The following is a 55,896-nucleotide window of genomic DNA, read 5'->3' as shown; positions in this document are numbered from 1 at the left end:
CGTCCCCGAAGCTTGACCTGAAGAAGGAAGCATTGGATCAGACAGCGCCGATGGACGCCGCCACGACTCGGGCTCTCATCGAGGAGCTCTATAAGCGTTCTGGGGCAGCGTCCACGCCGGCCAAGAACACAGCCAAGCCGGTGGCATCTCGCTTTGTCGTCGACTTGTCGCCGGGCGCGACGCCTCCGGTTGTGCGCGTATTCCGAGGCCAGGGCGCGACGGTCAGCTTTCTCGACTCCGCAGGAAACCCCTGGCCGATGGAGAAGGCACGCAATTTCTATGAGCAGGCGATGACGGTAACTCAGCTCGGCCCGCATGTGGTGACGGTCGAGAGCAACTCGGACCACGCGTCCGGCTCTGTGACCGTGCTGTTGAAGGGACTAGCCACGCCGGTTACCTTTACTGTGGTTCCGAGCCAGAGCGAGATTGACTATCGCGCTGACCTGATCGTGCCCGGCCGCTCGCCGGAAGCGCCGGCGCGCCTGGCGGGAGGTCTTGGTCGGGTGGGCATTGCCGAGCACGGCTTGGAAAACTACCTCTACGGCCAGACACCGGATGGCGCACGTCGCCTGGATGTCCAGGATTTGCCGCTAGCCATGGCATGGCAGGATCCCAGCGGCCGGCTGATCCTTCGAACGCAGGCTATGGTTGCCTCACCGGGGCCGTACCAGGTTCTCCCATCTTCCGACGGCACAACCGTCTATGAGCTGCCAGCAGTTCCCGTGCTTCGCGTCTCAGTCGATGGTCAGATCCGTCCAGTTCACATCAAGGGGCTAACCCCAGGTGGTGGCGGCAGCGAGAGGGGCGGGGTCATGAAAGTGAGTGCGAAAGAGCAATGAGCGAAACCAACGAGAAGACCAAGCGCCCGTTGGATGCGGGCGCCAAACGGAACCTGCTGATCATTGGCGGCGCCATCGCCGGTGGCCTTGTCCTGGTGACCGCCGTCGCCATGGTTGCCAACAAGTCCAAGCAGAAGCCGGAGTCCACGGCCGATCTCCGCCAAATGGCGGCACCGGCCAGCTCGAACCGCAATAGAGATGCGGAAGAATTGAGTCCGGGGATGAAGCAGCGGATCGCATACGTTCAGCACGACGAGGCACAGGCCGCTCGCCGCGAGGGCAGAATGTACCTGGGCGACACAGCGGACCTAGGACCCAAACAACCAGTCGGCGGCAAGAATCCGGACCCGGGCCAGCAGGGCCAAGGCCCAGGCGCATCGTCGTACCAGCAGTACGGCGCGCGCGCGGTCCAAATTACGGGACAAGCCAGCCCAGGGGTAGCAGCGGACACCCGCCAGGCAGAGCTTGAGCATGTCCAGAAGGGCCTGGAGCGCCAACTCGCCACGATCGTCAGTTCCATGGCGCCGGCAAAGGGCGTGGCGGTATCCATCACCTCGGTCGAGAGGACAACAACTGCGACAGCCGTTACCGATGCCAGCGTGCCTGCGTCTACCGCAGCCAAGGGTCCTCAGATCGTGGGCGGTCTTGAGATCTTCCCGGGCCAACTGGCTTCGCCGGTGGATACCGACAAGACTAAATATATTTCGGCGTATATTGTTGGTGGTAAACTCGATGGCGCGTTCTTGACGGGTGAGGCGGTGCTTTCCGCGCAGGGCGAGGATGTCAGCGCGCACATGACCGCCATGAACTGGAAGGGCAAGTCGTACAAGGTTGACGCGGTGCTATTGAACGAGCAAACCGCCTCGGACGCGTTGAATGCCGACATTGATCACCGTCCGTTCTCGCGCTTCGTGATGCCTGTGCTGGTGGCTGGCCTTGCCGGGGCGTCTACCTACTTCACGGCGCGCGGTACCACGGCCACTACCTACATTCCGGGAACGGTAGTGGTGGGCGGAACGACCGTCAACGGCAATGCTGTCGTCCAGGCGCCTTCGCCATCGGCCAGTCAGGCGATGGACCAAGGTATCGGCAAGGGTATCGAGAAGAGCGTGCAACTCGCGGAGCGGGAGACCCAGCGATATGCGAACCGCCCGAACCGCGGAACGCTGGACACCCGGACTCCGATCGGGGTGCTCTTCCGGCAGCCCGTGATGGCAAACGACTAAGCAATTGAGGAGAGATGAATGTCTGCTGAAGCGACAATGCAGCACAACGTAACCGATTGGGACGATCCGCTGCCACACGAAACTGCGGCGGCGCCACAGGCTGCAGCTGCTGCGGCGGCTGCGCCGACCGATGACTGGAGCACCCACTCGTCGTGGGAAGGCGATGCCAGCGCGGATACCCCGCAGGCGGCCGGTGTGGCTGCAGCGCCGGGCCCGGCCGCGGTGAGCCCAGATGGCGCAGACGCCGACAAGGCGAAGAAGAAGCGCAATGCAAACTTGATGATCGCCAGTGTGGCGATCGCGTTGGTTGGCGTTGTCGGTACGGGGCTGGCCGTCAAGATGAACCGCTCTAAGCAGACTGCTGACGAATACGTGGCGGAGCCGATGTTGAAGGTTCAACCCGCCAAGCAGTCGCAACGCCAGGCCGCGCCGGCGGCGCCGATCGCTGTCGAGCAAGCGACGCCGCAGCCGGACGTTCAGCCGGCAACCGATACGCTCACAGCGAAGTCGGACCTGAGCCCGGCTCCCGCAGGCACAATCGCACCCGCTCCAGCAAATCCGGTAGCAGCACAACCCGTGCCAGCTGAAGCTTTGGCGGCGGATCCGGCGTCGCTGAGCGCCCTGAAAGCGAAGGATTCTTCGTTGGAGGCAGCGAACGTCGAGCTCAAGGGGCAACTCGCCGCGCTCGCAGATCGGGTTGCAGCGTTGGAGTCGAAAGGCCAGACCGCGGCGCCCCAATCCGACCGCCAGAGCGAACAAGGTCCGCGCAAACAAAATGCGGCGCATATGTCAAAAGCGAAACAGCAAGGCAAGCTTGCCTACGATGCTGATGTCGTGCGCGGCAAGCCTGGGACCTCAGCAACAGCAAAGGCAGACGCGGAACACGCGGCAAGCTGGAGTGGCTACCACACGGTGGCCACGTATCCCGCCACGGGGAAGGCCGAGAAAGCATGGGTGACGAATGGCAAGGGCCTTGTTGTCCTGACCGTAGGCTCGGAGCTTGAAGGCGTGAAGGTGTCCCGCCTTGCCGGTACCACCGTCTACTTGGCGGACGGCGGCAAGATCAGCGTGAAGTAACCGGACGTCAGCAATGAACTGGCAGGCCTTTCTGGAAGGGTCGATCGCGTTCTCCAAGGGGCTGATCGCGCTTCTGACGTCTGGCGCATGCGTACTCGTCGCGATGTGGATTGCAATGAGCGGCATGCGCAAGCTGATCGCTGCCAGCAAAGGCCAGCGTCAGGGGCAGGCGACAGCCGGACCGGTGGCGATCAACTTTCTGATCGCCGCGTTGCTCGCGCAACTGGCGTGGTTTGCCGGTGGCGCAGTCGAGTTGTTGTTTGGCACCGGCATCTCGGACCCGCGCGAGGCGCTCTCGTACATGCCGAGCCAGGTTGCAGGCAACCAGACGCTGATGTTTGTGGTGGGCGTGGCGGTCTACTGGCTTGCCGCGCTTGGCTGGGCCGCCGTCTTTCGGGGGCTCTTGCTTTGGAATTCGCTAAGTGAAGGTGCCTCGGCCGGTGGCCGCGACCTGGGCTGGCGCGGATTCTGGCACGTACTGGGCGGTGCCGTGCTCATCAACGTTGGTGGCTTGGCTGGAAGCTGGTTTGGAGGTTAGCCGGAGCGAAGTTCTGTCGTCGCTTCGAACTTTTTGGGTGGGAATGTCCGCCGCGCGCGGATGCAATTCTTTGGTGAGTTTTCAGGGGAAAACATGAAAGGTATCAAACACAAAGCGAGCCGAGCGGGTGCGTCCTGGTCGCGTTGGAAGGGCGCGTTGGCCCGTGTAAGCGTGGCGCTTATGGGCGTGAATGCGTCGAAGATGGCATATGCCGCGGGAGGGGTCGTCGGGATGCTCAGCAACATTGACAACGCATCCAAGGCGACTGTGACCACGCTGGTCAACATCGCCATGGTGATGGGTGTCGTGGGCGTCTTGTACGGCCTCAAGCTGATCAAAGACAAGAGCAATGATCGCGAGAACGTCAAGATGAGCCAGATCTTGCTCTCCCTCGGTGGCGGTGCCGGCCTGATCATTATCTGGTTCGTGATCACAATGATCGTCGAGACCGCCGGTGGTAGCTCGAGCGACATTGGTCGCCAACAAAGCTTCTAAACACCGAGTTTCCAGAGCCTACCTGGACGAGCTCGATGCCCCAATCATCGAGCTCACCCCCCCTCCCAACCTGGCCGGGCAGGGTGTTAGGCACCCGGCACCTTTGATCTCTATCTCTGGAGGAGCGCGTGAACGCTCTACTTGTCGGCATCAAGCGTCGCTTACAAACCGCAGGCGCCAAGAGTCCGGATGCCGCCATCGCGGCAGCGGAGGACAAAGCGACCGCTGCGGCAAATTTCACCTGCTGCGTGTGCGGTTTCCGCAGCAAGTCCACGACCGAAGTCCTCCACCTCAACGGAAATCACGACGATATCAGTGCACGCAACCTGTCTGGGGTTTGCGCGCTCTGCCACCCGTACCACCACATCGGTGAGCGCACGCCGGCGGCTCGGTCGCAGGGCGAGAAAGTCGCGCATCAAACCCGGCTCATGCGGGTCCCAACGGTGGCGGATGGTGGCATCTCTGCGGGTGACCTCAATCATCTGTTCCGGGCGATCGCGTGTGCCCTCAATGACCCGGGCGAACGCGAGAATGCACTGAAGGTGCTTCAGGTGATCAACGAGGCGACAGTGTTTGCAAAGGCAAGCTGGGGAACCGCGTCCCCGCGGGACTTCCATGCAGCCATGCTGGCGCTGTCCGACTCGGAGTACGCTCATCGCGGTGAAGCGGTCGAGGACTTACGGCTGGCATTCCACGAGCACCTGCTCACCGCTATCGGAAGCAAGCTTCAGGCCGAGCAGAGTGGCCTTCCCGTGGCCAACTGGACAGAGCTATTGGCACGGACACTGGTCAAGCTCGAGTCGCACGCGCCTGCCGATGCGGAGGCGGCTCAATGACCGAGTTCGACACCAGGCGGCCAGTGACACCTCTCGGGGCAATCCAGCGTGGCCCCAGCTGTGGCCTCGTCATCTTTGACGACCCCCAGGAGCGTCGAGCCGGAACCGCCTATCTTCCCGAGGCTTTGCCGCAGCGGATCCGGTCGATGAATGACCTCCGCACGGACATGGTCTGGGTGGCGAACGTGCCGGATCGCGACATCTCGAGCGCTCACCCTGGGCTTCGGGCGACGGACTACTTCGGTGCAAGTCTCGCTGATATCGCGTACGACCTCGGCTTGTCTTATTCGCGGGGCTACCCACTTACCGCGCAAGAAGGGGTGGCGGTCGCGACTATTCTGTCGAGGGCAATGACGATTGCATTGAGGACATACGGCTGGGATGCGGATGGCAGTGAGGCGTCATTCGAAGGAGACACCCTTGCTGAAGAGATCGCCACGGGGATGCGCCTGCGGCCAGCGGTAGTCGCCAGTGGCGACGCGATGGCCAGCCGTCTCGGCCATGCCACTCAGGATCGCTCCGTTCCGAACTGGCCCTTTGAGCAGCACGATGCCGTGGTCCCGGTAACTTTGCGGTTCAACCGCCTCGCATACGCGAGGCAGCTGCTGGCGCAGGAAGTCCCGGCCGGCACGGACTGGGTGGAGATTAGCAAAGCTCCTCGGGTCGGGGGTTTGCCAGCTATCGCAAACGTGTCGATTGACTGGAGCGACGCCGATCCGGATCTGGCCGCTCTGGCTGCGTTTGGACAGACCGGCAAGCGAAAGCAGCAGCTCCGCCTCTGGGCATCGGGGCCTGAGCTTGCCTGGCTTTCGCGGATATGTCGCCCCAGTGTCAGCACGGCCTGGATCAACGCCAACGGCTACGTGGGGCTGCCGGCGGAGTTGAAGCTGCCAGTGCCGCTAGCTGTGCGGTCGCAGCTGACCATGTCGTACGCCGCTGGCCTGGTGGGCTATTCGCATTTGCGTGCTGTCCTGTCGATCGAATGCTCACAAGGCAGCAAGGGCCGGGCGGCATCGGCAATCGGTGCTTGGCTGCATGCCTATGACCGCGGGTTGATGTTCAGCGTCGCTCGACGCGCGCACGAGTCCGGCTTCCATGTTCGATGGTATGGCAACGGTGAGATCCGTCTATCCGTTCGCGAAGATCAGATCGATGCCCTTACCGCGTTCAGACTCGAGGAGGGCTTCATGTATCCGGCCGTCGCGTCCCTGGAGCTTGGGACACAATCAGCCAGTGCGGACGAAGAGTGGAGCACTGGCGTCACAGAAGCAACCTATGGAACCGAATCGGCAGGCTGACATGGAATACGACCTCGACGCCGGCGCCCAATTTCGCTTTGATCCCTTGACCGGTCCGGACGCTGCCTTCTTGCCTTTGCTCGGTAGTGGGGGGTTAGCGCTGATCCTTGAGCTGGATGAGCTGTCCGTATCCGGGGCTCGGGAGGCTGCGGTACGCGCCACGATGCTATACCAGAGGTATGCCAGCGGGGAGCAGCGACACCAGGCGACCCGAGACCTGATGGATCTGTTCGGCAAGTTGCTCCAGGCTGATGCGGCCGCAGGGCAGGCGGGCCCGCTAATCACAACGCTCGGCGAGACCCTCTCGCCGGCAACCGACCGCGCGCGCCAGTCTGGCACGTGAGATAGATCCTCTCTGAATCATCCCCATGATTACTACCTACACTGTGATCGCGGCTATCGTTCTGGCCCTCATGGCACTGGCGATCGTCAACAAAGGCGCGTTGGAACGCTCGCTCTATTACGTTTCCGGCTTCTTTCTCGGCGGAGATATCCAGTCCCGGGTGGCGCTGATTACTCCCGTTGGTCCGAATACCTTCATCACCGCGACAGGCGACCTGGTGTCCTACTTTCGCATCCGGGGTGCCAAGCGTCATATCGGCCCGGACGACTTCGACAAGCTCTCCGAGCGACTGGGGCACCAGCTCCGCACGATCCTTGGTGACGGGACGGGTCGTCAGCACAGCGTTGCGATCGGCTACCTTTCCGCGCCGCAAGGCACCATGCGCGTGATCACGGAGGCCCTGAACTCGTCGATCAACACGGCGGCGCGCCTGGGGGCCGGTGACCGTGCCCGGGAATGGTTTCGGCAGCGCATCCAGCTGCTCAGCACTGTTTCGAGCGATGAGACCGTACTGATGGCTGCCTTTACCCTCCGGGGCGGGCTTGCCCCGAAGGAAGCGGAGCGCGCCATTGCGGCGGGGGCCGATCAGGTTGCCACTGCCGCAAAGGCAAACGCGGTCGGGGGCGGCAATGCGGACTTCTCCCAAACCATCGTGCCAGTGGCTGGGCTGCTGGAGGCGCGGCATGAAGCGATGCTCAAGAGCCTGCAGCACAACTTCGAGAATCAGGAAGCGGGTCTGGGCCTGATGGTTGACAGGCTCGACTGCGCGGAGGCGGGTGCTGCCCTGGGGCGCTATGTCAATGGAAGCGATCTGCCGGGAAACTGGCGGCCGGACCTTTTTGGCTTCAGGGCACCCACGGCATCGGTCGTCCAGCGCAAAGGGGATATCGCCCATGCTATGCCGGCCCCATTGGCGCGACAGCTTTTCACCGAGCCGACTACGGAGGTCTTTGAGGATTTCGAGCTGTGCCGCCGCGCCGGCTTTTGGTATGGCGCCATTAAGATGGACGTCTGCCCTCATGATGATCCGGCCCCCAGCTTTTCAACCCTGATGGAGCGGATCGGCAAGGACTTCCCGGTGGCAGTGTCGTTTGAGGTCAGCCCGAATGGCCTGGAGTTCAAGAAGCTGGACCAGATGTTCGCCGGCTTCTTCGGGGGGTTTGGCACGCACAACCGGGCGCTGCGCGACGCGTGGAACGCGCTCAAGGTGTTGCGAAGCCGCGGTGAATACATTGCTGCGATCCGGGTTGTTTGCTCGACCTGGTCTCGCGACAAAGCGGCCACCTGCGACCAGCTGGCCAAGGTGAAGATGGATATCCAGAACTGGGGTGGCTCGACCGCAAGCAACGAATCTGGAGATCCGACTTCGCTGCATGTGGCCGCTGCGCCGGGCCTGGGCCGCGGGAATCCGGCACCGTTCCTGCCTGGTCCGATCGGGACCTTCGCGCGGATGCTGCCGGTGTTCCGGCCGGCATCGCCTTGGGCGGAGGGGCAGCTCCTGCTGCGCACCCGAGAAGGCAAACCCTATCCGGTGGGGTTTGGGACTACGATCCAGGCATTCTGGGGCACGCTGATCTTCGCGCCGCCCGGCCGCGGCAAATCGTTCCTGATGAACGTCATCAATGCCGGCCTTGCGTTCTCTCCGGGGCTGTCTGAGCTGCCGTACATGACCATCATCGACAATGGCATGTCGTCGGCCACTCTGGCGGACACGCTGCGTGCCATGCTCCCCGCGAGTAAGCGTCACCAGGCTGTGTCGATCCGGCTGCGAAACACCCCGGATTTCGCCATCAACATGTTCGACACCCAGCTCGGTGCTGATCGCCCGACTGAACGAGAGCGCGATTTCCAGATCGCGATGGTCCTCTCCATTTGCCCGGGGCTGGGGGAAGAGGGCAGCCGGTACGTGGGCGCGGTAATCGATGCGGCCTACAACGACGTGAACCGCTCAAGCATCAACGCTAAGCGTTGGCAGTATGCGCTTGACACTGAGATCTCCGCACGACTTGCCGCCGCCGGCTTCTCGATCGACGAGAGCCGCCTCCCACGGGTTTGGGAGGTGGTGGACAAGCTCTTCGATCTGGGAGAGATCCACGCTGCCTCCACTGCCCAGCAGTTCGCCGTTCCTACGCTTGAGTCGCTGGTCGCCGCGGCTCGGATGAACTCGGTCCAGGATCTCTATGCCAAGACGCCGGCAAAAACGGGCGAGCTGATCACGGACGTCTTCACCCGGTCGATCTCCACAGCAATGAGGGAGTACGCGCTGTTTTCGACCACGACGCGCTTTGACCTGGGGGATGCGCGAATCGTGGCAATCGACCTGGAGGAGGTAGTCGCGTCGACTGTTTCAGAGGAAAGCAAGCGACGGGCGGAGATGATGATCCTGTTCGCACGCCAGCTCGGCGCGAAAAACTACTTCCTGAAGTGGGAAGAGGTTGATCCGTTGATGCCCGACCGCTACAAGGCCTACCAGGCGAAGCGGGTCAAACGCATGTGGGAGACGCTGAAATTCCTCGAATACGACGAGTTCCACATGGCCTCAGGCAAGGAGGCGGTCATGTCTCTCGTTGTCGAGGATTTCCGGGTAGGCCGTAAGTACAACGTGGTGCCGCTGCTGTCCTCCCAGATGCTCCAGGACTTCCCCAAGCCCCTGCGAGACAACGCGACCAACTTCTTCATCTTGGGTGTGGGGTCGGAAGAGGCCTCGCACGAAGTGGCCACGGTTTTTGGCCTGAGCGAATCCGAGCGCCGGATCATCACCAATGACTGCTTGGGTCCGACCGAGAAGGGGGCGCCGCTCTTTGGACTCTTCAAGACCGCCGAGCGCGGTGACGTCTCGCAGCTGCTCTATAACAGTGCCTCCAGCCTCGAACGTTGGGCCTTCAACTCCTCGGCACTCGACGTCGGTGTTCGCCGGGCCGTGGTGGAAGGCCTTGGCGGCGACTCGTGGCGCGCGCTCGAGGAGCTGGCCAAGGCGTTCCCGTCGGGAACGGCCCGCCATGCAATCCAAGCTGCGCGGATGAACATGCGGGCTGACGAACAGGCGGACGAGAACGGCATTGTGGCAACCGTGGCGCGCAAGCTGGTCGAACGAGTGATGAGTGGAACACGTGAGGCACGTCGCCCGGATGGAACGCTGATGGACGCCTAATCCTGCCAAATAAGAGACGGGAAAAAGTATCTTATTATCCATATTTGCAGAAAGGGCCTAAAACGCCATATCGCTAAATAAGATACGGTTTATAGTATCTTATTCAACAGAAATCGCCATTCGCGTCCTATAATGTGATTTACGATGCCTTCTGCTGGTTAGTGCGAGGCGGTTTGAATTGAGGTGTTCAGATGACTTCCACGCGTAGAGCTCTTGATCCGCAGACTGAGAGGGAGGTGGCCAGCCTGGCGCACTTCCTCACGCTGAATGCGCTCTCGCAGAGCGCAGACTTCCATCGCCATGCGTTGACTTTCCAGGGCGGGACCTCTTTGGCGTTGGCCTGGGCCTCGCCGCGGTTCTCCGAGGATCTCGATTTCATCGCCGGTGGCGTGCGGCCTGAGCAACTGTCGGAGGCAATGCACCTCGTCGCCCGGGAGGTGCAACGAGCGATTGCACCCTTCTATCCAGGCGCGCAGGTTGACCTGGCCGACAAAAGTGGTAATGGCAAGCAACTCGCGATGTTCCAGATCGGTGTCACGCTGCCTGGCGTGGTCGGCAAGGTGAAGGTGAAAACCGAGTTCTGGAAGGTACCGGACGAAAAGGCGGCCCAGTACCAGCGGGTGCACAGGGCATTGGCGCCAGCGGGGGGCGCATCTCTCTACACGACAGTTCGGCCCATCTTCCAAGTTGCGACGCCCAAGCAGATCTTCTTCGATAAGCTCAATGCCATCGCGCACCGAGGGCGGTTGAAGCCCCGCGACGTTTTTGACGTCTGGTTTCTCACGACACAACTGCGCCAGGGAGCAGAAGAATCGCCGGAAGCGTTCGATGCCGCGGCGGTCTATGCCGACGTGCCAGAGTTTCTTGAGTCGATGGACAATACAGCCGCCCTCTATGACCAGGCCGGTACGGAGGCAATTCCTGGGCTGCAGGCGTTTGTGGAAATGCCTATGGAAGAGGTCATGGCCCACATGGAGACGGGACTGCGGCCTTGGATCGCGCCGGCAATGTGGAACTCGATGTGGCCGGACACGGTTCGGCAGATGGTCGACGTGACCAAGCTTCAATGCTCCCGGGCGATCAAGCTCCTCGTCGAGAATGGTCCGGCGCAAAACAACGCATCCACCCCATCCAGGCCGGCGCCATGAACTCAGTCAAGACGCTGCGCAGTATGCCTCCAGTCTTCTCCCTGCAAGACATGGCGAAGCTGCTCGACAAGGACCACCCCGCGGTAAAGGCGAATGTCGCTCGTTGGAAGGAACAGGGCCTGGTGCGAGCGGTCGGCCCCAGGCTCGGCCTGTACTACAACTTGGTCACCCACCCGAACTGGGAGGAGAACCGAGCCCTCGCAGTCAAAATGGCATACCCATCAGCTATCGTCATTGGGCCAACGGTGCTGCACCGGCACGGATGGATCACCCAGATCCCACAATCCCTGTCCATCGCCGTTTTGAATGACGGAAGCCATCCCTCGATGGAGGGCGTGGAGGTGTTCAAGCGATCCATGCGTTGGTACCGTAAGTTCTCGCCCTGGGGGGAGCCGATCTACGGCTTGCCTGCGCTCACGCCGGAGAACGCCCTGCTCGACTGCATGGAGAACGCCAGCATCAGGTTGTGGTGCCCGAATGTAGATGATCTGGACGAGTTCGAGGTGCCGGAAAGCCTGCTTGAAATGGTTGCTCACCACGACGAGCATCACGCCTCTCGCGGCGGGCAGGGCCAGCGGCCGCGCTGACCAGGGGGGTCTTAGGAGCGCAGCTCACGACTCGACGGGAACGCTTCAGGACAGCTTTACCAACGGCGTTAATAAACGGGCTTGCGTGGTTCTGTCGCAGCTCGGTAGCTTGGTTATCACGCCGCAGGACGGCGGCCACAGTAACTCACCAATTAAAGGAGAAATACGCATGACGAAATCCGAACTGATCGACGCGATCGCAGCCGGCGTGGATGGTCTGACGAAGACTAAAGCCGAACAGGCACTCAACGCTACGCTGGCAGCTATCATGGACGCGGTTGCGAAGGGCGACACTTTGACCCTCGTGGGCTTTGGGACCTTCAACAAGGGTGACCGCGCGGAGCGAACGGCTCGCAATCCGCGCACCGGTGAGGAGATCAAGGTTGAGGCTGCCAAGACCGTAAGGTTCAAGGCCGGCCAGAAGTTCAAGGATGCGGTCAACCAGTGACCGGCGCTGGAATCTCGCGTAGTCGATTCTCCTCAACTTTCGAATGGACCCGTCCATCTCCTTTCAAGTCGGCAACTTGATCGAAATCGATCCGGCCGATCCCGAATACCCAAATCTTGCGCAAGCAGCTGCGCGTGCGGCCCAGCTGTCGGCGCTGCGCCCCGCAAGCGGGTTTGGAATCTGGACCGGGCCGACGCACGGCGGGAAGTTGATGGCGATTGCATACGCAGGGGACCTGTTCTGGAATGAGCAGGTCAGCCCTACAACATTGGATTGCCCGTTCCAATCCACTCAAGAACAAGAGAAACAAGCATGCATTGCAGACTAGGTGTCGCGGTACTGACCGCCGTTTCCATCCTGGCTTCGAACGCCGCCCTGGCCAAGCGCCCGAGTCTGCTCGGCGAGATTGAGTCGGGCGTCGCGACGGCGCTTCAACCCAGTTCAGTGCAGGTGCCAGCAACAGGCACCGTGGAAGTTGCCTTCTCTCCCAATGAAGGGGCGGAGGCGCTGGTGGTGAAGGTCATCGACTCGGCCAGGTCCGAGATCCGTATGCTGACCTACAGCTTCACCAGCGCGCCGGTGACGGCGGCACTGTTACGTGCCAAGAAGCGCGGTGTGAACGTCGCAATGGTGGTGGACTACAAAAACAACCTCAGTGACGACCGAAGTGGAAAGGCCAGGGCGGCACTCGATGCGGTGGCCACGGCCGGCATCAGCGTCAGAACCATCAGTGTGTATCCCATCCACCACGATAAAACCCTGGTAGTCGATAGCACCACCGTTGAGACCGGAAGTTTCAATTACAGCGCCGGGGCTGCATCGAAAAATTCGGAGAATGTCCTGGTCATGTGGGGGAACCAGAAGCTTGCTGCCGTCTACTTGAAGCACTGGGAGCGTAACTGGAATCAAGGCAGCCCATATCAACCAGCATACTAAAAGAAGGCCGCTCGATGGCATTTTTCCATGCTGACACGGTATTTCGGGAGGACGAGTCCGATTGGGAGAAATCCGTGTTGTCGACCCGGGCTTCTTGGCTAGCCAAGTGGCCCAACCATTGCCAGCAGTGTCACGGGTCGCCAGGTGTCTACAATCCTGGAGCGGACCAGATGGTGGCGACGTGCGCTACATGCATTGAGTCTGGGCTGTGTCCGCGGTGCGCAGTGCCCATGTCCGGATCGACGTCCTCATCCTGCGGCTCCTGTTGTTGGGATCGCCATTGTGACTCCGTGTATTCCGTAGACAATAACCATTGCCCCTAACAGGCTGCTGAAGTACTTACCGCGCAAGCGATGAGGCTTCTCCCACAAGCCGGGCAGTTCGCTATTTTTCACAATCCGGAAGCCGGACGTCACTGCATCGAGTTTTCCCGCGTTTTGGCGCCCATTCCCGGCCTCATTACGGCGTATATGAACGCGTCCCTTTGCAACAGTTTTCGTGTGTTCAAACTGACAGGATGGGTTGCAGCTGTATATTCGGCCTTGTTGCAGCCGCTACTGCCCGCTGCGGGCCCCTATGAAATCCGCGGACTCGCTCCTCATTGATTACACGAGCTCGAAGCTCTTGCGGTAATACAGGTTTTGCGAGTCCCAGGTCCTACCTGACTGTCATCACACTCGATTGCTGCGCAACCTTTCGACGTTCACCCTGCGTTAGACGTTTATCTTCTACATCGAGCTAGCCATTCATGCCGGCTTCACGCTCACGTAGCCCTTCTGATACTGCCGGCCATGGGCCAGCACGGCCCAGATCGTCCGTGCCATTTTGTTGGCCAGCGCAACGATCACAACATTGCGCGGGCGACGCTTGCTGATCTGCTCGACCCACGGTCCCGGCTCTTTCGCGTGCGTCAGCGCACTGCGTGCGCCGTGAATCAGTAACGTGCGGAGGTATGTATCACCTCTCTTGCTGATGCCGTGTAAATCCACCTTGCCGCCCGAGCCGGTCTGCTTGGGCACCAAGCCTGCCCACGCCGCGAACTCCCGACCCGAGCGGAATGCTTTCGGATCGCCCATCATCGCGACCGCCGCCGTGGCCGTCAGCAGGCCTACGCCGGGAATCTCGCTGATTGCCTTTACGGCCTCGTCTTCCTTCTTCCACTCGCGCATACGGCGTTCGATCTCGGCCACCTGCTTGTCGAGCTCGGCCAACCCGTTCCACTGTTCGCGTAGCGTGTCTACCAACGCACCAGGCAAGCGCTGTGCGAGTCGGCACAGAACTTCCGGTATCGCCTTGTCCAAGGCTGTACGTCCTTTGCTCATTACCTCACCGTACTCCGTCAGCAGTCCGCGCAGTCCGTTGATCTGCATCGTGCGGAACTTCACCAACTGCTCACGCATCCGGTGCAGCCCCAGCATTGCCTGCTGCATCTCCGTCTTCACCGCTACGGGCTTGCCGGGTTGCTGCACAGCCAGCCAGATCGCCCGGGCATCCGCAGCGTCGTTCTTGTTCCTGATGTTGAACGCTTTGACGAACTCCGCAGGCATCAGTCTTACCTCGTGCCCCATCTTCATCAGTTGACGGGCCCAGTGGTGCGCTCCGCCACAAGCTTCCATCCCGATCAGGCACGGAGTACGATTCGTGAAGTACTCAAGGAACTTCGCCCGCTTGATCGGCTTGTTCACGATCTCGCCAGTTTCCTGATCGACGTAGTGCACTTGGAACACGTTCTTCGCGATGTCCACACCGACTGCTGTACGATTGACCACTGGATTCTCCGGTTGCCTGGGAAATGCCTGCATTTTCCACCTTTGGCACATCGAGGCCATAGGCCCGTGAGGATCCACCTTTCTTTGCTCTCACATTCACGGGTGGGACGCGTTCATTTCATTGATTACTGCAACTGCGGACGGATTTGTCCCAGTGAGCGCATGCGCACAAGGTTGTAGGCGGCCATGCTCAACACAAACATCTGGTCGACCTTCTTCAGACCGCGCACCATTACCTGGCGCATGCGTCCCACGGTCTTCGCCCAGCCAAATCCTTGTTCGATCAGCTTGCGTTTCTGCTGCGAGATGGCATAACCAGTGCTGCAAGCAATGGCATCAGGAACGGCCGAGCGTCGCCCAGAGGTGTTTTGCGCAACGTGGGGCGTCACCTTCATCTCCAGGCAAGCCTCAATGAATTCGTGCGCGTCGTAGCCCTTGTCCGCGCCAACGGTAACTTCCACAGCCGGGTCTTCTCCCACCTGCCGGGCATCGTTGAGCATGACCTTTGCGGCCTCGCGCTCGGCGTATCCGTCCGCTTTGGTCACCATGGCGCTCACCACCAGGCCGTGGCGGTTGTCGCTCAACGTATGACCCATGTAGCGCAATTCGCTGGCTGTCTTGCCCTTGCGGTAAAGCTTGGCATCGGGATCGGTCTTGGACTCGTGCGTCTCATTGCTGCGCTTGCGCCCCTTGAAGTTGCCGCCGTCGTTGTCGTCCTTGTCGCCGCCATCCTTGCGCACGAAGCTCTTGTGGCCCGCCCACGCCTGAATCAGCGTGCCGTCCACGCTGAAGTGCTCGCCCGACAGCCAGTTCTTCTTCTGCGCGATAGCCAGCACCTCGTTGAAGAACTCGATGACCGCATCATGCTTGATCAGCCGTTCGCGGTTCTTGGTGAAGACGGTGGGCACCCAAACTGGGTCGTCCATCGACAGCCCGATGAACCAGCGAAACAGCAGGTTGTATTGCGTCTGCTCCATGAGCTGACGTTCGGAGCGAATGCTGTAGAGCAACTGCAGCAGCATGGCCCGCAGTAACTTCTCAGGCGCGATGCTGGGCCGGCCACCCTTGACGTCCGCCTCGTACATCTGCGCGAACAACCGATCCATCTTCACCAGCGCCTGGTTGGCCATGGCGCGGATCGAGCGCAGCGGGTGGGACTGCGGGACGAAATCATCCAGCCTTCGCATTGTGAACAAGCTCTCCGTGAAGGTGTCTGCGCCGCGCATGAAAGTATGGTTGGATGGGGTCCTCAAATCAACGCTTCAGTCAGTCGTCGCGCTGACGCGTTCGCTCGAGGTATTTCAGCAGCCTGCTAAGGTGATTGGCAGCGGTTGCGGCACGTAGGACGTTTCACCTCCGCATCTCAATCCGCAATTTATCTTTGCGGATCTACCATCCCGGCCAAGCAGACCAGTCAGCACGACCCGCCTGGCGCGCAACTCGTCTCTCAAACATGGCGCGCCGGTCCCGGTCCGATGCCGTCCTCAAGTCAACAGTGCGGGCACGGACGTTACGGCGGTGACGGCCTGCGCTGTGTCCTGAAAGCTGACTACGATTCTTCCTGACATCAATCGGCCTCGCTCTCGCCTGAGGCCGTCCACACGACGGGCGGGCACTGCCCAATTTCGCACAAAGGCGATGGGCGCGTTGCCGAAAAGCGCATTCCACCACCGCCGCCTTTGCAGCATGAAGGCCTGGTGCTCAAGAGGTGTGAGTCTGCGAAGTGCGTCGACGGAGGTAACGGAAACTCCGTCGCCACACATCCCTTGGAGATCCGCGGCGATCTTGCTCCTGCGCCCAGCCTTGTGAAGAAGCGGGGACTCCATGATTACGGTGCGAAACCCGCTTTGCCGTGCCCAGAGAATTGTCTCCGAAACGTTCTTCACGAAGGACTCGGCGGCATGCTGACGGTGGTTGGCCACGAAGGCGCGAGGCAGGTGAAGATGCAATTCAAGCCGACCGCCAAGCGTGAGCCTTAGGCCGTTCTTTGACGCGACGAAGCCCAGGACCAAAAGGCTACTACCGATCAGGGAAGTTTCAAAAATAAGATCCAGATACGGAGACCAGCTCACTTGGGCATATGCCAGGACGAAGAGCACCGGCGTGAAACCAAGAGGGCTTCCGACCAGCCAGTGAAGCTTCGAGCGGATGCGAAACTGCCAAAAATATGCCTTTGCGAGGTAGTGTTCGATACGAGGGGCTTGCATTTGGATTTCGGAAATCGTTGGGTTGGGAATGCGATACTGCCTGACGAACCCGAAAACTCAAAACAGAGCATCTTCCGTTGGCCAACATTTGAAAACTCAACGAACTTGCATAAATTTTCCGCTATGCCAATTTCGGGAAAACCAACGCATTTGCACCAACGGCGGACTCAGCAAAAGTCGCGGCTGGCAGTCTCCAGGCGCCCAAGCAATGCCGTCAGGTCGACTGCGTGCTGTGCGATCAGGTGCTTCACGTCGCCATCGGTCTGCCACTGTCCATAGATCCCGAGGAGGGATGCATTGAGGATCTCCTTGCGGAATCGCTCAAGCACGCTTGGCCAGACGATGACGTTGATCACACCCGTTTCGTCCTCACAGGTAAGGAAGGTCACACCTGCCGCCGTGCCTGGTCGCTGGCGGACAGTCACGATCCCGCAGCCGCGGGCGAGCTGCCGATTCTTGTAGGTACTCAGCACCGCGGCCGTCTCGAAGCGGCGCGCGGCGAGCTGTGGCCGCAGTAGCGCCACGGGATGGCGGTTGAGGGTGAGACCCATTGTGCGATAGTCCGCAACGATCTCCTCCCCCTCGGTCGGCGCGCGCAGGGCTGGGCGCTCTTCGACCAAGTCGGCAGGGCGCAGCAGATCCTTGTCGGGCACCGCCGCTACCGATTCCCAGAGCGCCTGGCGCCGGTCTCCCGAGAGCGTGTGTAGGGCATTGCCGGCGGCGAGGACCTGTAGATCGTGGCGGTCCAGGGCGGCGCGACGCGCGAGATCCTTGAGTGAGTCGAAGGGCCGGGCGGCGCGGGCGATCTCAATGCGTTGGGCGGCCTCCTCTCGCATGCCACGCAGACGCGACAAGCCCAGGCGCACCGCCGCCTGGCCCGCTTCCCGCGGCTCTAGCGTGGAATCCCATTGGCTGATGGTGACGTCGGCCGGCCGGACCTCGACACCGTGCCGCTTGCCGTCTTGCACTAGCTGCGACGGGCTGTAGAAGCCCATGGGTTGGCTGTTGAGCAGTGCACAGAGAAAGGCCGCGGGCTCGTGGCGCTTGAGCCAGGCGCTCGCGTACACCAGGAGCGCGAAGCTGGCGGCGTGGCTCTCCGGGAACCCGTATTCACCAAACCCCTGGATCTGTCGGAAAATGCTTTCGGCGAACTCGAGGTCATATCCGCGCTCGATCATGCCCGAGACGATCCGATCATAGTATTTATCGATACCCCCCTTGCGCCTCCACGCGGCCATAGCTCGCCGCAACTGATCGGCCTCGCCAGCTGAGAAACCGGCCGCGAGCATTGCCACCTGCATGACCTGCTCCTGGAAGATCGGGACACCCAGGGTGCGGGAGAGGGCGGTCTTCATGGCTTCGCTGGGATAGCTCACAGGCTCCAGACCCTGCCGCCGGCGCAAGAACGGATGAACCATGCCCCCCTGCACTGGGCCTGGCCGGACGATAGCCACCTCGATTACCAGGTCGTAGAAGGTGCGCGGGCGCAGCCGCGGCAGCATTGACATCTGCGCGCGTGACTCGATCTGGAACACGCCGATCGTGTCTGCCTTGCAGAGCATCTCGTACGTCGCCGGATCCTCGGCCGGAACGTCCTGAAGTTCGAAGAGCTCGCCGCGCTGCTCGCTGACCAGGTCCAGCGTGCGGCGGATTGCGGAGAGCATGCCGAGCGCCAGGATGTCGACCTTGAGCAGGCCCAAGGCATCCAGGTCATCCTTATCCCACTGGATGATGCTGCGCCCGGCCATGGCGGCGTTCTCGATAGGCACCAGTCGTGACAGTTTGCCCGCAGATAGTACGAAGCCCCCGGGATGCTGAGACAGGTGGCGAGGAAATCCCAGCAGCTGCGTTGCCATGCTCGCCCAACGTTGGGTGAGTTCCCCCTCTGTGTCGAGCCCGCATTCAGCGAACCGCTTGATCAGGTCTGCTCGATCGTCAAACCAGTGGTGCGCCTTAGCCACCTGGTCGACGATGGCCGGATCGACGCCCAGGGCCTTGCCCGACTCCCGCAGCGCGCCGCGCGGGCGGTAGGTGGCCACCGCCGCGGTGAGGGCGGCCCTGTCCCTGCCGTACCGGCGATAGAGGTACTGGATCACCTCCTCACGGCGCTGGTGCTCGAAGTCGACGTCGATATCGGGCGGCTCGTTGCGCTCCTTCGAAATGAACCGCTCGAACAGCAGATTGCCACGCGCCGGATCGACCTCTGTGATCCCCAGGCAGTAACACACTGCCGAGTTTGCCGCCGAGCCCCGACCCTGGCAAAGAATGCCGTTGTTGCGGGCAAACTTGACGATGTCGTAAACCGTCAGGAAATAGTGCTCGTAGTGAAGGTCCGCGATCAACGCGAGCTCGTGCTCTACCTGGGCTTGCACCGATAGGGGAATGCCCTGCGGAAAACGCCGATGCGCGCCGGCGAAGGTCTCCTGGCGCAGATAGTCATCCGGCGAGATGCCAGGCGGGGCGAGCTGGTCCGGGTACTCGTAACGCAGCTCATCGAGCGAAAAGGTCGACAGGTTGGCGATGTGGACGGATTCGGTGAGCGTGCGGTGCGGATAGATGTTGGCCAGGCGCAGGCGCGAACGCAGGTGCTGCTCAGCATTGGCAGTGAGCTCGTATCCGCAGTCCGGTACCGGCTTGCGCAGGCGGATGGCGCTGAGCACATCGTGCATGGGCTTACGTGAGCGCACATGCATGAGCACGTGGCCGGTGGCCACCACCCGCAGATGATGGGCGATCGCGGCACGCAGGACCGCCGCTCTGTGAAGATCGTCCATGGCCCGGTACAGCAGCGTGAGGCTGATCCACGCGCGTCCGGCAAAGGTGGCGGTGACCCAACGGGCCTGTGCGTCGAGGGTTGCCTCCGGCGTGCAGAAATCCGGGGTATAGATGATCGTGCAGTCTGGCAGCCCGCGCAGATGTTCAAACCCTGGGCCGGGCCGCTCCAGATCGCGCTGGGTGAGCCGGTAGGTTCCTTTCTCTGCGCCGCGTGTACGCCCCATGGTGATGAGCTCGCACAGGTTCCCATACCCTTCGCGGTTGCGCGCAATGGCGACAAACGAGAGCGACGGGCTGCCATCCTCATTCACCAGGCGGAAGGACGCCCCGACCAGCAGCTTCAAACCGTGGCGCTTTGCCTCCGTGTGCGCCCGAACGATGCCTGCGAGGCTGCACTCGTCAGTAATGGCCAGCGCGCTGTAGCCGAGTTGCACGGCGCGCTCTACCAGCTCCTCCGCGCGCGAGGCGCCGTCAAGGAACGAGAAGTTCGAGAGGCAGTGGAGTTCGGCATATCCGGGCAGGCCGGCGGTCAGATCTGCATCCATGGCAGCCCCTTAAGCGAACAGCCCGTGCAGGAACCACGCCGACTTACCCTCTGGGCTCGTCATTCGCTCGGCGTAGATCCAGTAGAACGTGTGGTCCCGGCCCTCGGCGACGTAGTAATCGCGCGTCACCAACTCGCCCGCCCACCAGCCCGCCTCGATGCGCTCCGGTGGCGAAACGAGGCGAAGGGGCGAGCCGTAGAAGGGTCGGTGTTCCTTTTCAATCAGCGCGACGGGTTTGTCCAGCAGCCAGGCTGGCCGCGGAAGGTTCGGTGCGTGCGGGGCCGCGCGGGGCTTGCCGACGGCCGGTTCCCAGCCGTTGGCAACTTCAGGCCGGTAGTCCGCCCGCATGGCCGGGCGAAGGATGTTCTCGGCGCCAAGCCGCGCCGCAAGCAGCTCCATTACCCGCGCGTGGTCTTCTGGCGTCCCGCCGGGCTCGGGGAAGAGTTCTTCGCTGGGCGGATCTTTCGGTTGAACATCCGTGACCGACAGGCGCACGGCAATCATCGGGGCTTCCACCTGCACGCGGGCGAGTCGCTCGCGCAGCAGGCGCATCAGGTGATCCTCGCTCCAGCTAGGCTCGGCCAGCGAAATCTCGACAATCGTGGGCAGGACCGCCGCGCGCCCACGCTCGTGCTGCAACTCGACAACTATCTTGGTCACGGCGAGCTGGTGAGCGGCCAGCCAACCCAGCATCTGGACGATCAGGCCGCGGGCATAGAGCAGCGTTGCCTCAGCGTGTTCGATGCGGTCTGGCAGGTCCACGCGCGCGGTAAAGCTGGGCGGGGCCTCCAGCCACTCGAAGATCTCCGGCGCCAAGCCGAGCGCGCGGTCCAGCGCCTCGTTTAGCTCCTTGCCACAGCGGCGCTGCAGACCGGCGCGCGGCAGCCGGCGCAGGTCGCCAAGCGTTCGACACCCCAGGCCGTCGAGCCATTCGAGATATGGACGGGCCGCCGGCAGCGCGGCCGCCGGCAGGCCGGTGACCTGGCGCTCGAGCGAGTGGTGGGATAGGGCGCGGCCGCCGCCAACGCAGGCCAGTAGCCACGCGCCTTGCGCCGTGGGGGCGCAGCCGATCACCGGCGTCATGCCGAGCGCCTGGGCTGTCTCCCGGACGCGGCGGACGAGCTTCCGGATGCCGCCAAAGAGCCGAAGGCTCGCCGATACATCCACGAGCACGCAGGCCTCCTCAGCCTCGACCACGCTGGGTGAGAACTGGAGCAGTGCGATCGCGGCGCGCCGCAGGCCTTCGGCTTCCTTCTCAGGTGCCCGGTCATAGACCAAGGTTTGGGGCGCCATGGTCAGCACGCCTCCGCGGCGCATGCCAGGGCGAACGCCTGCCCGTGCTGCCATTGGCGTCATGGCACACACCTTCTCGCTTTCCAGCACCGCCATCGGCAGCTCAGTGGACCAGCTCGGCCGGAACACTTCGAGTGGTAGCGATGGCAGGCGTAGGCAGATCCACAGGCGCAACATGGCGGTGGAGCAGGCTCGGGGACGGCTCGAGCTTGATGAGCAGTGGCGCGTCCTGTTGAGGACCGCGCCGTTTGAGAAAGGTCACTTCGATGCCGCCGGCAGCCGGGCTGATCGAAAGGCGCAGCGTCGCCGGCGAGGCGTCGCGCGCGCAGGCGGCCGGGCGCATGAGGCAGAAGAGGGCTTCACCGGACTGGGCGGCGAGGTGCAGACGGCGCAGCGAGTCGGGCCGGATGTGTTGCTGCCAGAGCAGCACGGCGCCACAGGTCCCTGCGCGCAGCAGCTGCTCAGTCGCCCAAAGCGTGTCGGCAGTCTTCCGCCCCCGGATCCATAGCAGCTGTTGGGTCGGAACGCCCCAGTTTGCGAGGGCGAGCGTTTGCGGAGTGTGCGGCGGCTGGATCAGCGCAACCGGCCGCGCTGCCGCGGCAAGGAGTGCCGGGCGCAAAAGGCGCAGCTCCCCAACCCCAGGCTGGCGCGCGAGCAGTTCGATCAGCGTGCCCACCGGCCAACCGCCGCCTGGCAGCTCGCTCCCCAGCTCCGGATAACCGGTGGGCAGCGTGCGGCCGGCCGCCCTCGCCATTTGCGAGGCGCGCCAAAGTGCTGGGTGGATGGTCTCCGGGTTTGGGGCGGACATGATCGAGTGAGCTGTATGTCCATACAGTCTACTGTATATTCATACAGTTAAAAACTTCAGGCGAAGAAGTGCTCGAAAAGACGCTTCTGTCTTGTGGACTACCGTACCGATTCGCTGGACTGGAATTTCAGACTTAGCTGGACTGGCGTGCAGCGCAGCGGCCATGTTGGACCGCTGCCGGCCAGTTGCCGACATTGACCGGCACTTCCATGCCGCTGCTCCAGCGTCGGCTCAAGCCAGGCAACGGACATTTGCGCGGATCAGGTCAAATCGCCGTCCGTCCTACTTGGTCCTTTTGGGCTATCAATCCACTTCTGCTATTGTGTCTAGCACGGTCGACACGGAGTGATCCAAGAGGCCCACAGGAGCTAGACCATGAGGCCGACAGCGCGTGCGACACCGAGCGGCTCCTCGCGGCCTTGGTGCTTTCCTAAGCGTGAGTCAACCGAACCCAGGGCCGACCTAGCGCGGGGAATAGCGGAGTTCGGGAATCATGACGACCGAGAAAACCGATAGGGGGAGAGATGAGGAAATCGGCGCTGCCAATGGTCTGTTCGCTGCTGCTGTTGGCGGCATGTGATGGCAGACTGGACAGCATTAAGGGATGCCTCCAAGGGGAGGAAAAGCCGGTGCCACTCCAGCGGGCAATTGAGGTAGTGAAGGCCGCAGGGCTCAATGTTACCGATCCGCTAGACACTCTCATGTCCTCGCAGGGTGGATTGCCGCCAGCCGCGCAACCTGCTGCGCCGGCGCGCCAATTCTCCCTTTTGTGCGTCGCGACAGTTTCGGGGCAAAGAATGACGACGGTACTCTCCGTCGACCTGGACGCGGGGACGGTGAATGGCGCCATTGCCAAGATTTCGCCAAACGAGATTACTTGGCAGACGTCGTATCAATACCAGGGCAGAAACACTGTTTCCGCGCATACCCTCAACCGGCTCAATGGCGATTTTCGGTCCCACACCGAGGGGGTCTTGTACGCGGCGCCGCCGCCGACATACGCGTGCGCCCCAGCGCCTAAGCCAGCGTTTTGATGACAGCATGAAAGCCCGCCTCGAGCGGGTGCCAGCCACGCGTTCGAGCCGCCGTGCGCGTGTGGAGTGAGGGGGATACAGCCAGCGAGGCCGACCGAGGCGCGTAGGCCCCCTGTTCTACCTACCCCCCGAACCTGCAAACAAGGAAACCTCCGTGGCGCAAGGAGACCTTCTTACTACCGAACTTCGCAAGACCGACGCCTGGACGATTGAGCGCCGGAGGCTTATTGCCGGAGCGGTAGTCGGTCCCGACCTGCGAAGCAAGGTTGCGGCGGCCTTTCAGCATCTCGGGCTTGAACATCACGCCGCCATTTCCCGATTGGTGCATCAAGGGGTTCACGGCTCCGCATTCGCACTTCTACGTCCCCAATACGACGCGTTCTTGCGCGGCGCCTGGTACCTTGCCTGCGCGACGGACGCGCACGTCGACGCTGTCTTGGGAGGCGAGGAACCTCCCCGCATCAACGATCTGATCGCAGCCTTGGAGGCCGACGGTGGGTTTGAACCGGACAGCTTGAAGCGATCCAAGGCAGCCGCCTACAGTCAACTTTGCGACTACACGCACGGCGGTGCCGCTCAGATTAAGGCGAGGATCAAGACGAACCAGATCGTGGCAACGTACGAGCGTAACGACCTTGCAGGCTTGATCCATGCTTCCACGGACCTTTCGTATCTGGCCTGCATCGAGTTCGCGAAAATTGCCGGCAATGCCGATCTAGCCGGCAGCCTCACGCAGGCGCATCAGAAAATCTACCAGCGCCACATCTGAGGCAGCGACGCGAACCCGCTGCCCGTTGATATAGAAGCGGAGAGCGCCACCAGGGGAAAAGTCCTGATGGCGCTTCCGGTCGCCGACCGTGCAGACATGAAGTCATTTTGTAAGGCCGTCGACTTGGCCGCCTGAGCAATGCATTGGTCAAGTGAGCGTCGGCCGCGTGACTTGCCCAATCCTCCGACGATGGCCGTTGGTGCCTCGAAGCGGCCGTTTCGCTTTATAGACCCCAATGGCTCATATGGGTTGCGGTCTCGGTCGGATGCCCGTCGCGAAGCCGCCGCCGTCCGCGAGCCACCGTCGTAAGCGCCACCGACATCCTAGCGCTCAGCTACGCCAATAGCCCCGCCGATTGCCCCAGTTTTCGCAATGCCTGATTCGGCAGATGAAACCCGCCGCCTTCCAACGACGAGCACACCAGCCAGGCGAGGTTGTCGAGGGTAATGTCCGACACTCCTGCCGCGACCGCAAACTCGTGCATTGCCACCAGGAGCCTTATCGTCTCGCCCTCGCTGGTGGGCGGGGCGCCATATGGCTTCGAGGCGTCCCACCTGCGAAACGCAAAGATTCCCAGGCAGGCCGCAAACCGGCGGATGTGAAGGTCTGGTTTTAGGGTATCGAATCCGGCGTTCTTGAGAGCTTCCGCGGCGATAGCCACGCGCATGCCGGGCAATTTGTACGGGCCCGGTGTGCCGAGGTCGCGCAGAAGACCAATGACGGAGCTGTGGTGCGCCTTAAGCCTATCGGCAAGAAACGCTTCGAGACTTCCATAGGCCCCAGCATGGTGATGCAACACCTGAAGGCACTGCATTCCCAGGCGAAGCATGCGGCGTGTTCGCTGCCCACACGCGTGATGGCCTTTGAGGCATGCGTACAGGGCGTCGGAGTCTCCGTCGTTCAGGGTCGGCCAATAGGAAGGGTCATAATCACGGAGCAGTGCGCGCACGTCGTCCAATGCTGGCCTCACCCTGCCCCAGGGAGCGCCCGTGCCGGTAAGAATGGCCTGTATAAACGCCTCCCCGAGTCGTGCGTCGTGGAAACGCTTGCCTGCCTGCCTATCCATCAAGGCCCGCTGTTGCCCCAATCCCGCCACCTTGTCCGACCAACTTGGCCCTAGCAGTGACTGCATCGCGGCGATCAGTGCCCGAGGCGGGTTGGATGGAGTGGTCGGGCAGGTCATCGGGGCTTGATCGTCCGTGTCGGGCGCGTAATCCATAGATATTCCCCCGTAGGTGGATTGGTGAGGAAGCGAGGCGGCCGCGTAAGAACGATAGCCGCCGCGTGCACCTGTTTGCCAACCATTCTCTGTGGGTTGCCCAACAAATGACATCGGCTATTGCAGCGCTTGTAGCGCCTTGTAACCCGAGCCTGAATCTCCGAGTTCATTTGCATCTAATTGCGGAGTAGACCAACACCTCGCAGGATGTTATAGAATCCGGGAACCTGTACCTATGGACATCCTATGTCGACCTCCATCCCGGTCATACAACGCTCGAGCCAACTCATAGCGGCTGCCCTTGTGCGCCATGGTCTCACCGAAGAGGCGGTCGAAGGCTGGAATCCGGATCAGGACATGCCGCCTCCGCTTGGTACCGGCGGTATGACATTTGCTGTTCGGGCCTCAATCCGAGCCATCGATGGCGAAACTCCGAGCCATGACTTGCGGGAGGCAAGCGGCCCGGCACTCCTATCAATGCCCGTCGAGGTTGCCTCTGAGTACTTCGCTGCCTGGAAACGCCGTTGGGGCGTTGGCTCTGGCATGGAGGAGGGGCAAGATGCCTCGCCGACCAGCGATCGTCCGCGGGGTTGAACATGGCCATCGATATTTCGGCTTCGCTGCGCGCAGCCGCGGCAGAAACGGATCTGCGTGACCTCTGGACCCAACTCGGTGACCTACTGCGCGGCCTGACTACCGTCGCTGCATCGCAGTTGGATGAAGTCGAGCGTAAGTCCGTAAACAAGCTCGCGCAGATCACGAACAGCTACGGCCTGGTCGTCCTGGAGATGATGGAGCAGAACAACCTGCCTGCCAGGCAACGCACGTTGTCGCAAACCCTCGTGGCCGACTTCACCAAGGTGATCCGCTTTTTTGTCGAGGACACCCGCCAGTCGATGAACTTGCCGCGTCGAAAGCAGGGTTGAGCCAGCCCTCGGCACGACGGACCGAGGGTTGGTTTTTATATTGCGGCGTAGCATACTACGCGTAAATACAAAATGTCTAAGCACGATAACAACACGGCGCCCAGACCAATCGTTGGTGATTCGCCCGTCACGGCTCGCAACTATGCCGCTCAAGCGCAGAAGTCGCTGCGAAGCTACGCCGAGCTGATTGAGCGCAAGGGAATGCGGAACGATGCAGCGATGCTGCAGAACCTCACCAAGCGGGTTGGTGAGGCCGTGCACTTTGCCGTCCCTGACAATGCAGCCATCCTCGAAACAGGTTTTAGGGGGCTGGAAGATGGGCCGCTTCGGCTACCGTACCCTGAGATCACGGTCGAGTATTTCGTTCCCTACAACGCGGATCTTATCGGCGACCGTCTACACGCCCCGAAGCGCCTCATCTATGCCTGCGAAATAACTCCGGGCCGGTTGCCCGCGTGGCTGCCAACGCTCCATCACGAAATGATCGATAGCACGCTGGCCAAGTGGGCCCGCGAGATGCCAGAACTTGGCAGCGGCAGGCACGGCATCCTCGTTTGGGCAGCCTCCCTTGTCCAACCAAGAGAGGATATGGAGCCGATTTGGTGCCCCGAGCCGGCGTTCTGGCTGATGCCTGAGCGGTATCCCGAGTACGACGTGCACTCGGAAGCGGTCCGCAAGGAGGCATACCAGCGCCCCTCTGATCCAACCGTGCCCTTTACGGGCGGGCGCCGGCCAATTGTCGTGGGCGGCATGGTTCCGGCGCTGGTCGAGATGTTCAATACTGCAATGTCGAGGCGGCCCGGCCAAGAAGATCAGGTGCTCGAGGACTTCCAGCGCGATATCTCCCTTGAGGCTGGAGCGATTCTCGAGTTCATCGAAGCATGTTCCTGCAGCAACATCCAGGCCTCGACGCTGACGAAGGGCGTCGCGCCGGACAGCTCCCTGGCTAAGCGCCGTGCGGCCGACGGCAAGGTGCCGATGTTCGAGACGAAGGTGCTGACGCTCGATGTTCCCGGGCGCGCCGTCTCGGGGACGGGTGGCGGCAACGGTGGCGGCGGCCGCGCCAGCCCCCGCATGCACATGCGGCGCGGCCATATCCGCCGCCTGGAGGACGGTCGCCGAATCTGGGTCAACAACGCTGTCATTGGCGTCCAGTCCAACGGACAGATCCATAAGTCATACGCCATCGAGTCACCGCAATCCTCCCACCCGCGCCCGCGGGGGTGATCACGAACTGCCGACGCTCATGAATGCCCTAATTTTCGACACCGAAACTACCGGGAAGACGGATCCGGGCCTTGTTGAGGCCGCGTGGATCCCGATCCCGTCTCCGACCAGTATCGCGCAGCTCGCTGGCGAGCTCGTGGGCACGGAGGGAGCGCGCAACACCGTGGTGCAGCGTTTCAACCCGGGCAAGCTGATGGAATACGGGGCAATGGCCACGCACCACATCACGAACGAGGCGGTCGCGCACTGTCCGCCCGCAGGGACGTTCCGACTGCCGGCGGGTATCTCCCACCTGATTGGCCACAAGATCGACTACGACATCGGCGTCATCGACGCAGCGGTGCCGGGTGAGGGATACGGTCAGATCCGTGGCATCGATACCCTCGTTCTGGCGCAGCGCCTTTGGCCTGAGTGCGACAGCCATACGCAGTCGGCTCTCCTCTATTTCCTTATGCCGGAGGTGGCAACTGCGCTGGCCATGCATGCCCATGACGCCGCCGTGGACGTCGGGATCAACCTGCGGATTCTCAATCGGATCGTCCAGGAGCTGCAACTTCGCGGCGCGCTTCGTCCGCAAGCCGGGTGGACCTTCGACGAACTGTGGGAGATCAGCGAGATCGCCCGAGTGCCTGAGTTCATGCCCTTCGGCAAGCACAAGGGCCTGCCCATCGCGGACGTGCCTCCCAGTTACTGGGACTGGTACCTCGCACAGGCCGACGTCGATCCGTACCTGGTGCGCGCCTACCGAGAAGGTGGCCAGCCGTGGCCGTGGCCTCGCCCGGCTACCGGTCAGTCCGCCCCGCAGGCCTCGAACCCGACACCGAAGCCCGAGCCGTTGGCCATTCCGCAGCCGGTTCAGCAGCCCAGCACAACCCCTCGGTTTAGCTTTGCGGCTAGGCCGCGCCCCTGAGGCGATCCGACCAAGAACAAACCCCTTTCGTGAAGGAGAGAAGCATGAGTACGACGAACGAGCATGTAACGACAATGGTGTTTGCTGAATTCCGACGCGATGACCAGGTTGCCGTCATGATCCCGGCGCGCGAGGGCCGCGGTGAGCCGACCGTGGTCGCAATTTCCGACAACACGATCACTTGGAAGTGTGCAGACGGAGCGCTCGAACGCCTGGGCACCCCGGCGGCGCCCGTGGGCAAGGACGTGATCGAAGCCGTTTCCAGCGCGGAAGGCCTTTTGGTGATGCTGGGAGACGTCAACACGGATGAGCTTGTTGGCGACTTCGTCCTCAAGAGCGAACCGGTGGCATCCGCCGCGGCCCGATAAGGCCTCATTCAAGACCGAGAGCGAACCATGAGCACAGCAGATCTGACCAGCTCGCCTGGTATCGAGGTCCCGCCGCAGCTTGCGAAACTGAGCCCGAGGGGACAGGAGTTCATCGCACGATTCTCCAGCACGGTGGGCGCGAAACCGGGCATGGGTGGGTTGACGCGCCCCAGCCAGATTACCGTGCATGGGCCCAGCGGCCACGAGAAGGACCGGTTTACCGGTTGGCTAAAGCGGGCGGTCCCAGTGCTGGCTATCTCAGGCGCAATGTTGGCATTGGGCGGGATGTACGCACTGACCTACGGCTCGAAGACCGCAGCTCCGGGAACAAGCACGATCGAAATCACAAGCGAGAGACTCCAGGAGCGGATGCCGGGCACCATGGAGATGATGCGGGCTGCGGCGAAGCTCGTCCGGGCGAATCCCGAGCCGTATAAGGTGCTCATTCGCTCTCATTCCTCGCTCGATAATCTCGCGCCAACTGAAGTGCTGGCCGGATTTGCTCAGTCCGTCAATTCCGGCAATGGGCCGATGCGCTCGCTCGCGGAGGTCGATAGAGCCGTGCACGAGATCGTGGCCGACGCCTGGAGGGAAGATTCCTCGCCGATTCTGGGGCTGGCGGCTTACATGCGGGATCCGGATCACTGGAAGGCCGGCGTGGCGCAGCTACGCACCGAGGGCCCGCAAGCCGTCGAAGACGCAGCGCGTGAACTGAACTACGGTTGGGCCTACTCTCGCTCCGTCCATAAATTGCTGCTCTCGGACATGCGCGCTCCGACAACGGACCGCAATGTGCACGCCCGCAAGGTCGGTGCCAACTTCGTGGACATCGCGCGCTCGGCGATTGGCCTGGCGCAGTCCGTGGCTGGTGCGACCGGCAACCGGAACACCAACGCGACCGCCCGGGATGTTGGCGGGCTGGCGCGCGACGGGATCTCGATGCTCCAGCAAGGCCAGTCCGTTGGCTCGGCATCGGGTACGCGACAGGTCGACCAGGTTGCTCGAATGGTCGACTCCGCCGGTCGCTTCGTTCAGAACAGCGAGCGCGCGCAAAGTGACTACCAGAAGCGATACGGCGGCAGCACGCTTGACCGAGCCACGCAGGAGCTCCGGCAGAACGGATACGGCCACGGGGATGGCAACGTGCAGTATCGGGAGCGCGAGGGTGGTTAAGTCAGTGTTTCGGGGGCAAGGCCGGCCGGGCAGGTCCTGGCCGGCCATTCTCGGCGGGATTGTCCTCGCGGTCGCATGCACTGGGGTTGGCGCTCAGAACGTCAACGAACCGGCATCCAGCATCTTCGCGGCGGCGAACAACGCCGTGAAGCAGGGGGACTACAACACCGCATACCGACAGTACCTGCGGCTCGCCACGAATGGCTATCCGGAGGCCCAGTTCAATCTCGGGCTCATGTACCAGCGGGGAGTCGGGGTGAACCTCGACCCGGCCGAAGCCGGCTACTGGTACCAGAAAGCGGCGGCCAATGGGATTACCGAGGCCATGCTCAACCTTGGCACCCTGTATGACGTGGGCGGTGCCCTGGGTCCGGACCTGAACACGGCTGCGCAGTGGTACAGCAAGGCCTCGGCGGCGGGTAACGGGCAGGCGATGTGCAACCTGGGCCTGCTCTACACCCGAAACAACAACCTGCAACAGGCCAAGTACTGGTACGACCAGGCGACCCAGGCGGGGTATGGGCCGCCGGCATCATTCCTTCAGGCGCTGCAGCAGCTCCAAAGCCAGTCATCCAACAATTAGCGTGGCATCGATCGTCTCGCGCGCGAAGCGCGCACTCCTGCCGTGGATTGCCGCCGGCGTCACGGTTCTCGCACCGGCGACTGGACATGCCGCGCCATCTCAGACATTCCTGAGGGATCTGGGCCAGGTGGTCGGCCAGATGCTGGCCAGCTACAGCCGCGAGGCAGGCGCTCCGCTGCAGGTTTTGACTTTCGACACTGGCGATGCCACGGTCCGCGGCTTTCTCCGGGCGACGAGCAACCACAGCGCGGATGAACTCCTTGCGATGCAGGCTTACGACCAGATGAAGGTCGCGCGGGCCGTCGGCGGGGTCAGTGAGAGCATCGAGCTGCCAACCTGCGTGATTTTCTACGACTCCAGCCGCAGCGACCTACTGGACGGGTATGTGCGCTCGGGGGCGTTCGATTATGTGGAGGCTCTCCACTATCTGGCCGCCCATGAGTTTGGCCACTGCATGGAGTGGCATCAAAGTCGGCGCGGGGCGGGGTCGACGTTCCGGGACGTCCGGGCTTCTGAGCGGCTGGCTGACCTGGTCGCACTCACCTATTTCGCGACAAACGGAAACTGGAGCGGCGCGACTCGGATCCTCGACCTCAACGCGAAGGTAAGCAGCGCCAAGCCGGGCGACCCTCACAGCAACGTGAGTGAGTTGCGCGCTGCGCTGGAGCAGCTCCAGGCGACCCCTAAGCGCCGCGGCGCCATGCCGAGCACGATGTTCGGTGTGTACCAAGTGGCCGCCGACCTGCAGCGGCGGATCTCCTCCAATCTCAAGGATTAAACGTCATGCCTATCGGGTTTGCCATTGCCCTGGCGCTGTTCATCTGGTTCGGCTATCTCGTTTCGACCAACGCGTCAGATCGTTCCGATCAGACCGCAGAGTCGGACGTGGGCAGCGTGGTCACCAACATGCAGAACTATCGATCTGCTCTCGTGAATTACGTGCTTACCCAATCCGGGGGGAACCTGGTGAACTACGCAAACTTCCGGGCCTTCTCGGGACCCGTGCAGCAGTTCATGCCAGACGCGACCGCACAGTCCTCCTGGTTCACGCGACGTTCCGATGTACAAGGCTACCTGCGCAACGGCGAAGTCTTTCTCTACTACACCCCAAGCGGGGTGAATTCCGAACTAATCCCGGGCGTGCGAGCCGCACTGCAGACAGCTATGAGCTCTCGCGGGACGGTTGGTATTGCTCAGGGCCAGCAGCTCATTGTCACCTCGAGTGGCGCCAGTGCGGCCGTAACGCTTCCGGCCGCGATACCGAGTGGGGCGTCGGTTGTCTATATCAACGCATCCACCAGCCTGCCACGGTTTATCCGAACGCAGACTTGCCAGCAGCGATATGGCAATTCGCCGACAGGCGTCTGGAAAAACGGCCCGGTGGTGCAGGAGCAGTTCCAGTATGAGGACGGCACCTCAACGAATTGGCAGGACGCGCCGGCCGGCATCGGCCCAACCTACGCCGCGTGCGTACCAGCCTGAGTGATCGAGGCGAACGTGGGCCGCCTCGTCGCTCGATCAATGGCCCACAACCAAAGGTAGAAGATGAAGAAGATTGCAGTGTCCCTGATGGCCCTGGCACTCACCAGCACGCTCCTCGCCGGCTGCGCGAGCGTTGGCAATGAGAAGCTTCGCGCTGAGACTGAAGCATCGGTCAGCAAGAAGATTGTGGAAGGGAAGACGACCAAAGCCGAAGTCCGCGCCATGTTCGGATCGCCAGCTAAGACTACCTTCACCGACGGCGGCTACGAAGTCTGGAACTACGAGTTCAGCAATGTTTCGGCAGACGCGATTAGCTTCGTGCCTGTCGTCAATCTGTTCGGCGCGAGTGCGAGCGGCAAGAAGAAGGAACTGGTTGTCATGTACGAGAGGTCCGATGTTGTCCGACGCTTCTCCATGAGCGAGTCCGACGTCACGCAGAAGACTGGCCTGTTCAACAACTAACGAAGAGGCGGCTTTCCGATGGCTTACACCGTTGAATTGCGGGATGAGAATAACAACTGCGCCGTCCTCCAGGCCGAGGATTGGTCGAGCGTCGACTTTTTGGGCCAGATGGTCGCCGCTGCAGCAGCGACCGAAGACTACCGCCAATTCCAGCGTCACGGCTCGCTCACTGTCCTCGACGACACAGGCGCCGAAGTGGCGCACACCGACCGGAGCACTGCTTGGTCGTTGCCAGAGGATCCGCAACTGAAGCGTGACCAGAACAGGCCTCGATAGGCGCTCGCCGCGTTAGTTTGCGTCGTTACCCCTCCGATTTTGCATGATGTTCAGCATCGGATAATAAGTCGGAGGAGTCAATGGCAGAAGCCCAAGAAGTGCACCGTGCAGCGGACCAGAGCAGTTGGCCGCTGCACGCTCTTGCTGTCAGTCACACCAGTCAGCAACTCGACCTGCCGCTCGAGGAAACAAGTGGCGAGACCGTCGACGCGCAGACGCGAGAACTGCTCTTGCGGGTCCGCCGGACACCAACGGATGCGCTACCTAACGCGACCGCGCCAGAGCATGTCATCGGCGTCGATGATCGCGAACTCGCTCAGATCGTTAGTGAGTTCAACGCCTCCATGGCTCGCATGATTCGGGGCGACCACCCCGTATCCAACGTGTTCCAAGCGCCCCGCAAACGCGAAGTGGTGCGACTTACCAAGAAGGCAGGTGTCAAAGAGCGCAACGGTGGTGGCAAGAAGATCTATCACCGCGAAGCAGGCTGGATGACTCTCGAAGAGGCCAAGGCCAATATCGCCGAGTGGAAGCGCCGCGCGCGCGCTCAGAAGGCGGATCCGACGATTCGGAACGCCAATAGCCAGAAAGTAGTCCTGTCGCTGTTTGACCTAACTGGCGCCTGGGCGCGGCCTTGGGAGGAGGCAGGTTATCAGGTTTATCGGTTTGACATTCAAGACGATCCGGAAGTTGGTGACGTCAACGGGTTCTCGACATCGTTCTTCATTGACTGGTTCGCCGACTTCGAGGGCATGGACATCTATGCCGTGCTTGCCGCCTGCCCATGCACGGATTTCTCGGTTAGCGGGAACCAATGGTGGGGGGCCAAGGACGCCGACGGCCGCACCGTGTCCAGCGTCAATCTGGTGCATCAAACCCTACGGCTGATCGAATACATCAAACCTGCCGTTTGGGCGATCGAGAACCCTGTCGGCCGTATTGAGGCGCTTGGAGGCCTGCCGCCGTGGCGATTGGCTTTCGACCCTTACCAGCTCGGTGACCCTTATACGAAGAAAACCCTCATCTGGGGCCGCTTTAATGCAGATCTCCCGATTGCACCGGTCTTCCCCGCTGAAGGTTCGAAGATGCACAAGCAGTACGGTGGCAAGAGCCAAGCCACGAAGAACGCTCGCAGTGAGACCCCGGAAGGGTTCTCTTACGGGTTTTTTGTGGCAAACAACGCCCACGATCACCCAGTCATGGCGCTCGCCAACAAGTTTGATCGACTGGATCGCGCCTTGATCGAGCAGGCTATCGAGCTCGGGATTCCGCACGAGCGGATTGAGAGCAGCGTCGAGGATCCTTACTACATGGACCTAGATGACGAGGCCGCCAACGCCGCGATTGCCGAACTGATCGGCGAGTCGCAGGCAGCCTGCTGCGAGTGAAGATGGGCGGAGGATCGGATTGAGCTTGCGGGGTACCCCCTCTGTTTTTGCAAGATGTTCCGCATCGACAAACACAGAGGATTACGATGAAGATCGCAACGGACGTTATGGGAGTGCTGGACCGGGCAGTGGTGGAAGGCAATTCGCTCAGGCTCACAGAGCAACTGGACCCGGCCCTGTACAAGCGCGTGAACAAGGTTCTCGACGCGGCTGGCGGTAAGTGGAATCGTAAGGCGCAGGCGCACCTGTTTGAGAGGGACGTCGCCACCACGATCGATCAGATCATTCTAACGGGCGAAATTCTCATTCCTCAGGACTTCGGGTTTTTCCCCACTCCGCCGGCGGTCGTCGGCCGACTGCTCGAGCTTGCGCAGCTCGCACCGGGGATGACGATGCTGGAGCCTGAGGCGGGGACCGGCAACATCGGCCGCCCGGCCGCCGAGATCTGCACCGTGGACTGCGTCGAGCTCCTCGAGGCGAACGTGAAGGTGCTGCGCGAAGCCGGCTTTGCCCGCTCGGTCGTCCACGGCGACTTTCTCAAGCAGGCTCCCGCTCGTGTGTATGACCGGGTGGTCATGAATCCTCCGTTCGAGAAGCAGGCAGACATCGTTCACGTGAACCACGCACTGAACTTCGTGGTTCCCGGTGGGCGATTGACAGCGGTCATGGGCGCCGGGGTGTCCTTCCGCTCAAACAAGCTCACCGAATCCTTCCGCGACCTGGTGAATGCCCGCGGCGGCCGTCTTGAGGCCCTCGGCATGGGCGCATTCAAGGCCTCCGGGACAATGGTCAACACCTTGATTGCAACGATCCCGGGCTGAGGCGTCGCCGCCTAAGTAGCCGTCCATTGCGGCGTCGCGGCAGCCCTCGAGCTGCCTTCTGGGAGCGTGTACCATTCCACCGACACTGAGAGGGAGGCGCGCTACGGGCCGTCCAGCATCGGTAGATAGGAAACACTAATGCATGTTCTAGGAATGACTTTGGCCAAGCGGCGATTGCTACGCGCTTGCGTTGCTGCGGCAGTTACGGGCGCAGCTCAGGCCGCGCAAGCCGCAGTTGTTGCCGTGGACGTCGGCCATTCGTTGGCAAGATCTGGCTCCACCAGCGCCAGCGGCAAGCCGGAGTTCCAATACAACCAGGCGCTTGCCCGCGACGTCATTGCCGGGCTGGCCGCCGCCGGCCTTCAAACCCGCGCGATCGGCATGGATGGCGAAATGGATGTGCTAACGGCGCGGACCGAAGCAGCGCGGGGCGCTGACCTGTTCCTCTCGATTCATCACGATTCCGTCCAGCCGCAATACTTGCCTGTCGCTGACAGGTTCGCCGGTTACGGCGTGTTCGCTTCACGCAAAAATCCAGATCCGAAGAAGAGTCTCGCATGCTCCGTGGCAGTTGCTGATCGCTTGCAGGCAATTGGAAGGGCGCCTTCGCTACACCACGCGGAGCCGATCAAGGGTGAGAATCGCCCCCTTGCTGATGCTCAACGCGGGGTCTACTGGTTCGATGATCTGGTAGTGCTCAAGACCGCCAAGCAGCCGGCGCTGCTTGTGGAGGCCGCCATCACCGTGAATCCGGCGGAAGATAATATGATTTCCGATAGTAGGAACCGAAAGTTGATTGCGTCGGCGATCGTGGCCGGAGTCGCAGATTGTCTGCGCGGCGGTGCCGGCCGTTCCTAGCTGCCACAAGCAAGTGCACGCAGTCGCCAGAAGCCTGTGTGCCGATAGGATTGGAGCTTACAAGATGGGCAATCACGGCCAGGACTGCGACCTGGATCTGAAGGCGCTGGTTGGTGTAGCCGACGGCGCATTGCTGTTGGCCGGATTGCAAGCGCTGTGGCGGGAGCGCGTGGCCGCTCGCAATGCTGCAGTGTCGGTTGCGAGTATGCGGGGAACTGATCAACCCGCAGAAGAGATCTTTGGCATCGAGGAGGTCGCCTCGCTGCTACGCAGGGCTGGTGCCGGACCGTCCTCAATCTGAATGGCTATGAAATTTACGGGAAAGATTCTGCTCGCTGCCTGGACAGGTGCACTTTGCGGCCTGCTATTTGGCGCGGCAGCGTCGGTCGATCGCGCGACACCGCAACATGTGGTCGAGCAAACCTTCCGATGAATGGGAACTTACCCCAAAGATCTGTACTTCGGCCTGGCTCGTGAACTTTGCCAATCGGATACCTGGCCGTTCAATCTGAATGCCGCGGAGCGGCCGGCGCAATGAGTGTCCCAGCATGCCACCATGTCCTTCGTGCCACAAACGCGGGCTAAATCCCGGTCGTCGGATGGAGGACCGACGGGCAACAGTCCAGGAATTGGCGCTGAAGGAGTCGCACGGCGTTGATCCGACTCATTTCGCCCGACGAGACTACGGCGACCATGCCGTTCCCGATAGCAAGGCCATTTGACATCCGTAGAATTCCCGCGGCTAGCTGCTCGGGGAACTTACCCGCGGCAGCTGTCAGAGGGTGGATTCCGGCATGGACATACGAATTGAGGACCGCCCAGTTGGGGCCCTTGAACGACAGAAGCATCTGGTGCGCTGAGTGAGCCCCAGGCGAATCACTCCGTCCAAGCTGCTCGACCATCTTTGATAGGGTGGGAATCCTTGCAGCCGCTTCGGATGTTTCTTCGGACAGAGGCGCGGAGATGAGCTCCAGATCGCGATCAGAAGCGGTATAGCCAACCCAGGCTGCACGCGCGAACGCCTCGTACTGGAGGCGTAACAGCGCAATTGCCGGCACCAGCAAGTCACGAGACATCGAAAGCTGCAGGGCGCTGGCGTGGTCCCATGCGACTGCACACGCGCGCTGGGCGACTGACCACCTGAGGTCGTACGGCCTGGCGCCGTTCATGGCCTCGGCGAGCGCCTCCTGTAATTCCATCGACCGCTCCAGCAACCTGTCCAGTTCCATCAGTTCTCCCGCGCCCTCGAGTTCTGGGCCAGATCATACAGCGAAGCCTTGCGCCGTACCCCCTATGGATCTGTAGTCTGACCAAATCGAAATGCCAGCTGCGCGAGGCGCAGAACTGTAGGGCACATGCGGATCACACTGAAAGAGCTGCGAAAGCTCTCGCCACAAGCTGCGGATCGCGTTGAACGCGATATCGCGAAGAGGTCTGGCGACCGGGAGCGACGGATTGCTGCGTCGACCCAACGCGGACAAAGCACCGGTGCTGCCGGCAGTTTCCTCGAAGCCGCGTTTGAGCAGCAGCTGCGCGCGACGTTTGGCCTGGATCCGCATCCCGCGCTCCGGTGGCGCACGGAGTTTAGGTTCGCGGTTCCGCGCTTGTACCGATTCGACTTTGCTTGGCCATACCTTCTGATCGCCGCGGAACTCGAGGGCGGAATCTGGAATGGCGGACGCCACACCCAGGCACGCGGGTTCATCGAAGATGCGCGCAAGTACAACCTGGCGGCCGAGATGGGTTGGACGGTGCTGCGGTACCCGGGCACGCTCGTGAACTCCGGCGAGGCGCTTGCCCAGACTGAGCAAATGCTGCGGACCGCGCTACGAAAACAGCAAGACGACCCCAAACCCTGACGGGCCAACGTCGCACTCGACATTTCATACACACATTATTTGCTATGACCACGAACCACCTTCACGCACCGATCTTCAACAACCCGGCCACCCAGCTGATTGAGAGCATGCTGATGTGTAAGCGGGTTTGGACCGAAAACGGCTATGCGCTGTCGATGATCTGGATCAAGGCATTCCAGGGCATGCCCAATGCAACCAGCCCGGTCGATGCACTGCTCGCCCACGCCAAGACCGAGGCAGCTCTCAATGCAATGGCACTCGCCGGAAATTTCACTGAGCGAGAGGTCCAGGTGCTGAGCTTCCAGGGCGATGAGGCACTGATGACGACTCTTCAGCGATTCGGCGATGCCTCGAACGGAACCACCGCGACGATAGTCAGCGTCGAAGTGGACGTGAGCACGACCAACCAGCATTTCGCGTCGATGCGGGGCGGCGCCAGCGCTACGGTTCATTGAGCGTCGAGCTCCACCGGTCGGCCAGATCGCCCTTGCGTGCGTCATTTGCGTGGGTAGGTCTGCAACCTGTAGTTTCGTTGCATCGAATCAAGCTGAAGTATGGAGGATGAAATGCAGGCTGCCACGAAAGATCCGCTGATCGCATCCACGAGCTACCGCGTCAGCCCCGCACTCGATCGCCGGCCAGCCGGGCGCGACGGTCAGGGCTGGAATCGCCTCGCGATCATCCCGATGGAGCCGCTCGACCGCTGCCTTCTTCGGCCGAAGTATCGCCAGGCGGCTCTGGACACGCTCCGGGGGATGGGTCACTTTGGGGTCGCCACGGCTTACGACGCCTGTACGTCGGCGGGCCCCTGTAACGGCTGCAATCTCGCCCAGCACCCACGGGAGCCATGGCAGGACTCCTGGGAGGTCGAGGAGAAGGTACAAGGCCCATTGTTCATCCATCACATCGGGACGCAAGGATCTCCGGTCCACAGCCTTGCGAGCTGGAGTGCCTTTATGCGCGATATTGACGCGCCAACGTTGCGCCGGCACATCGACGGCGGGCGAACCACCTGGAGGGCTGCATGAAACAGCGCCAACTACGAGCTGTCAATCGGGGCAGCGCTGCGTCCGAGAAGCTGGAGATTGTCCGGCTGCTGCGCACAGCCGCCTACCGTCGTCGTATGGACGAGGTCTGGTCTGACTTCGTCGCGCTGGCGGCCATCACATTCGCCCAGCTCGACCGCCGCTCCTATGCCGAGAGGGAGGTCGAGTATCTGCGGATCGTGAGGCGCTACACCCGTGATGAGTTCGAGGCGCTGGTGCAGGCATTCATTCGACTGCCACTCGCGTTCGAAGCCAACGTCGGGCCGGGCGGAGTGCCGATCCACTTTGCGGACATTCTCGGTGAGTTGTTCATGGCGCTGGACCTGGGGAATAGCGCCATGGGACAGTTCTTTACGCCCAATGAGGTGAGCCGGTTGGTGGCAGCAATGACGATTGATCGTGAGTCGATCGCGGGGCATATTGCTCGGAACGGGTTCGTTTCCGTGCACGAGCCGGCGATGGGTGGCGGCGCAATGCTGATCCAGTTTGCGGCGATCATGGCGGAAGTCGGCTTTAACTACCAGAAGCAGATGGTGGCCGTCGGGGTGGACCTGAGCCTGACTGCGGTCCATATGTGCTACATCCAGATGGCCCTCCTGCATATCCCGGCAGTTCTGATCTGCGGGAACAGTCTGACGTTGGAAACCCGCTCAGTCTGGTACACACCAGCTTACATCATCGGCGGGTGGGCATCCCGGTTTCCTGTGTCGCCGCACGAGCCGATGCGCGAGGTGGCACAGCGGGCCAGACCGAGACATGAAATCGAGCAGGAAGCATTGGCTTTGGTTGCCGATCAATATTTCGCCGTATAATGCCGAATCGAAATAAAAGGCAACGATTCGCGGATGGGACTGAAGACCGCCGCGGTGGCCACGCCGTGGCCGCCGACCACGACCTTTACTGTACTGCGCATTACGAAGCTCAAGACGTGGGACGCGCTGACGATCGCCGGGCAAGAGCCGGGCAAGCTTCTCGCCGGCCACGCTGGCAGCGGAACGATCGTTGCCGCAGTCCGCGCCTTAATCGGGCAGCAAACCATCAGAACTAACGCTGTGCTTGCCGTTCAGGTGCTGATGTCGATCGAACATGGGACGTCAGCAGTAGGCTGCGCTTGGAGTGGCGACAGTTTGCAGGCCTGGTCCGATTCGAGCATGAGTTGGCTGCTGGGAAAGTATGGCAATAGGGTGGTCACGGCCAGCCTGAGTTCCGAGGGGCCTGTTCCGGCCATCGTCTCCATCCTGGTACCCCTTGATGAAAACGGCAAACTCAACGCTAGGGCACTCTTTGGCGGAGCGCGGCTTCGGTTGGCCCAGCTGCAGAGCGAGTATGCAGCGAGTGTAGAGGAGCTTGGAATCAAGCGGGGAGGGCAGGCCGCTCGCGTCTCGGCTGAGGTCGCTACGCTCAGGGAGCAGCTTCAAACAGCATTGCAGGAGAAGGCTGCACTCGTGAATCAGTTGAACCAGGCTGAAGGCAGAAAGGGAAATTCCCCTTTGCCACGAGAAGAAGAGTTCCGGGCCGAGCTCGAGCGCAGAGGCCAGGTGCGTCTTGTACCTTAAGCGGTGCACGGAGAGAGATACGCAATTAACCGCCAGAATTCTGACAAAACCAAGATTAATGCCTCCATGACCGGGAGTCTGGAAAGAAAACGTGCTTATAACAGCATTTTTCGGTGCCACTGGCATGAGGACTTTCGGCGAGAGTCCTCATGCGAGAGCGCCAATGCGCAACGCGTGAGCTTCTGGGGCCAATAAAAACTGCAGTGAATCCCACTTTCCAAGCTCATACGTGCACAGGGACGAAGCGTCGGCTGCGGGGTGTCGACTGCCGCTCCCCGGCGCTCTCACTTACAGCAACTGGAGATCAATCCCAAGCCTGAAGGACGGGGTGTCCGCGCATTTCGATCAGGCGAGATCCTCGGCTTCAGATCTATCCACGACAGGAACCATCCCATCCTTCCACTCCTCGTAGCTGCGATGCAGTCGGAAGGGTGAGGCCTCATCGATCAACCCCAGCGCGCTACCGACTTCCTCAGGCGTATCACCGCGGTCGAACCGGTTCGCTGCGTAGGTATTTCGCAAGGTCTGCGGTGAGAGACGAGCCTTATCGGCAATCGCCAGCGCTTCCAGCTGCGCGGTTACCCGTCGGAACATCGACGCAGCATGCATCGCCCGACCATCACTTGCGGTAGGGAACAGCCATTCACCAGGCACGCCGGCACGCGCGAGCATCTGTAGCCAGGCGCCCATCGCCGGCCTGGCCACCTCGAGCACCTCCACTGGGGTTTGCACAACACGTGGCCCCATCTTCTGAGGCACCGTAATCGCCAGCCCCGACGCGCTGAGCGCCTTCCGCTTAAGCGCCTTTGCCTGCGACACCTTCACGCCTGCACCATAGAAGAGGGCGAGCAAAGCCAGGTCGCGGGACGCGCGCCATTGCTCTGCGCTGACGGCAACGGAGCGCGGCAGCGGGGGCACGTTGGCGAGATACGCCTCGATAGCCGTGCGCTCGTTCGGATCGAGAAATGTGGTCGGCGCGTTCTCGCCTTCCGCCAGCTTTTGCTGTACTGCGACGCTGGCCGGGTTGTGCATACCTGGACGAAGCGTGGCCAAGTGGTGAAACACCCGCTCAATGAGGCGGGCGTAGCGGTACCGATGTCGCTTGTGCAGATCCGAGTCGTCGAGAAACTCGCCGATATGGTGGGCTTCCCAAGCTGTCATGGTGAGCTTGCGCTCGGCTGTCCACCGCAGCCACTTGCGCCACATAGACCCGTAAATTTTCGCGCTGCTGTCGCTCACGCCGCGGGAAGCCAACCAGTGGTCGAACGCGCGAGCGGCATCTTGCATCCACTCGGCGAACGTGGTGCCGAAGAGTGCGGACTGCTGCTGCTCGTCGATGGGGCGGACCCTGGCTTTCATGGGAGTTCTCGAAACTGAGCCCACTAGTGTGGTGCGATTGCAATCAGAATAACCAACACAGAGCCGGAAATCACGAAAAGGGCTTGAAAACAGGCACCATCGTGGCAATATCGCGTTCAGTGTCGCGCAGCTGCAAATCGTTTCAGCCGACACGTCAACCACTGAGACCTACGAACAGAAATGGCAACCAAAGCTAAACCGACTGCTAAAGCCGCTGCGAAGCCCGCCGCTAAACCCGCCGCGAAGCCGGCTGCAAAGCCCGCAGCAAAGGCTCCGGCCAAGAAGGCTGCGGCCCCGAAGGCCGCACCGAAGGCCGCTGCAGCGGCACCGGTGGCCAAGCCCCTGAAGGAAACGTTCAACAAGTCCAGCCTGCTCGCGCACCTGGTCGAGCAAACCCAACTGGAAAAGAAGGCTGTCCAGACGGTGCTCTCCCACCTGGAGAACACCATCGTCAGCGCGATTCACAAGAAGGGCGCCGGCGAATTCACCCTGCCCGGCCTGTTCAAGGTGCAGGCTATCCAGGTGCCCGCCACCAAGAAGCGCTTCGGAAAGAACCCGTTCACCGGTCAAGACCAATGGTTCGCTGCCAAGCCCGCTTCGGTGAAGGTGAAGGTCCGCGCGCTGAAGAAGCTGAAGGACGCAGCTGCATAAGGCCAGGCCATCGGTGGCAAAGAGGGGAGCCATGCGCTCCCCTTTTCATTGGGTCATCACCGGATACGGGGGAGGGTCACCCTGGCCAGAACATCCGACCGGTTGAATCCGCAGCCAAAAGCGGGCGCTTGCGAATGGCTGATGCGAGGCTGCCAGCGCGCTCCGGCCTCTATCTCTTCTTTTCAGAACCCATAGGGCATTACTGCCCAGTCCTTCAGGACCCTGTAGTCCTGCTCGGGCATTACGATGCTGCCGGCCTCCGCTGCCTCCAGGATGCGCTCCCCGACCCAGGAGCCGATACGATTGCCATGGAGCATGAAGAAGTACCAGGCGAACTGGTAGCCGGCCCGCACGTCGAACCGCAGCAGCTCGTCCCAAAGATGGAACACCGTCCTGCTCGGCTTCGGCTTGATCTCCGCGAGCCGCTTCGTTGCGGTCCAGGCCGGAATCACGCTCAGATTGCGCTCGCCGGTCTTCGGGTTTGTATAGTCACTGATCTCGAACACCCAGTGCCTGGAGATCTCCGCACCGCTGCGGCCAGCGCTCGAGCGATCCCAGTCCGCGAAGAAACGCGCGAGGCGCGGCTTCTTGCGGCGCAGCTCGGGAAACTCGTCGAAGATGCCGGCATAGCGGACCTCACCAGTCTGCGGATTGTCGATCCGTAGGACTTTATGTTCGACCGCCCGCTTTTGTGCTTCCTCGAGTTCCGACTCCAGGGCCAGGACATCGGCAAGGTTTGAAACGCTTTCTAGCTCGTAACAGGGCTCACCGTACGGCTCCGGATCGGAAAATGGGTAGCCGGAACAGCGATCAAGCTCCCGCAGGTCCTGCTCGTCACTGGGCACCTCCCAGTCGGCTTCGCTGAACAGCGATCGCTCAATCTTGCTCTGGTTCAGGTTGATGACGAGCTGCAGGAATTCGGACGAGGCATCCCCATACGGTGCCACGAGTCGAATCTTGACGATCTCTGTGCCAGTCAGGCGGAGATCACTCCCCCTGAATTTCACCCAGACCGCTCGCCAGTCGCCATTTGCGGCAGCCAATTCATTGGCGATCCAGTCGTGATAGATGCCCAGAGACATTGCGTCGGGTGCCAGCACTTGGTTGTACTGCGCCATGCGCGAAAAGCCGTCACGCTCGTTTCCAACCCTTACCGTATCCAGTCCGGTAGACCGGCGCAGCGCCGCGATCAGTTGCTTGTGGCCGGGTGAAACCTTGGCCGCAGCCACAACGGTCTCCAGGAGGTCCCGGGAAGGGTTGGGTACGGCAGTCATGGTCACCTCGTCTTAGGCAGTCGCCAGTTAGTCCTGCATTATCCACCCTCAAGCTGGCCTCTCGGCGCGGTATGATTTGAGCTTGTTTCAACAACCACAAGACAATATGGCCACCTATAAAGAACTCCTTGCCCAGAAAGCCGATTTGGATGCCCGTATCGAGGAGGCGCGTGCTGCTGAAGTCGGAGCGGCTATCGAGAAAATCCGCGCCTTGATGGAGCAGTTCGGCCTGACGCCGGACGACGTCGTACAAAAGCGACGCGGCCGCCCGGCAGGAAAGGTGAAGGCTGAGCGTCAGCCCCTGGCACCGAAGTACCAGGACCCGAAGACCGGACAAACCTGGTCTGGCCGGGGTCGCGCGCCCGCCTGGATTGGCAGAAATCGCGACCGCTTCCTGATTGCCGCTGAGTGACGAGCGCAACTGAGTGCCGACACCAATTATCGGCAACCGTCAGCGACACCGAGCTGTGCGAACAGCTACGGCGGCACGGCACGGTCGACGTTGCGGGATGGTCTCTGATCGCCGATGACGATCTCATATGGGTTGTTAACCCGTACGGCATTGACGTGGGGTTCTACTCGAATGACCTGGATGGGTGTCGACGCAGCCTCGCTCGCATTACGAGCGACGCACACGAAGCGGAATGGGGCAGGTTGTAGCAATGCGAGTAGGACGCCCCATTCCCGCACCTGTAGTGCCTGTCTGCGACATCTGCGGCAATAGCGCCCAGCTCGCGCAGGCGGCTGACCCCATGTACCCGTATCTCGAGGACCATGGCCCAGTGTGGATCTGCGTGCCATGCCAAGCCTGGATCGGTGTGAGGCCTCGCAGCCGGCAACACGCACCGCTCGGTCGGCTTGCCAACGCGGCCTTGCGCGACGCGAAGAAGCGCCTGCACGATGCGCTGGAACCTTTGGTAGCGGCAAAGATCCGCCGCGATGGAGTGAACCCTTTCGAGGCCCGCGGCAAGGCGATCAAGTGGTTGGCCGCAGAGCTTGGCTTCTCCTTGTCGACGCCAAGCATTCACGCATTGTCTTTCGAGCAATCCGAACAGGCGATCCAGTACCTGGCGAAATTTCAGGCCTCTCGGCAACGGACCAAGCCGGCACAACGCTCCACTGGACATCTGGACGCAAAAAGAGAAGGGTGATCTAAGTCGACGCGGCCCCAGGCCGCAGAGGCCGTAAATCGGAAGCGGACAGTCGGTGTATCAGCCGCCACTCTGGCGCGCCCTGAAGTGCATGGCAAGGCGTTTGGAAAGACGTTGGTGTCGGACGGCATCCGATACCTGCCCGGCGTCAGCGGGGCGACACTGGTGGCACACTCTGCAGGAGACCGCCATGCCGCGACAGGACATTCACGTCGTACCGGACGAAGACCGCTGGGCAGTAGAAGCAGAAGGCGGTCACGGTCGCGAAACCTTCGACACGCAAGACGAAGCCATCGCCGCTGGCACTCAGCGTGCCAAGGCCAAGCACGTCGAGCTGTTCATCCACGGTCGGGACGGCCGGATCCGCGAACGGAATACCTTCGGCCACGACCCTCGGGACATTAAAGGGTAACGTCTCCCGCCCTCGCCGGGTCCCCCACAGGCGGCGTCGCGCCGAAGGTGGTCACGCCACCCCGAAGGCACGGCCGGGCCTAAGATCCGCGACGCCGGGACGTCTTGCCACAGGAGTACATCATGGCTGCCCGTTCCATCGCCTCGCTATCCATCAGCTTCGGACTGGTCTCCATCCCCGTGCGAGTGTTTTCGGCCACGGAGAGCCAGGCTGCTATCAGTTTCAATCTGCTCCACAAAGGCTGCGGCTCTCGCTTGCGCCAGCAGTACCTTTGTCAGAGGGAAGGCGTGGTGGTCGAGCGCGCCGACATAGTCAAAGGGTACGAGTTCGAAAAGGACAAATACGTCCGGTTCACCCCGGAAGAGCTCAAAGCGCTGGAGGCTTCGGCCCGGCCGACGATCGACATTGTTGCCTTCATGCCGCTCGCGGCGATCGACCCCATCTACTATGACAAGGCCTACTATCTTGGGCCTGACACACGCGGCGCCAAACCCTACAGCTTGCTGGCTGACGCATTGCGCGCCACCGGGAAATGCGCCCTCGGCAAATGGGCGTGGAAAGGCAAACAGTACATGGTGCAGATTCGCGTCGGCGAGGAGGGACTGATCTTGCAGCAGTTGCTGTATGCAGACGAGGTCCGTTCCATGGCGGAACTGCAGGTCCCGCGTGTCGCGGTATCGAGCGCAGAACTCGCGCTGGCCGAGCAGCTCATCGCGCAGCATTCAGTGGCCGGCTACGATCCGGCTGCCTACACCGACGAAGAGAAGCAACGCCTGCTAGCGCAGATCGCGCGGAAGATTGAGGGCAAGCGCATCACGGTCGCGCAGACCTATGATGCCGCGACCGGCGGCGAAGTGGTTGACCTGATGGAAGCGCTGCGGCAAAGCCTCGGTTCCCCAACGGCGAAGACCGCCAAGGACCGTCCCACGCCGGCGCGTCGCACCGCGAAGCGAGCCGAAGCCCAGCCGCCGGCAGCATCGGCGAAGCGAGCCGGTAAGAAGCACGCTTGAGCCGGCGGGCGTGCCGGCCGTCCGTCAGGCAAGCGCGGCGCTTCTCAGGTGCTCGATCGGCTGAAGCGCCGAGCCGGTACTGCGCCCGGCCGCTTCACTTTGATCCAGTCGGGCGAACGTATGCCAGACTGGTAAGACGAACCGAGCCGCTTTCCGACCACGCCTTCGAGCTCAAGCTTGAGCACTTGGTCGTATAGCCACGGGCCATCGTCGACTGAGTCGACATAAAGCACATTGACACCTGTGACCAGCTCACGAAGCGCTGCCTTTCGTGTTTCGAGCGGCTCGGCACGCATGTCCCTGCCGCGGAGGTCCAGCAGGTCGAACACGCAAAAGACAACAGGATCCGCACCCGCATACCAACGGCGCCGCCGCGCGCGCGTCATCAGTCGGTCGAACCCACAGAAGGGATGAGGGCGTTGGCATGGGCGCCCAGGCAAATCCGCGACGCCTCCGAGCAAGCCGGGCGCCGCAAATAAAGGTGATCCTAACTGGCCCTCGTCCTGCCAGCCTCCACTAGAATCCCCAATCTACTATAAGGATGTCGACATGACACGTTTGGGTCTTTTTGCTATTGCAGCCTCCATGGCCATCGCCTCGCTCGCGGGCTGCGCGCCAGCCTTCAAGACCACGACCAATGCGGACATGCGCGTGCCTGAGAACCTGCGGCGCGAGGTGCGCGTCCAGAAGTCGATCGAGACGGCCTACGCCAACATCGCCACCTATGCGGGCGAGTGCGGCCCTGTGGGCGGCGTGGTCCTGTCGCCTGACAAGATGAAGATCACCATCACGGAGACGGCCTTCGGTCCTCAGATGCGCTCGGTCTACATGGTCGTAGACATCCAGTCGATGGGCTCCAATGCCATCGACTTCAAGGGCTACAGCTACTACAGTTCCTCGATGTGGCAAGAGCGCATTGACACGGTGCTCAAAGCCATCAACGATCCGCGCGCCTGCGCATAACCTCCTCCTTATAAGGAGATTTTTTAGATGCAAGACGGTCGTAATGCCTTCGTTTCCCTTCAGAAGCGCCTGGTCCCCTTCCAGAAGGAAATGACCCACGCGAAGTTCAACGTGTGGGCCGTGCCCCTGGCGGACAAGTCGCGCGCCTTCTGCCTGGAGCAGGTCATCCGGGACTATCAAGGCCTGGTATGGCTGCGCGGTGGCGGCGAAGGCAGTGTGTTCATGACCCACTATGCCGAGGGTGCCTACCAGTTCGAATTACGGAAGGTGGCCGAGACTGGCGTCCAAGTGGAAGTGGATTTCCGCGAAGGGTGAGAATTAGAGTTTTGGGTTGTGGCCCCTGGCAACAAATGTCACGGGCCGCGCCGACTGGAAAAGCAAAGATGAAAGGCGCTGGACAAAAACATATGAAGAAGAACGTTTGCGCGATTACTGTGGGCGTCGCAATTGCAGCCTCGATTTCTGTCCATTCAGCTCATGCGCATACCACCGCTTGGTACTCCGATCACATTGATGAAGCCAAGAAGCGGGACAAGGAATGCCAGGCAAAGCTGAAGGCTGACATCGCACCAAATCCTGAAGAAAAGAGTGATTGTGACAACGCTGTGGTTGCTCTGATGACACAACGGCCCAAGCAGCCAATCCCCCAGGCTACTTCTGCGCCCGCTCCCAAGTGGAAAAGCTCCGCTCACTGATACCTTTCGCTGCGTTGAACTAAACATCCATGACCACAACGCCACGTAGTGCGAAGCCGTACAAGGCGGTATGGCCACCGCCACATCGTGATTACTTCACCGTCAGGGTGATGAATTCACATGCCTTGCGCAATGTTTCGGCAGTCCTATGGGCCGCGCACGAGAAAGGCGACCTATTTGTTGGCCCATCGGTACGCCTTACCAGCCCCGTAGGCCGCGTTCAACTGGACACACAGGAGCTCGCCGAGCAATTCTGCGAGCACGCGCGCGAAGTTCTTAGCAAGCGCCACGGGAACGAGATTAAGCTAGCAGTGGTGTCCGGTACGGCGCCCACGAAGATCTCTCATCGTTGGACATATGAGCAATCCGAGCGCGTGCGTGTCATGCTGGATGGAAAAGCGAATGCGTGAAAACCTAGATGCTCTACTGATCCGTGTGCGATGGAGTTGCAAATGGACGATGTATGAGATGCTGGTCATGCGCCCAGCGTACGCCGTCGATCGCGCACAGATGATGGTTGCAATGGGTCGTGAGGCTGATGACCACTATGGTGCGAACCCTTCGATCCTAGCGGATGCGGGTCGCTTCGCCGGTGGCATCGTTGACGGAATCTTGACGAAGACTCTTCCAGCGTTTTTCGTAGATAGATGGTCCAGGTAGGAAAAGAGTAATACCACCTACCCTTCGATGGGAAGCAACATGAGCGAGCCATATAAGCTGAACAAGGATCAGATCCGACAGATCAAACTGACGCTAAGGGACGAATTGGCGGGAGCGAGCCGTCAAGAGGCCGCAACGCTCTATAGCGCCTACCTAAAGTTGTTGAGCCAGCCTGAGTTCTCTGCGGGCATTGCATCGACCACTAGCGGGTACCTGCTCATGCTTCTACTAGACGGCATCCGCATCTTCAACTGGATGACGATCGCTGGGGCTCTCGTCTTCCTTGGACTTGCATTTGTCAATGGAGCGATGATGCTGTGGGGCACCGCTATATTCGTGGTGCAGTTCCTCGTGCTCGGCAAGATCCAAACGGAGATCAACCTGGAGTTGATCGCGCGCGGGGGCCACTTCATCCGCCATCATGCAGAGCAGGCTGCTACCCAAGTGCCGACCAATGAAGCATCCAACTCCTCGCGGCCAATGCCACGCTATGTCTGCTCGCTATGCCAACAGCCGATCGACGCGAACAGTGCCGTTTGCCCTAATTGCGGTGTTGGTATCGGCCCGGCGCGATAGGAAAAGCAATGAAACGCAACCAGACGAAGCACTAGCGAGCTGGCTCGGTGTCCTAGTCCAAGATATCAGCCAACTCCGGCGCGTTGTGCCACTCCTCCGCAATTTGCCGCTTGGCTTCCCCAATCCACATCACCAGTTCGGCAAGCTGCTCGCGCACCAGAGCCTCCAACTCGGCCAGCTCGTTCGCGGACTGGGCGGCGCAGCGTGCGGAACAGCGCCGGAGGAGACACCAGCGGCGGCGCCGGCATGCCCCATCGCGCGAGCAATCCCGCACAACTCTCGACTAAAGGTCCAGTAGAACCCAGCTATCGACTCACGTGTCCGCTCATACTTGTCCGCGGTTGCGTGAAGTCACCGCAACAGTCGTCGGCGCCTCGGCTAACGGCACAAAGCGTCGTGTCGCGCCGTCAAGCGCATCGATGTTGCCCGTTTCGATGTCGTAGACCCAGCCGTGCAAACTCAGGTGGCCCTGTTCGAGCGCGAGTGCCACCGACGGATGGGTGCGCAGGTTCGCTAGCTGCGCGATCACGTTTTCACGTACGAGTCCATCGAGCTTGGCACGCGGTGTATCGAACTGATGCGCCGCGTTGATCGCCTTTGCAGCGTCGGAATGACGCAGCCAATTGGCCACGGCCGGCAGATGGTCGAGACAGGTGCAGCGTGAGATGGCGCCCATCGCGCCACAGTCGGAGTGGCCGCAGATGACGATGTCGTGCACACCCAGCACGGCCACCGCATATTCGACCGTGGCCGACACGCCGCCGGGTTCTGGACCGTACGATGGCACGATGTTGCCCGCGTTGCGAATCACGAACAGTTCGCCCGGCTCACGCTGTGTGAGTAGTTCGGGCACGACGCGGCTGTCCGAGCAGGTGACGAACAGCGCTTTCGGGTTTTGCGCCGTCGCGAGCTGCTTGAAGAGCTCAACGCGCTGCGGATAGACTTCGCGCTGAAAGCGCAGGAAGCCGTCGATGATGGCGCGCATGGCGTCCTCCAGGTTCAAATTTCAGATGCTGGCACGACTGTCCGAGGCGCCGCCATGCCGGTGTCGCTGCCATTATTGCCGATCTCGGGGTTGGCCGAATCTCGGGTGGCCCACAACCGGTGGGGCCGTTCCGAGGCGGTACCGCAGACACCGTCGTCAGTCGGACCATACGGTATCGACCTCGCGCTGCCGCGTGCGGCCGCACCAACGGCGGCCCGTGGTCTGCCTGGCCACGAATGCCGGCCCGCGTTGGGCCGGGCCGCCGCCTGCGCGCCAGGCGGCGTTTGTCCCCGTGTCAAGGTTAATGGGCAAACGATCACATACGAATCAATGGGTTACGAAGCACCGTTCCAAACTAATTGGGTTGGATTCTCACAGTAGGTGGGCCAATGGAGCGATCTGTCTCACAGTTAGCGGGTACACGGAAACGAGCACTCTCAGCCACGACGGGCTTGGCGCGGGCGCGCTGACGGTAACCGCTCAAGTGACCATTCTCATTTCGAGTGGCTTTGGAACTGGCTTGGGTCTGCCAGTTCCATGCGATAGGCGAGGCCCCAAAAAAGCGATTGTGCGAGACATATCGTGCTTGTAAGCGAGCGGAAGCCGAAGGTGCTGCCCTCCTGGCTCGAAGCCTAATCGAGGGCGACGGACAGGCCGACGCGAAGCTCTGGCCAGCCAGGTATATCGGTCGTGATTTGGCGTTCCAGCTCGATCGGTATCCGCGGAATTCGAGTCCGGCTTGGACAGAGGTGCGACCGCCTCCCCAAATCCTCGCCCATTATTTGCGCCCGCTACGTTCACGTTGGCGGAGCCGCTTCACGTATGCACTATCAACCGGATCGTCTTGGCCGATGTCCAACGCACAGTTGGCCAACGAGGCGAGCGTGTTGTCCGTCAACCTGAAGCCTGCAGGGAACTGACCATAGTTGTGCGCGCTGTTTTCTTCGATGGCTTTAAACAACGCTTTGAAGAAATCAGCTAGCGACGGACGCCCCGCCGACGTAGCCGCAGCCGTCAAGGGATCAGTAGCTTCCACACAGGCATGCTCGGCGTCAGAACCGATCACCTGAAGGAACTGGCCCAGCGACGGCCAGTACTTGAGGTCGAACTGCGCTCTAAGAGTATCCAGGCGCTCTTTGACCTCCGATTTGAACCGGTAGTTGTTCTCGCATGCGGCGTCTATCACGTCGCAGACGTGATAGTGCGTGTTGCTGCTAAAGCCTGAGGTGTTGTGCAACCTCGAGCGACGCCCCAACAGGTCAGCCAGTTCTGCCGCCTTTGTCGCAATCTGTTGATTGACGTCAGCAAGATCGTAGCGTGCGGAGCGTGCTTCCTTCATTTTCTCCGGGTTCCAGAACGCGGCCGCACTCAGCAGCAAGTCCAAGAAGAGCTTGAGCGCGGGAGGATGCCTATGGAGCTTCTCGTGCAGTTCTCCAAATGCATCTTTCAGCTCGAGGCCGCGCGAGAGCAGGCGATCCGCGACTGCGTTCTCGCTGGGCAGAATATGGTGATCGATGTTGTAGTGCTTTCCCTCGATAAGGATGCTTTCGCAGATTTGTTGCGGAGTGGTCGGCTGGGTTGAACTCATGATCTGTTCATTGATGATGAAAGCGCTTCACAGCGTATCTGACCAAAGCATGCGTGTCGGTACCCCAGCCGCCAGCGCTAATGCGGTTCTCGGGTACTTGCAGCGATAGCTGAAAGCACGCGGCGCCGGATGCGTCGACCTGATGGTGCCATGGTTTGGTCACCATTATGGAAGCGCCAGGGCGAACTCGACGGCAAGCGAGTTGTTACGTGACAACCGTCCCGTTCTACGTTTAGACACGCTGTAGCTGTGACAACAGACGACATTGGGCCCCGGTGTACCCATTAACTTTGAGAATCCAGCCCCACTAACTGTGAGACATGACAACAGCGACGTGGCTCCCCGCCCTGAATATGCACTTTGCGGCACATATCCATCGATGCAAATGCGATTTGTCGCACCATGATAACCGCGCTTATCATGGTGGCGAAAAATAAGGTACGCATGGACGACCTACTAAGGGACACTTCCGGCTAGAATGTGATGCAACCGTGATCAGGCCCCGCTGGCATTGGGCTAGCGGGCCGCGCGATCTTCCTTACCATCGAGACTCCATGGCCGGCGCCCGCGACCCCGAAACTCTGCAGCAACTCACCCGCGACCACTTTCGTGCCGCCGCCCAAGCCTGGCAAGCCGGGAGGCGGGCCGCGGCGCTCCAACCGACCACCGACTGGACAGTCGAAATCGACGGGGGCTGGTACCCGACGAAGGCGATCACCGGCGTCGCCCACGAACTGGCGGGCTTTGGCGAGTTGACCCGTGCAACCCTCGCTGGCGAGGCCGCCCGCCGTCGGCTGAAGGCGCTCGGTTTCGAGCTTGAGCGGCGCCTGTCCAAGGACGCCGTGCGGGCCGAGCATGTGGAAGCCGCCGCCCGTCGCCTTGCAGAGGCCACGGCCGACGACCTAACGGCGGACGCCGTGCGCGCCGCTGCCGCGGCCTGGGATGCCAAGGACTCCGAATTCCAGCAGGCGCATGCCTCCACCGGCTATAACGTCTGGATCGACGGCGAGCCCTATCCGCCGAAGATGATCGGGGTGCTGGCCGCCGAGTCGCTCGGCCTGGCGCCGCCAACCGGGTACGGCTACGGCACCATGAACGGTCCGTGGTATCCGAAGTTGGCCGCGCTCGGCTTTCCGGTCCTGTCCAAAGGCGAGGCCCCGGATGGGGACGGACATCGGGAAAGCCGAACTGCCGCAGACGTGGAAGCGCTCAAGGCCGACCCGTCGCTGGATGCCACCACAAAACAGCGCCTGGTGGACGCACGCCTGGGCCAGGGGCGCTTTCGCAGCCAGCTGGAAGGCCACTGGGATGCCGCGTGCGCCGTGACTGGCGTTCGAGTGCGCGCCATTCTGCGGGCCAGCCACATCCAGCCGTGGGCCGCCAGCAACAATGAGGACCGCCTCGACCCACACAACGGCCTGCTGCTGGTGGCCAACCTAGATGCCCTGTTCGACCGTGGCCTGATCAGTTTCGCAGACGACGGCAAGTTGCTGATCGGCAAGAGCCTGCCAGACGACGCCGTACGCGAACTCGGCCTGACACAGCTGCGCCTGCGCGATGACGCCAAGGGCGATGCTGCCCGGCGCGCCGCATTTTTGCGCCGGCACCGGGCAAAGTACAGCTATGACGATGCCGCAATTGCCTGAACTGGCCATGGCCGCCGCCACGCAAGACCTCGAAGGGGTCCCGTTGGAGCGAAGCCCACGCCGGCGGCGGCGCTCCGTCACGCGCCGCCAGTTGCATCGGGGACATTTCGGCTTCCTGCGCGCCATCATCCAGGGCCTGCACGCGCGCCCCATGTGGGAGCGCTACCTGATGGACGAGGGCGAGATCGAATCCGAGGCCGCGTTAGCCGCGGCAACCAGGTCGGCAGAGGAGGGGACCGAACAGGACCCGCTGACCCGAGCCGCCGCCCGCTTTGCCGGCCATCCCAAGGTGCGTCGCGTCACCGCCTGGCTCAAGGCGGAACTCTCGGCCGCCGCCGGCCGCGCCCAGCGCCATGGCATGACTACGCTGGTGCGCCAGGATTTCCGGCAGATCGGCCGTCCGGGATTGGGCCTGCCGTCTCTGGAAGACTTCGCCGCGGAGGCAGGCCTCGACGGCTTTAGCCAGAGCGAGCAGCTCGAAGCCTACGAGGAGAAGTTCGGCAAAGCGCTCGAGCGCGAGAAGAAGCGCGCTTCATTGATGCGGCGCCAGCTTGAGGCCATCGACTGGCTCGAGGGGAAGTACGCGCAACCGGTGCTGATCGAGGACACTTGCCGGGCGTGGCTGGCCGACCCGCTGGCCACGCGGCTGGAGGCGGCCGGGGTCGTGACGCTCGGCGACCTGCTGGATCGCATCAACGGACTGGGATCAGGGTGGTCGCGCAGCATTCCAGCTATCGGCGCCGGCAAGGCGCGGGCGATCGAGACCTTCCTGCGGATCCATGCCGAGACTCTGGGTCGCACCATCGGTGGTCACGTGGCCGTGCCGCGGCGCCAGCGCTACGCGCACGAGCTGGCTCGTGTCGTGCCGCACGGCGCTGCCGGGCTGGTGCCGCTGGACAAGCTGGTGGTGCCCGCCGATCTCAACGGCAGCGCCGGCGCCTACCGCTTGCCGCAGGCACGCTGCCTGATCCGGGCCCACACCGACTTCGAGGCAATCCTGTCCTGGTTGCGAGCCAAACCCGGGCTCGCCCCCGAAACGGTGGCCCAGCTGCGCGCGCAGCGCCGCGATGTCTCAACCATGCCGGGGCCGCTGGACTGGCTCAACTACCTCTCCAACACCCAGCGCGCCTACCGCAAAGAGGCGGAGCGGTTTCTGCTGTGGGCGATTCAGGTCCGACGCAAACCCCTGTCCTCCATGGATACCGACGACTGCATCGCCTATCGGGACTTCCTTGGCGCGCCGCCGGCCGACTGGTGCGCGCCACGGACCCGGGAGCGCTGGAGTCCTCTGTGGCGTCCGTTCGAGGGTGCCCTGAGCGCCACGGCGCAGACGTACGCCATCGGCGTGCTGGCCAACCTCTACCGATTCCTCAATGACAAGAACTACCTGTCCGGAAACCCTTGGCAGGGCATTCACGTGCCCAGGAGCGCCAAGCCTAAGCTGGACGTGGGGCGCAGCCTGACCGAAGAACAGTGGAACTATGTCGCCGCTCGCCTGGCCACGCTGCCCGAGTCCTCAGCCAACCAGCGCCTACGGCTGGCGCTGCCGCTGCTCTACGTCACGGGCCTTCGCCTGTCAGAGGTGGTCTCCCTCAAAACCGACGACCTGGAGTGGGTGAGCCTGCCCAGCCCGGGCACGAGCGAGCGGGAGGAGGGGTGGTGGCTGACAGTAGCGGGCAAGGGCAACAAACTGCGGCGGGTACCGGTGCCCGATACCGCAATCATCGCCTTGGGCGACTACCTGGTGGCCCGCGGCTACGCGCGAGACCCCGAACGGGTGCCGGGGGTTGCGCTGCTGGGGCTGGCCATCGACCAGGCCGAGCGCTCCCCGTTTGGAGCCGGCCGCAGCCAGGTCGAAGTCGACACGGGTGCCGCAGTGGCCGCCAACACCCTGTATCGCCAGATCAAGGCCTTCTTTGGAGCCTGCGCTGCCGAACTCGAGCCCACCGATGCGCGCGGGGCCCAGCGGCTGGCCGCGGCCAGCACCCACTGGCTGCGCCACACCCATATTTCGCACGCGCTCGCCGCCGGCGCGCCGTTGGAGGTCGTGCAGCAGAACGCCGGCCACGCCTCCCTGGATACCACCACGCGCTACGTCACCACCGAGGAGGCGCGGCGTATGGCGGCAATGAAGCAATTCTGGAAGCAACCAAGGAAATGAACATGAACGATCGCACGGCCCCGGTGGAGACGGAAATCGAGGACACCCTGGCGCAGGCGCTGGGCGAGGCTGCCACCCGGCTGAACAATGCCACGGCACCCGTGGTCCACCCGTCCCTTCTGGAGGCCGTGGAATCCACTGACGTCCTCGCCGGCGCACACGCCGCGCTTGCCCTCCACGGCCTGGCAAGAGGCCTGGATGAACTAGTGCAAGCGGACGGTCGTTTTCCGGCTGGTCACCAAGTGTTCATTCGCACGGCCAACGGGTCGACGAACTTCAAGTGGCGTCTCGGCGAGAAGTTGCTCCTGGAGGCAGCGAAGCGCGGCTCGTCTTCGGCGGCCATTGACTGGGCCCTACAGGTGCTTCAGACCAAGTCCGCAACCGGCCATACTATCTGCCCTGTATGGGGCATCTCTATTGACGAGCCGGTCGACCTCCACGCAGGGATGAAGCTCGTTCCGTTGAACCAGGTTCCTCAAAGCCGGCAGC

General features: G+C 61.8%; 59 protein-coding genes (2 of these 59 only partly in view). 46 read left to right on the top strand and 13 right to left on the bottom strand.

Going from position 1 to position 55,896, the window contains the following annotated elements; translation table 11 throughout:
• The 14 genes from K2O51_RS31855 to K2O51_RS31790 form a co-directional block, all read left to right on the top strand.
• A protein-coding gene (locus tag K2O51_RS31855; protein ID WP_220631792.1) for a DotH/IcmK family type IV secretion protein crosses the window boundary here: on the top strand, positions 1-839 show its 3' portion. 250 nt of this gene lie to the left of the window's left edge; the window shows 839 of its 1,089 coding nt (coding positions 251-1,089); its start codon lies beyond the left edge, outside the window; its stop codon occupies positions 837-839.
• Positions 836-2,065, top strand: a complete 1,230-nt coding sequence (locus K2O51_RS31850) for a DotG/IcmE/VirB10 family protein (protein ID WP_220631791.1) — start codon at positions 836-838, stop codon at positions 2,063-2,065. The genes K2O51_RS31855 and K2O51_RS31850 overlap by 4 nt, the downstream gene beginning before the upstream one ends.
• Before the next feature lie 18 nt (positions 2,066-2,083).
• Positions 2,084-3,142, top strand: coding sequence for a hypothetical protein (locus tag K2O51_RS31845; RefSeq protein ID WP_220631790.1), 1,059 nt, complete (start codon positions 2,084-2,086; stop codon positions 3,140-3,142).
• Positions 3,143-3,155: 13 nt separating this feature from the next.
• Entirely contained in the window at positions 3,156-3,680 is a 525-nt protein-coding gene (locus tag K2O51_RS31840; RefSeq protein WP_220631789.1) for a hypothetical protein, read from the top strand.
• A 93-nt stretch (positions 3,681-3,773) separates the two neighbouring features.
• Complete coding sequence (locus K2O51_RS31835; RefSeq protein WP_220631788.1) at positions 3,774-4,175, top strand: DUF6750 family protein; 402 nt, start codon at positions 3,774-3,776, stop codon at positions 4,173-4,175.
• 128 nt (positions 4,176-4,303) lie between these two features.
• Positions 4,304-5,011 carry a hypothetical protein gene (locus K2O51_RS31830; RefSeq protein ID WP_220631787.1) on the top strand — a complete coding sequence of 236 codons (708 nt, stop codon included), beginning with the start codon at positions 4,304-4,306 and terminating at the stop codon, positions 5,009-5,011.
• Complete coding sequence (locus K2O51_RS31825) at positions 5,008-6,309, top strand: hypothetical protein (RefSeq protein ID WP_220631786.1); 1,302 nt, start codon at positions 5,008-5,010, stop codon at positions 6,307-6,309. The genes K2O51_RS31830 and K2O51_RS31825 overlap by 4 nt, the downstream gene beginning before the upstream one ends.
• On the top strand, positions 6,287-6,652 hold the full coding sequence (locus K2O51_RS31820; RefSeq protein WP_220631785.1) for a hypothetical protein: 366 nt from the start codon (positions 6,287-6,289) through the stop codon (positions 6,650-6,652). The genes K2O51_RS31825 and K2O51_RS31820 overlap by 23 nt, the downstream gene beginning before the upstream one ends.
• Before the next feature lie 25 nt (positions 6,653-6,677).
• Complete coding sequence (locus K2O51_RS31815; protein WP_220631784.1) at positions 6,678-9,803, top strand: hypothetical protein; 3,126 nt, start codon at positions 6,678-6,680, stop codon at positions 9,801-9,803.
• A 236-nt stretch (positions 9,804-10,039) separates the two neighbouring features.
• The gene (locus K2O51_RS31810) at positions 10,040-10,951 is read left to right on the top strand and encodes a nucleotidyl transferase AbiEii/AbiGii toxin family protein (RefSeq protein WP_220631783.1); all 912 of its coding nucleotides are present in this window, start codon (positions 10,040-10,042) and stop codon (positions 10,949-10,951) included.
• Positions 10,948-11,538, top strand: coding sequence for a hypothetical protein (locus K2O51_RS31805; protein ID WP_220631782.1), 591 nt, complete (start codon positions 10,948-10,950; stop codon positions 11,536-11,538). The genes K2O51_RS31810 and K2O51_RS31805 overlap by 4 nt, the downstream gene beginning before the upstream one ends.
• A gap of 169 nt (positions 11,539-11,707) precedes the next feature.
• Complete coding sequence (locus tag K2O51_RS31800; protein ID WP_220631781.1) at positions 11,708-11,986, top strand: HU family DNA-binding protein; 279 nt, start codon at positions 11,708-11,710, stop codon at positions 11,984-11,986.
• Between the two features lie 43 nt (positions 11,987-12,029).
• Positions 12,030-12,314, top strand: coding sequence for a hypothetical protein (locus K2O51_RS31795; protein WP_220631780.1), 285 nt, complete (start codon positions 12,030-12,032; stop codon positions 12,312-12,314).
• Positions 12,299-12,922, top strand: a complete 624-nt coding sequence (locus K2O51_RS31790) for a phospholipase D family nuclease (RefSeq protein ID WP_220631779.1) — start codon at positions 12,299-12,301, stop codon at positions 12,920-12,922. Before K2O51_RS31795 ends, K2O51_RS31790 begins: the two co-directional genes overlap by 16 nt.
• 746 nt (positions 12,923-13,668) lie before the next feature.
• Here the strand turns inward: K2O51_RS31790 and K2O51_RS31785 are convergent.
• The 6 genes from K2O51_RS31785 to imuA form a co-directional block, all read right to left on the bottom strand.
• Positions 13,669-14,691, bottom strand: coding sequence for an IS110 family RNA-guided transposase (locus K2O51_RS31785; protein WP_245001978.1), 1,023 nt, complete (start codon positions 14,689-14,691; stop codon positions 13,669-13,671).
• 125 nt (positions 14,692-14,816) lie between these two features.
• On the bottom strand, positions 14,817-15,917 hold the full coding sequence (locus K2O51_RS31780; protein ID WP_220631777.1) for an IS5 family transposase: 1,101 nt from the start codon (positions 15,915-15,917) through the stop codon (positions 14,817-14,819).
• A gap of 258 nt (positions 15,918-16,175) precedes the next feature.
• The gene (locus tag K2O51_RS31775; RefSeq protein WP_220631776.1) at positions 16,176-16,898 is read right to left on the bottom strand and encodes a hypothetical protein; all 723 of its coding nucleotides are present in this window, start codon (positions 16,896-16,898) and stop codon (positions 16,176-16,178) included.
• Between the two features lie 167 nt (positions 16,899-17,065).
• Positions 17,066-20,218, bottom strand: coding sequence for an error-prone DNA polymerase (locus K2O51_RS31770; RefSeq protein WP_220631775.1), 3,153 nt, complete (start codon positions 20,216-20,218; stop codon positions 17,066-17,068).
• 9 nt (positions 20,219-20,227) lie between these two features.
• A complete protein-coding gene (locus K2O51_RS31765) occupies positions 20,228-21,688 on the bottom strand; it encodes a Y-family DNA polymerase (protein WP_220631774.1) in 1,461 nt (486 codons plus the stop codon).
• Positions 21,615-22,319 (bottom strand): translesion DNA synthesis-associated protein ImuA, encoded by a 705-nt coding sequence (gene imuA / locus K2O51_RS31760; protein WP_220631773.1) that lies wholly within the window; start codon positions 22,317-22,319, stop codon positions 21,615-21,617. Before imuA ends, K2O51_RS31765 begins: the two co-directional genes overlap by 74 nt.
• 1,188 nt (positions 22,320-23,507) lie before the next feature.
• On the opposite strand from imuA, the gene K2O51_RS31755 reads away from it, so the two are divergent.
• Positions 23,508-24,122 carry a DUF6988 family protein gene (locus K2O51_RS31755; RefSeq protein ID WP_220631772.1) on the top strand — a complete coding sequence of 205 codons (615 nt, stop codon included), beginning with the start codon at positions 23,508-23,510 and terminating at the stop codon, positions 24,120-24,122.
• Positions 24,123-24,456: 334 nt separating this feature from the next.
• Here K2O51_RS31755 and K2O51_RS31750 read toward each other — a convergent pair whose 3' ends face one another.
• Positions 24,457-25,341 carry a hypothetical protein gene (locus K2O51_RS31750; protein WP_220631771.1) on the bottom strand — a complete coding sequence of 295 codons (885 nt, stop codon included), beginning with the start codon at positions 25,339-25,341 and terminating at the stop codon, positions 24,457-24,459.
• A 596-nt stretch (positions 25,342-25,937) separates the two neighbouring features.
• On the opposite strand from K2O51_RS31750, the gene K2O51_RS31745 reads away from it, so the two are divergent.
• The 14 genes from K2O51_RS31745 (at position 25,938) to K2O51_RS31680 (ending at position 36,116) form a co-directional block, all read left to right on the top strand.
• On the top strand, positions 25,938-26,267 hold the full coding sequence (locus K2O51_RS31745; protein ID WP_220631770.1) for a hypothetical protein: 330 nt from the start codon (positions 25,938-25,940) through the stop codon (positions 26,265-26,267).
• 72 nt (positions 26,268-26,339) lie between these two features.
• A complete protein-coding gene (locus K2O51_RS31740; protein WP_220631769.1) occupies positions 26,340-27,494 on the top strand; it encodes a hypothetical protein in 1,155 nt (384 codons plus the stop codon).
• A 19-nt stretch (positions 27,495-27,513) separates the two neighbouring features.
• Complete coding sequence (locus K2O51_RS31735; RefSeq protein ID WP_220631768.1) at positions 27,514-28,404, top strand: 3'-5' exonuclease; 891 nt, start codon at positions 27,514-27,516, stop codon at positions 28,402-28,404.
• Positions 28,405-28,448: 44 nt separating this feature from the next.
• Positions 28,449-28,772, top strand: coding sequence for a hypothetical protein (locus tag K2O51_RS31730; RefSeq protein ID WP_220631767.1), 324 nt, complete (start codon positions 28,449-28,451; stop codon positions 28,770-28,772).
• Positions 28,773-28,799: 27 nt separating this feature from the next.
• Complete coding sequence (locus K2O51_RS31725) at positions 28,800-29,945, top strand: hypothetical protein (protein ID WP_220631766.1); 1,146 nt, start codon at positions 28,800-28,802, stop codon at positions 29,943-29,945.
• A gap of 145 nt (positions 29,946-30,090) precedes the next feature.
• Positions 30,091-30,528, top strand: coding sequence for a tetratricopeptide repeat protein (locus tag K2O51_RS31720; RefSeq protein WP_220631765.1), 438 nt, complete (start codon positions 30,091-30,093; stop codon positions 30,526-30,528).
• Position 30,529: 1 nt separating this feature from the next.
• A complete protein-coding gene (locus K2O51_RS31715) occupies positions 30,530-31,306 on the top strand; it encodes a hypothetical protein (RefSeq protein WP_220631764.1) in 777 nt (258 codons plus the stop codon).
• A gap of 5 nt (positions 31,307-31,311) precedes the next feature.
• Positions 31,312-32,010: a type IV pilus biogenesis protein PilM gene (gene pilM / locus K2O51_RS31710; protein ID WP_220631763.1), complete on the top strand. Its 699-nt coding sequence runs from the start codon at positions 31,312-31,314 to the stop codon at positions 32,008-32,010.
• A gap of 63 nt (positions 32,011-32,073) precedes the next feature.
• Positions 32,074-32,472 carry a hypothetical protein gene (locus K2O51_RS31705; RefSeq protein ID WP_220631762.1) on the top strand — a complete coding sequence of 133 codons (399 nt, stop codon included), beginning with the start codon at positions 32,074-32,076 and terminating at the stop codon, positions 32,470-32,472.
• 18 nt (positions 32,473-32,490) lie between these two features.
• Positions 32,491-32,748, top strand: coding sequence for a hypothetical protein (locus K2O51_RS31700; protein ID WP_220631761.1), 258 nt, complete (start codon positions 32,491-32,493; stop codon positions 32,746-32,748).
• A gap of 80 nt (positions 32,749-32,828) precedes the next feature.
• Positions 32,829-34,136 (top strand): DNA cytosine methyltransferase, encoded by a 1,308-nt coding sequence (locus K2O51_RS31695; RefSeq protein WP_245001977.1) that lies wholly within the window; start codon positions 32,829-32,831, stop codon positions 34,134-34,136.
• Positions 34,137-34,222: 86 nt separating this feature from the next.
• Positions 34,223-34,957: a methyltransferase gene (locus K2O51_RS31690; protein ID WP_220631760.1), complete on the top strand. Its 735-nt coding sequence runs from the start codon at positions 34,223-34,225 to the stop codon at positions 34,955-34,957.
• 138 nt (positions 34,958-35,095) lie between these two features.
• The gene (locus K2O51_RS31685) at positions 35,096-35,815 is read left to right on the top strand and encodes an N-acetylmuramoyl-L-alanine amidase family protein (protein ID WP_220631759.1); all 720 of its coding nucleotides are present in this window, start codon (positions 35,096-35,098) and stop codon (positions 35,813-35,815) included.
• A gap of 64 nt (positions 35,816-35,879) precedes the next feature.
• Complete coding sequence (locus K2O51_RS31680; protein WP_245001976.1) at positions 35,880-36,116, top strand: hypothetical protein; 237 nt, start codon at positions 35,880-35,882, stop codon at positions 36,114-36,116.
• A 280-nt stretch (positions 36,117-36,396) separates the two neighbouring features.
• Here the strand turns inward: K2O51_RS31680 and K2O51_RS31675 are convergent, their stop codons facing one another.
• Positions 36,397-37,044 carry a DUF6988 family protein gene (locus K2O51_RS31675; RefSeq protein ID WP_220631758.1) on the bottom strand — a complete coding sequence of 216 codons (648 nt, stop codon included), beginning with the start codon at positions 37,042-37,044 and terminating at the stop codon, positions 36,397-36,399.
• 126 nt (positions 37,045-37,170) lie between these two features.
• Between K2O51_RS31675 and K2O51_RS31670 the strand changes: the two genes are divergently transcribed.
• The 5 genes from K2O51_RS31670 to K2O51_RS31650 all read left to right on the top strand — a co-directional run bounded on the left by K2O51_RS31670 (position 37,171) and on the right by K2O51_RS31650 (position 40,276).
• Entirely contained in the window at positions 37,171-37,674 is a 504-nt protein-coding gene (locus K2O51_RS31670) for an endonuclease domain-containing protein (RefSeq protein WP_220631757.1), read from the top strand.
• 44 nt (positions 37,675-37,718) lie between these two features.
• Entirely contained in the window at positions 37,719-38,129 is a 411-nt protein-coding gene (locus tag K2O51_RS31665; RefSeq protein WP_220631756.1) for a hypothetical protein, read from the top strand.
• Between the two features lie 111 nt (positions 38,130-38,240).
• Entirely contained in the window at positions 38,241-38,702 is a 462-nt protein-coding gene (locus tag K2O51_RS31660; protein WP_220631755.1) for a hypothetical protein, read from the top strand.
• Positions 38,699-39,532: an N-6 DNA methylase gene (locus K2O51_RS31655; protein ID WP_220631754.1), complete on the top strand. Its 834-nt coding sequence runs from the start codon at positions 38,699-38,701 to the stop codon at positions 39,530-39,532. Before K2O51_RS31660 ends, K2O51_RS31655 begins: the two co-directional genes overlap by 4 nt.
• Before the next feature lie 33 nt (positions 39,533-39,565).
• Entirely contained in the window at positions 39,566-40,276 is a 711-nt protein-coding gene (locus K2O51_RS31650) for a plasmid recombination protein (RefSeq protein WP_220631753.1), read from the top strand.
• A 345-nt stretch (positions 40,277-40,621) separates the two neighbouring features.
• Here the strand turns inward: K2O51_RS31650 and K2O51_RS31645 are convergent, their stop codons facing one another.
• The gene (locus K2O51_RS31645; protein WP_245001975.1) at positions 40,622-41,635 is read right to left on the bottom strand and encodes a tyrosine-type recombinase/integrase; all 1,014 of its coding nucleotides are present in this window, start codon (positions 41,633-41,635) and stop codon (positions 40,622-40,624) included.
• Between the two features lie 180 nt (positions 41,636-41,815).
• Between K2O51_RS31645 and K2O51_RS31640 the strand changes: the two genes are divergently transcribed.
• On the top strand, positions 41,816-42,286 hold the full coding sequence (locus tag K2O51_RS31640) for an HU family DNA-binding protein (protein ID WP_220631752.1): 471 nt from the start codon (positions 41,816-41,818) through the stop codon (positions 42,284-42,286).
• 182 nt (positions 42,287-42,468) lie between these two features.
• Here the strand turns inward: K2O51_RS31640 and K2O51_RS31635 are convergent, their stop codons facing one another.
• Positions 42,469-43,560, bottom strand: coding sequence for a hypothetical protein (locus tag K2O51_RS31635; RefSeq protein ID WP_220631751.1), 1,092 nt, complete (start codon positions 43,558-43,560; stop codon positions 42,469-42,471).
• Positions 43,561-43,666: 106 nt separating this feature from the next.
• Here K2O51_RS31635 and K2O51_RS31630 point away from each other — a divergent pair, with 106 nt between their 5' ends.
• The 4 genes from K2O51_RS31630 (at position 43,667) to ku (ending at position 46,133) form a co-directional block, all read left to right on the top strand.
• Positions 43,667-43,972 (top strand): H-NS histone family protein, encoded by a 306-nt coding sequence (locus tag K2O51_RS31630; protein WP_220631750.1) that lies wholly within the window; start codon positions 43,667-43,669, stop codon positions 43,970-43,972.
• Positions 43,973-44,222: 250 nt separating this feature from the next.
• Positions 44,223-44,711 (top strand): zinc-finger-containing protein, encoded by a 489-nt coding sequence (locus K2O51_RS31625; RefSeq protein ID WP_220631919.1) that lies wholly within the window; start codon positions 44,223-44,225, stop codon positions 44,709-44,711.
• A gap of 190 nt (positions 44,712-44,901) precedes the next feature.
• Entirely contained in the window at positions 44,902-45,123 is a 222-nt protein-coding gene (locus tag K2O51_RS31620) for a DUF2188 domain-containing protein (RefSeq protein ID WP_220631749.1), read from the top strand.
• Between the two features lie 122 nt (positions 45,124-45,245).
• Positions 45,246-46,133 carry a non-homologous end joining protein Ku gene (gene ku, locus K2O51_RS31615; RefSeq protein ID WP_220631748.1) on the top strand — a complete coding sequence of 296 codons (888 nt, stop codon included), beginning with the start codon at positions 45,246-45,248 and terminating at the stop codon, positions 46,131-46,133.
• Between the two features lie 44 nt (positions 46,134-46,177).
• Here the strand turns inward: ku and K2O51_RS31610 are convergent, their stop codons facing one another.
• A complete protein-coding gene (locus K2O51_RS31610; RefSeq protein WP_220631747.1) occupies positions 46,178-46,519 on the bottom strand; it encodes an ATP-dependent DNA ligase in 342 nt (113 codons plus the stop codon).
• Between the two features lie 199 nt (positions 46,520-46,718).
• On the opposite strand from K2O51_RS31610, the gene K2O51_RS31605 reads away from it, so the two are divergent.
• From K2O51_RS31605 to K2O51_RS31590, 4 genes are all read left to right on the top strand, one after another.
• Positions 46,719-47,096 (top strand): hypothetical protein, encoded by a 378-nt coding sequence (locus tag K2O51_RS31605; protein WP_220631746.1) that lies wholly within the window; start codon positions 46,719-46,721, stop codon positions 47,094-47,096.
• A 27-nt stretch (positions 47,097-47,123) separates the two neighbouring features.
• Complete coding sequence (locus tag K2O51_RS31600; RefSeq protein WP_220631745.1) at positions 47,124-47,411, top strand: hypothetical protein; 288 nt, start codon at positions 47,124-47,126, stop codon at positions 47,409-47,411.
• 92 nt (positions 47,412-47,503) lie between these two features.
• Entirely contained in the window at positions 47,504-47,791 is a 288-nt protein-coding gene (locus K2O51_RS31595; protein ID WP_220631744.1) for an EexN family lipoprotein, read from the top strand.
• Positions 47,792-48,490: 699 nt separating this feature from the next.
• Positions 48,491-49,027, top strand: coding sequence for a zinc ribbon domain-containing protein (locus K2O51_RS31590; protein WP_220631743.1), 537 nt, complete (start codon positions 48,491-48,493; stop codon positions 49,025-49,027).
• Positions 49,028-49,352: 325 nt separating this feature from the next.
• On the opposite strand, the gene K2O51_RS31585 is transcribed toward K2O51_RS31590, so the two are convergent.
• Both K2O51_RS31585 and K2O51_RS31580 read right to left on the bottom strand, forming a co-directional pair.
• The gene (locus K2O51_RS31585) at positions 49,353-50,012 is read right to left on the bottom strand and encodes a carbonic anhydrase (protein ID WP_220631742.1); all 660 of its coding nucleotides are present in this window, start codon (positions 50,010-50,012) and stop codon (positions 49,353-49,355) included.
• Positions 50,013-50,790: 778 nt separating this feature from the next.
• Positions 50,791-51,600, bottom strand: a complete 810-nt coding sequence (locus K2O51_RS31580) for a hypothetical protein (protein ID WP_220631741.1) — start codon at positions 51,598-51,600, stop codon at positions 50,791-50,793.
• Positions 51,601-52,154: 554 nt separating this feature from the next.
• On the opposite strand from K2O51_RS31580, the gene K2O51_RS35345 reads away from it, so the two are divergent.
• The 3 genes in view from K2O51_RS35345 to K2O51_RS31565 are tightly spaced (at most 7 nt apart) and all read left to right on the top strand, a layout consistent with a single transcriptional unit that may run on beyond the window.
• Positions 52,155-53,246, top strand: coding sequence for an HNH endonuclease (locus tag K2O51_RS35345; protein ID WP_245001974.1), 1,092 nt, complete (start codon positions 52,155-52,157; stop codon positions 53,244-53,246).
• Between the two features lie 7 nt (positions 53,247-53,253).
• The gene (locus K2O51_RS31570) at positions 53,254-55,407 is read left to right on the top strand and encodes a phage integrase family protein (RefSeq protein WP_220631917.1); all 2,154 of its coding nucleotides are present in this window, start codon (positions 53,254-53,256) and stop codon (positions 55,405-55,407) included.
• A gap of 2 nt (positions 55,408-55,409) precedes the next feature.
• Positions 55,410-55,896 carry the 5' end (the start) of a HEPN domain-containing protein gene (locus K2O51_RS31565; protein WP_220631740.1) on the top strand. 821 nt of this gene lie beyond the right edge of the window, so the window shows 487 of its 1,308 coding nt (coding positions 1-487); the start codon lies at positions 55,410-55,412; the stop codon falls past the right edge of the window.

The organism is Cupriavidus pinatubonensis (assembly GCF_019602855.1).
Lineage (GTDB): Bacteria > Pseudomonadota > Gammaproteobacteria > Burkholderiales > Burkholderiaceae > Cupriavidus > Cupriavidus pinatubonensis.
This window is presented reverse-complemented; position numbering and strand designations above follow the sequence as displayed.

Coding starts and splice junctions, on each gene's coding strand:
- K2O51_RS31850 (WP_220631791.1), top strand. CDS start 836: ATGAGCGAAACCAACGAGAAGACCAAGCGCCCGTTGGATGCGGGCGCC.
- K2O51_RS31845 (WP_220631790.1), top strand. CDS start 2,084: ATGTCTGCTGAAGCGACAATGCAGCACAACGTAACCGATTGGGACGAT.
- K2O51_RS31840 (WP_220631789.1), top strand. CDS start 3,156: ATGAACTGGCAGGCCTTTCTGGAAGGGTCGATCGCGTTCTCCAAGGGG.
- K2O51_RS31835 (WP_220631788.1), top strand. CDS start 3,774: ATGAAAGGTATCAAACACAAAGCGAGCCGAGCGGGTGCGTCCTGGTCG.
- K2O51_RS31825 (WP_220631786.1), top strand. CDS start 5,008: ATGACCGAGTTCGACACCAGGCGGCCAGTGACACCTCTCGGGGCAATC.
- K2O51_RS31820 (WP_220631785.1), top strand. CDS start 6,287: ATGGAACCGAATCGGCAGGCTGACATGGAATACGACCTCGACGCCGGC.
- K2O51_RS31815 (WP_220631784.1), top strand. CDS start 6,678: ATGATTACTACCTACACTGTGATCGCGGCTATCGTTCTGGCCCTCATG.
- K2O51_RS31805 (WP_220631782.1), top strand. CDS start 10,948: ATGAACTCAGTCAAGACGCTGCGCAGTATGCCTCCAGTCTTCTCCCTG.
- K2O51_RS31800 (WP_220631781.1), top strand. CDS start 11,708: ATGACGAAATCCGAACTGATCGACGCGATCGCAGCCGGCGTGGATGGT.
- K2O51_RS31795 (WP_220631780.1), top strand. CDS start 12,030: ATGGACCCGTCCATCTCCTTTCAAGTCGGCAACTTGATCGAAATCGAT.
- K2O51_RS31790 (WP_220631779.1), top strand. CDS start 12,299: ATGCATTGCAGACTAGGTGTCGCGGTACTGACCGCCGTTTCCATCCTG.
- K2O51_RS31780 (WP_220631777.1), bottom strand. CDS start 15,917: ATGCGCGGCGCAGACACCTTCACGGAGAGCTTGTTCACAATGCGAAGG.
- K2O51_RS31775 (WP_220631776.1), bottom strand. CDS start 16,898: ATGCAAGCCCCTCGTATCGAACACTACCTCGCAAAGGCATATTTTTGG.
- K2O51_RS31770 (WP_220631775.1), bottom strand. CDS start 20,218: ATGGATGCAGATCTGACCGCCGGCCTGCCCGGATATGCCGAACTCCAC.
- K2O51_RS31765 (WP_220631774.1), bottom strand. CDS start 21,688: ATGTTGCGCCTGTGGATCTGCCTACGCCTGCCATCGCTACCACTCGAA.
- imuA (WP_220631773.1), bottom strand. CDS start 22,319: ATGTCCGCCCCAAACCCGGAGACCATCCACCCAGCACTTTGGCGCGCC.
- K2O51_RS31750 (WP_220631771.1), bottom strand. CDS start 25,341: ATGGATTACGCGCCCGACACGGACGATCAAGCCCCGATGACCTGCCCG.
- K2O51_RS31745 (WP_220631770.1), top strand. CDS start 25,938: ATGGCCATCGATATTTCGGCTTCGCTGCGCGCAGCCGCGGCAGAAACG.
- K2O51_RS31740 (WP_220631769.1), top strand. CDS start 26,340: ATGTCTAAGCACGATAACAACACGGCGCCCAGACCAATCGTTGGTGAT.
- K2O51_RS31735 (WP_220631768.1), top strand. CDS start 27,514: ATGAATGCCCTAATTTTCGACACCGAAACTACCGGGAAGACGGATCCG.
- K2O51_RS31730 (WP_220631767.1), top strand. CDS start 28,449: ATGAGTACGACGAACGAGCATGTAACGACAATGGTGTTTGCTGAATTC.
- K2O51_RS31725 (WP_220631766.1), top strand. CDS start 28,800: ATGAGCACAGCAGATCTGACCAGCTCGCCTGGTATCGAGGTCCCGCCG.
- pilM (WP_220631763.1), top strand. CDS start 31,312: ATGCCTATCGGGTTTGCCATTGCCCTGGCGCTGTTCATCTGGTTCGGC.
- K2O51_RS31705 (WP_220631762.1), top strand. CDS start 32,074: ATGAAGAAGATTGCAGTGTCCCTGATGGCCCTGGCACTCACCAGCACG.
- K2O51_RS31700 (WP_220631761.1), top strand. CDS start 32,491: ATGGCTTACACCGTTGAATTGCGGGATGAGAATAACAACTGCGCCGTC.
- K2O51_RS31695 (WP_245001977.1), top strand. CDS start 32,829: ATGGCAGAAGCCCAAGAAGTGCACCGTGCAGCGGACCAGAGCAGTTGG.
- K2O51_RS31690 (WP_220631760.1), top strand. CDS start 34,223: ATGAAGATCGCAACGGACGTTATGGGAGTGCTGGACCGGGCAGTGGTG.
- K2O51_RS31685 (WP_220631759.1), top strand. CDS start 35,096: ATGCATGTTCTAGGAATGACTTTGGCCAAGCGGCGATTGCTACGCGCT.
- K2O51_RS31680 (WP_245001976.1), top strand. CDS start 35,880: ATGGGCAATCACGGCCAGGACTGCGACCTGGATCTGAAGGCGCTGGTT.
- K2O51_RS31675 (WP_220631758.1), bottom strand. CDS start 37,044: ATGGAACTGGACAGGTTGCTGGAGCGGTCGATGGAATTACAGGAGGCG.
- K2O51_RS31670 (WP_220631757.1), top strand. CDS start 37,171: ATGCGGATCACACTGAAAGAGCTGCGAAAGCTCTCGCCACAAGCTGCG.
- K2O51_RS31665 (WP_220631756.1), top strand. CDS start 37,719: ATGACCACGAACCACCTTCACGCACCGATCTTCAACAACCCGGCCACC.
- K2O51_RS31660 (WP_220631755.1), top strand. CDS start 38,241: ATGCAGGCTGCCACGAAAGATCCGCTGATCGCATCCACGAGCTACCGC.
- K2O51_RS31655 (WP_220631754.1), top strand. CDS start 38,699: ATGAAACAGCGCCAACTACGAGCTGTCAATCGGGGCAGCGCTGCGTCC.
- K2O51_RS31650 (WP_220631753.1), top strand. CDS start 39,566: ATGGGACTGAAGACCGCCGCGGTGGCCACGCCGTGGCCGCCGACCACG.
- K2O51_RS31645 (WP_245001975.1), bottom strand. CDS start 41,635: ATGAAAGCCAGGGTCCGCCCCATCGACGAGCAGCAGCAGTCCGCACTC.
- K2O51_RS31640 (WP_220631752.1), top strand. CDS start 41,816: ATGGCAACCAAAGCTAAACCGACTGCTAAAGCCGCTGCGAAGCCCGCC.
- K2O51_RS31635 (WP_220631751.1), bottom strand. CDS start 43,560: ATGACTGCCGTACCCAACCCTTCCCGGGACCTCCTGGAGACCGTTGTG.
- K2O51_RS31630 (WP_220631750.1), top strand. CDS start 43,667: ATGGCCACCTATAAAGAACTCCTTGCCCAGAAAGCCGATTTGGATGCC.
- K2O51_RS31625 (WP_220631919.1), top strand. CDS start 44,223: ATGCGAGTAGGACGCCCCATTCCCGCACCTGTAGTGCCTGTCTGCGAC.
- K2O51_RS31620 (WP_220631749.1), top strand. CDS start 44,902: ATGCCGCGACAGGACATTCACGTCGTACCGGACGAAGACCGCTGGGCA.
- ku (WP_220631748.1), top strand. CDS start 45,246: ATGGCTGCCCGTTCCATCGCCTCGCTATCCATCAGCTTCGGACTGGTC.
- K2O51_RS31610 (WP_220631747.1), bottom strand. CDS start 46,519: ATGACGCGCGCGCGGCGGCGCCGTTGGTATGCGGGTGCGGATCCTGTT.
- K2O51_RS31605 (WP_220631746.1), top strand. CDS start 46,719: ATGGCCATCGCCTCGCTCGCGGGCTGCGCGCCAGCCTTCAAGACCACG.
- K2O51_RS31600 (WP_220631745.1), top strand. CDS start 47,124: ATGCAAGACGGTCGTAATGCCTTCGTTTCCCTTCAGAAGCGCCTGGTC.
- K2O51_RS31595 (WP_220631744.1), top strand. CDS start 47,504: ATGAAGAAGAACGTTTGCGCGATTACTGTGGGCGTCGCAATTGCAGCC.
- K2O51_RS31590 (WP_220631743.1), top strand. CDS start 48,491: ATGAGCGAGCCATATAAGCTGAACAAGGATCAGATCCGACAGATCAAA.
- K2O51_RS31585 (WP_220631742.1), bottom strand. CDS start 50,012: ATGCGCGCCATCATCGACGGCTTCCTGCGCTTTCAGCGCGAAGTCTAT.
- K2O51_RS31580 (WP_220631741.1), bottom strand. CDS start 51,600: ATGAGTTCAACCCAGCCGACCACTCCGCAACAAATCTGCGAAAGCATC.
- K2O51_RS35345 (WP_245001974.1), top strand. CDS start 52,155: ATGGCCGGCGCCCGCGACCCCGAAACTCTGCAGCAACTCACCCGCGAC.
- K2O51_RS31570 (WP_220631917.1), top strand. CDS start 53,254: ATGGCCGCCGCCACGCAAGACCTCGAAGGGGTCCCGTTGGAGCGAAGC.